This window comes from Sediminivirga luteola (assembly GCF_014639315.1).
GTDB classification, from domain to species: Bacteria; Actinomycetota; Actinomycetes; order Actinomycetales; family Brevibacteriaceae; genus Sediminivirga; species Sediminivirga luteola.
The window spans coordinates 1-57,671 of record NZ_BMFY01000014.1; the positions used below are offsets into that span (position 1 = coordinate 1).

Genomic DNA, 57,671 nt, shown 5'->3' on the forward strand with positions numbered 1-57,671 from the left:
TCGAATACGAGACCATCATGAACCCGGCCGTGAGCCTCGCGGCCTGACACCCCCAACTGTCACCTAAATGTGCGGCAGTCCCGGTCGAAGTCCTCGACGAGTGACTTCCGTAGACCATCGGCGGAGTTCGAGTCAATGTACCCGCCGTTGGAGACGTACGCCAGAATTCCTGTGTGACCGAGCCGGTCGGTTCCCCAGCGGATTGCCCTGATGTAGGAGTCGTAGAGGCTGTTTTTGTTCTGTCCTTGAGTGCGCGCCGCGTATGTGTCTCGGATCCGCCCGTCGAGGGTGGGGTAGCTGGTGTTCGCATTGTTGTCGTTCGCTGAGGTTTGTCCAGCAGAGTAGGGCGGGTTTCCCACGACCACGCGGATATCGGCGTCCAGCTGGCGTTGAGCCCGCTCGTTGTTGGAGGCAAACACCTCTAGATCGAAGGTGTTCCCGTCCTCGGTCATCTGGAAGGTGTCGCCCAGGACAATGCCCTCGAACGGCCGGTAGTCCCCTTCGACCAGACCGTGGTAGGTGGCCTCGATGTTGATGGCGGCGATGTAATACGCGAGCAGCATGATCTCATTGGCGTGAAGCTCATGCGCATACTTGCGCGCCAGGTCATGCGGTGCGATGACGCCTGATTGCAGGAGTCGCACAATGAACGTACCGGTCCCGGTAAACGGGTCCAGGACATGCACGCCCTCGTCCGTGAGGCCAGCACCGAAATGTTCCCGGGAGAGGTCGTCGACGGCGCGGATGATGAAGTCAACAACCTCGATAGGCGTGTAGACCACGCCGAGGGCATCCGCTTGCTTGGGGAACGCTTGCTTGAAGAAGTTCTCGTACAGTTCCGTGATGATCCGCTGCTTACCGTCCGGGTTGTCTATGCCCGAGGCGCGCCGTGAGACGGATGCGTAGAAGCTGTTCAGCTCGGCGGTCTCCGCTTCAAGGTTGTTCCCCTGCAGCAGGTCGACCATACTCTGCATCACCTGCGAGACGGGGTTGTGCGCAGCGAAGTCGTACCGCTCGAAGAGCGCATCAAACACAGGCTTGGTGATCAGGTGCTGGGACAGCATCGAGATCGCGTCGGCATCTGTGATGCCCTCGTTCAAGTTGTGCTGAAGTGCGGCGACGAATTGGTCGAACTTTGCCGTGACCTCGGGTGACGGGTTCTGGGTGACCAGGGCGGTAATGCGGTCCGTGTGCCGGGCGGCGACGTCGGCGATTGTCCTTGACCAGTTCTCCCAGTACTCCCGGTCGCCAACCTTTTCCACGATCCGTGCGTAGATCGCGTCTTTCCATTCGTCTAGGCCGGGGAAGTCCAGTTCCAGCTGCTGCCCGCCGCTGACGATGGAATCATCGTCTTCGCTCCCGGTTCCCACGCCGATGATGTTGATCTTGGTGTCTCTGGCCTGGTTGAGGTCAATCTTGTTGACCAGCGCTTCAAACCGGTCGTCGTGCGAGCGCAGCGCATTGAGCACTGACCAAATGACCTTGTACTTCTTGGAGTCTTTCAGCGCCGTCGCCGGATCCTGTCCGACCGGGATGCCCACCGGAAGGATGATGTAGCCGTAATCCTTCCCCTTGGCCCGCCGCATGACCCGGCCCACGGATTGCACCACGTCCACCTGAGAATTCCGGGGATTCAGGAACAGGACCGCATCCAGATCGGGGACGTCCACGCCCTCGGAGAGACAACGCGCGTTCGTGAGGATGCGGATCTCGTCGTCGGCCAGCTGAGCTTCAAGCCACTGGAGCCGGGTGGTGCGCTCCAGGACATTCATACCGCCGTCTACATGCCGGGCACGGCACAGCAGAGCGTCGTCGTGACCGGCACTGAGCTGCTCGGTGACTCGTTCGAACATGCCCGCGACACGTTGTGACTCCTTGATGNCCGACGATGCGTGCGACATCGTCGATGCCGAGTTCCCCATCCTCCTCAGTGAGGAGGTTCTGGAACTGGGTGTTCACGGCATGCTCATCGACCGCGAGCACCAATACCTTGTAGTCAGTGAGAAGTCCGCGTTCCACGGCCTCGCCAAAACCCAGCCGGTAGAACTCCGGACCGTAGATCGACTCGTCGTCCATCGACGCGATCACGACCGACTTCTCGCCCGCCTTCTTCTTCGCATTATCGTCGAACACACGCGGGGTGGCGGTCATGTAGAGACGCTTGCTACCACGGACGATCGCGTTGTCATGAACCTTGGTAAAAGCAGACTCGTCCTGACCGGCGATCGTTACCCCGGTGGTGCGGTGGGCTTCATCGCAGATGATCAAGGCGAAGTCTGGGAACCCAAGTTGCTGGGCTCTGGCGATCACGTCGATGGACTGATAGGTAGAGAACACCACGGTGCGTCCGGCGTAGTCATCGGCCAAGGTCAGCTGGGAAACGAGCTTGCTCGGGTCAGTGGTGGCTGGCACCAGCAGATCGGTGGTGGAGATGTCCTCGGACGTGTTCTTGCCGACCTTCACATCCGAGCACACCGCCAGCGCTCTGAAGTCTTCGCCAGCGTCGCGTTTCCACGCGGTCAACGTTTGGGCGAGCAAAGAAATTGAGGGGACAAGGAAGAGCACATGCCCGTCCGAAGGAACCTGGTCCTGCATGATCTGCAGGGAGGTGTACGTCTTGCCGGTGCCGCACGCCATGACCAGCTTGCCCCGGTCGTGTGTGGCGAAGCCTTCTGCCACACGTGTGAGCGCCTCGCGCTGATGCGACCGAGGAGATTTCTCTGCATCCGCGCGGACCATATGTTCGGGCGTATCAAAGCTGAACTCGGCCCAGTCGATGGGCGCCTCAGCCAGGTCGATCAGTCCGATACGCGTGAGCGGCGGATCGAGGTCACGCAACTCATCCTCAGCGTGTTTGCTCCACTTGCTGGTAGTGGAGACGAGGAGCCGACGTGAGAACTCGCGAGTTGACGATGCTGCGATGAAGGAATCGATGTCCTTCTTAGCGACGGTGTGCTCGGGATCGAAGAACTTGCACTGGATAGCGACTTTTTCCCCGGTGGCGGCGTCAAGCGCCACCAGGTCGATGCCTGTATCCGCGCGGTTTCCGCGCTCCGGATAGTCGCGCCACAGCCAGACGTCAGAGAACTGACTCGCCCACGCAGGGTCGGTCAGGAGATAGGACCGCATGAGGCGTTCGAACTTATCGCCTTTATCGCGCTCGTCCAGCGCGCCGAAATACAGAGTGTCGAGCAGTGTGCCGAATGCGTCTTCTGCCGTCGCGGTCATGAGGACATTATGCCTGCCCAGGCGCACCCGGCCAGCGTCGACGACGCCATATGAATACGCGCGTATTCGACCTTGGATCGTTCCCGCCCGCAGCATTCGCGGACCCTTGTCAGCAGTCATACCCAGAGGGATACTTGATCTATGGCGATCACCACCATCAAAGTACGCCGCGAGACACGGGACCGTTTGAAGGAACAGGCTGCTGCGCGGCACCAGACGCTTGACCAGTACCTGACGTCCTTGGCGGATCAGGCTGCGCGTCAGGAACGGATGCAGCAGTGGTCCGAGTCTGTGCGCCGCACATCTGCCGAGGACATGGCCAGCTGGCGGGAGGAAAGCGCGGGCTGGGACCGCGCCTCGGGCGATGGTCTTTAGGATTCAGGATGGCCACTGAGGGGCGACTGGCGCCTGGCGAGATCTGGTGGGCATGGATGGGTGAGCCTGAGGGTCGCGAACAAGGAGGTCGGCGGCCGGTCGTGGTCATCAGCGGGCCCACCTACCTGCGGACTGTGGACACGCTGGTCATGGTGGCGCCGATTACCACCACGAGCCGGGGCTGGCTCAATCACACGCCGATCGAAGGCGATACGTCCGTGGCGGGCTATGCGATGTCCGAGCAAGCGCGTACCGTGAGCAGGTCGCGCCTGAAGACACGGGCAGGCCGCGTATCCCCTGCTTGCCTGGCCAAGATCCGCCGATGGGTCTGGGACTTCCTGGTGGAGTGATCGCCAGCCGGGGCGCGGGCTCTCGCTATTCCGCGCGGTTCCCGGTCTGCCCGGAGAGCTCCCGGGCCAGCGCGAAGAGCGCCGAATGGTCCAGGCCGCCATCGCCGCGCTGGACCGCCGCCGTGACGAGCTGCGCGACCGAGGCGCCCAGTGGCAGGGCAACGCCGGACTCGCGCGCAGCAGCGGTGACGATGCCCAGGTCCTTGTGATGCAGCTCCAGCCGGAAACCCGGTGCGAAGTCACCGTCGAGCATCTTCTGGCCCTTCTGATCCAGCACCTTGGAGCCGGCCAGCCCGCCGCCGAGGACATCGAGCGCGGCACGGGAGTCGACGCCATGCGCATCCAGGAACACCAGTGCCTCGGCCAAGAGCTGGATGTTCCCGGCGACGATCAGCTGATTCGCCGCTTTCACGGTCTGCCCGGCCCCGGCCGGTCCCACGTGCACGATGGTCTTACCGACCGCCTCGAACACCGGCGCCGCAGCGGCGAAGTCCTCCTCCCGTCCACCGGCCATGATGGACAGGGCGCCGTCAATCGCGCCCTGCTCACCCCCGGAGACGGGCGCGTCCAGCGGCCGCAGCCCGGCTTCGCGCGCCTGCTCCGCCAGACGGACCGCCACATCGGGACGGATGGTGCTCATATCCAGCCACAGGGCGCCGGTCTTCGCGCGGGCGAATATCCCGTCGGCGCCATCGGCCACAGCCTCCACGTCGGGGGAGTCCGGCAGCATGGTGATGATCGCGTCCGCCCCGCTGACCGCCTCGGCCAGGCTCTGCGCCCCGCGGCCACCGTCCTCCTCGAACTGGGCGATCTTCCCGGCGGACCGGTTGTGGCCGGTGACCTCGAACCCGGCTGCGAGCAGGTTCCTAGCCATGGGCATTCCCATGATCCCCAAACCGATGACAGTGACCTTGCTGATCGTCATGGCGCGTGTCCTCCCTGGTCCGGCGACGGTCGTGAACGACTCTGCTGCTGCGTGGCGTCGAGCATCGCGCTGGCCGTCCTGTCCGGAGCACAGCCGCGTATACCTGCCACCCGTCTCTGTCACCCAGTCTCTCACCCTGAACCGCCACCCAGGCGTGTCCCCTCGGGGCCTCGTGCTCCATTCTCGTTGCCACGTCACAGGGGTCGTCTTCGGTTGTCCCCAGCTCGTGATCGGTATGCCGGGTCATCCACAGCCTTCGCCTGCGCCTGCAGCGGTTCTCCCGTCCTTCCTAGAGTCCCGGTGCATGACCACATCGATATCCCCGCATCCCCGCCGGCTCGGCGGCGTCCTGACACTCATCCTGACACTCCTGCTCACGCTCACCTCAGCGCCCCTGCTCGCCCCGGCGGCGGCCTCGCCTTTCCCGGACGGCTACCCGAAGATGGGCAGTAGGGACGAATCCCAGTCCGGGCACCGGATCGCCACCGGCGACGGCGCCATCCGGACCAGGCTCTTCCCGCTCTACACTCAGCCCGGCGACGAACCGGACCAGCTGAGCTACTGCGTCGAGTTCTCCGTCAACGCCCGTTATGACCTGGGCATGTCCGTCGGAGGCTGGGATTCGTTCCCCGGCGACAACAACTTCGCCTCCGACGCGCAGGTGCGCGAGCACGTCGCATGGATCGTGCGCCACTCCTATCCGCAGACCCCCCTCGACGCTCTCGCCGAAGCCGCTGGAACGGACGGTCTCACCGCGGAGGACGCCATCGCCGCCACCCAGGCAGCCATCTGGACCTACACCGACGCCAAGCCGGCAAAAGCCGTATTCGCCTACAAAGGCCTGGCCACGGGCCGGGGCACCGACACCACATCGCCTGGAGCCCGGCGAGTCCAGGCGGTGATCGACTACCTGACCGGTGACGCCAATACCGGGAAACCACAGTCCGAAGGGCCCCAGCTGACGACCGCGGGTCTCGGCACGCCGGGTACAGCGGGAGAGAAGGTCGGGCCGGTGACGTTCAACGCCTCCGAAGCGGAACTCGCCGTCACCGCCGAGACGGACTATCCGCTCGTCTTCGCCGACGGTGCTCCGGTCGACCCGCAGCAGGTTCCCAGTGGCAGGGAGATCTTCCTGGATGTTCCCGCCGAAGCTCCTGCGGGGAGCGCTACGCTCTCGGCCACCGTGACGGGTCCCCGGTGGACGGGGATGCTCGTGAGCAATACCAAACCGCGCGCTCAGACCCTGATGATCTCCCGCAGCGAGGAGGCACAGGCATCGGCGGATGTCACTCTCACCTGGAAGGCGGTCCCTCGCATCGGCACGACCGCGCGCGACGGCGACGACGGAGACGACTTCCTGCCCGACTCAGGCCCGGCGACCGTCATCGATACCGTCGAGTACGCGGGGCTCGTTCCCGGCACTGAGTACGAGCTCCGGGGTGAACTGATGCTCCGCGGCGAAGACGGCCCCGAGCCCACGGGCATCACCTCGACGCTCACGTTCACCCCGGAGGAACCGGACGGAGCCGTGGAGCTGCGCTTCGAGGTGCCGGCCGATCAACTGCACGGGCAGACCGTCGTGGTCTACGAACGCCTCTACCGGGACGGCAAGGAGATCACGGCCCACGCGGACATCGACGACGAGGCGCAGACCGTCTACCGGCCGTTCATCGAGTCCGACGCCTACGATCTGGCCGACGGAGACCAGGCGCTTCCCGCGGCTGGCGGCACCCTACGGGACGAGATCGCCTATGCCGGGCTGCGCGCAGGCCAGTGGTATGCCGCGCGCGGCGAGGTGATGGACCGCGAGACCGGCGAGTCCACGGGCGTGACCGGCGAGGCGGAGTTCCTGGCCGGCAGTGCCACCGGGACCGTAGTGGTGGACTTCGATATCCCGGGCGAATATGCCGGCAAGACACTCGTGGTCTTCCAGCGGCTCTACTCGACGAGCGGGCCGGTGCTCACCGCGTACTCCACCTCTCAGGGAACCGCCGCGAGCTCGGCGTCTGCATCCTCCACGCCCGCATCGTCGGCGCCAGCACCCTCGACCCCTCCGGGTGAGGACGACGAGGTGCTCCTGGCCGTGCACGAGGACCTGAACGAAGAACGGCAGACGGTCGTCGTCGAAGAGGAACCACCCGCGCCGCCCGAGCAGACCACACCGCCGGAGCAGGCAACGACTCCGCCCGAAGAGACAGCACCGCCAGGAGAGACAGTGCCACCCGAAGAGACAGCACCGCCCGAGGAAACCGCCTCGCCGGAGCAGCCGACGACCCCGCCGGCGGAGGGCCCGGACGAACCGTCGCCGTCCACGCCGGCACCTGTCACCGAGGGGCCCGGTGAGGAACTGCCGCGGACCGGGAGCCCGTCCCTGCTCGTGCCGCTCGGCGTGGCGGTCGCGCTCCTGGGGCTGGGAGGGGCACTCCTCGGTGCCGGCGTGAGGTGGCGCGGCCGATGAAGCCGGGCCGGCGTGAGGTGGCGCGGCCGATGAAGCCGGCCGGCGGGCTACCGCACCGGGTGCCCGCTCATGATCGACACGGCGTTGAAGGCTGAGATCGTGATCGCCGTCCACACGATGGCCGAGGTCCCCTCGTCGCCCAGCAAGGCCCGGCAGGTTTCGTACTGCTCGGTATCCGCGACCTCCGGCCTCTCGGCGGCCATCTCCGCCAGAGTCAGCGCGGCCCGCTCCTGCGGGGTGAACAGCTCGGTGTCACGCCAGGCGGGAAGGGTGGCGAGCTTCTTCCCGGACACTCCCGCTTTCTCCGCGCGGCGGGTGTGCAGATTCAGGCAGAACGCGCAGGCGTGGATCTGGGAGACACGGACGTTCACGAGTTCCGCGAGGTCGCGGCCCAGTCCGGCGGACTCCAAGGCCCGGGAAGTGGCCTCGGCGACCTGTGTCAGCGCGGCGAAGATCTCCGGGTTCTGCTTGTCCAGGAAGATCCGCCGCGACGCACTCACTGGGCCCCCAGGCCGAATTCCTCGCGCCTGGCCTCGGGGACCAGATCGAGGTATTCACTGCGCTTGGCGATGAAGCCGCGGATCATCGGGCAGTGCGGCAGAACGCCCAGGCCGCTGTCCCGCGTGCTGTCCAGCGCAGCGGCGGCCAGCCGGTTCGCCAGCCCCCGGCCCTGGAACTCGTCGAAGACCACCGTGTGCGTGAACGCGCGCACTTCACCCGGCGCGTTGTGATACTCGGCGAAGCCCGCGAACTCGTCGTCGACGAAGAGCTCGAACCGGTGCTGCCGCTGCTGATGGATGATGGAGACCTCGGACACGGTGACCGCCCTTCCTCTCGCCGGGGTGAACAGGACCCGGCGCGCTGCGGCCAGCATACCCAGCCACGCGTCACGGAGTCCCTCTTCCAGCCACCGCGGCACGGTCACCCACCTGGACCCAGCCAGCCCCGTCCGGGAACGTCCACCGTTCGATCGACTCGGGTAGCATCTGCGCCCCGATCCCCGGTTTCCGCGGCGCCAGATAGCGCCCTGCGCGGACGATGACAGGTTCGGCGAAGTGCTCGTGCAGGTGGTCGACATACTCGATGAAGCGACCGTCCTGGCTGCCGGAGACCGCGGCGTAGTCGAAGAAGGAGAAATGCTGGACCAGCTCGCACAGTCCCACACCGCCGGCGTGCGGGCACACCGGAATCCCGAACTTCCGGGCGAGCAGGAGGTTCGCGAGGTTCTCGTTCACGCCGGCCACGCGGGTCGAGTCGATCTGCATCACGTCGATGGCCTCGGCCTGGAGAAGCTGCTTGAAGACGATCCGGCTCGGCACCGCCTCCCCGGTGGCGACACGCATCGGCGCGATCTCCCGCCGGATCCGTGCGTGGCCGAGGACGTCGTCGGTGCTCGTGGCCTCCTCGATCCAGTAAGGGTCGAACTCCGCCAGCTCCCGCAGCCAGGCGACGGCCTCAGGCACGTCCCATCGCTGATTGGCGTCGATGGCCACGGGGAAATCCCGGCCCAGCAGATCGCGTACCAGGCCGAGGCGGCGGCGGTCATCGCCGAGATCCCCGCCCACCTTCAGTTTGATCAGCGGAAACCCCTGGTCCGCTGCCTCTCGGGACAGGCGGAGCAGCTTCTCGTCCGAGTATCCCAGCCAGCCGGGGGACGTCGTGTAGGCGGGATAGCCCGCCTCCTCCAGGGAAGCGATCCGCTCGGCCTTGCCCTCCTGCCCGGCGCTGAGGATATCCAGGGCGTCCTGGGGGCTGAGGGCATCGGAGATGTGGGTGAAGTCGATCGCCGCGACCAGCTCTTCGGGCGGCAGCTCCGCAAGATAGCGCCACAGCGGCTTCCCGGCACGCCTCGCCGCGATGTCCCACAGCGTGTTCACCAGGGCACCGGCGGCCATATGGCTCACCCCCTTCTCGGGTCCGAGCCACCGGAGCTGCGAATCGTGCACCAGCAGGCGTGACGCCGCACCGAGGTCGTTCACCAGCTCGTCCAGGTCGCGTCCGAGCAGCAGGGCTCCGAACGACTCGATCGCCCGGACGACGATCTCGTTGCCGCGCCCCGCGGTGAACACGAATCCGTGTCCCTCCTCGCCGTTGTCCGCGACGAGACGCACGTATGCGGCGGAATAGTCCGGATCCACGTTGACGGCATCGGAACCGTCGAGCTCGAGGGAGGTGGGGAACCGCACATCGTGGGTGTGCACGGCGGAGATGACGGGCATGAGAGGTCCTTTCGGTCGCAGGTGAGGGAGTCAGCGCACCAGGCCTGGGAGCCAGGTGGTGAAGAACGGGAAGAACGTGACGATGAGCAGGACGAGCAGCAGCGGGACATAGAACGGGACGGCCCCGCGGATCACCCGCGAGACCGGGATGTCGGTCACGCTGGAGAGCACGAACAGCACGAGCCCGACCGGCGGGGTCAGCAGGCCCAGCATCAGATTGAAGATGATCACCATCGCGATATGCAGCGGGTCCAGGCCGAACTGCGTGGCCACGGGGGCCAGGACCGGCACGAGAATCAGGATCGCCGCGGTCGGCTCCAGCACAGCGCCGACGACGATCAGCAGCAGGTTGAGCAGGAGCAGGAAGACGATGGGGCTGCTGGTGAGTGAGAAGATCGCCTCCGCCGCGAGCTGCGGCGCCCGCTCCCGGGCAAGGACCCACCCGAACAGCGCCGCCGCGCAGACGATCAGCAGCACCGCGCCGCCTGTCTCCACCGTCGAGGAGACGATCCTCGTCAGGTTCGCGCGCGTCAGCGTCCGGTAGCAGGCCGACAGGGCCAGCATGTACAGGACGCCGATCCCGGCGGCCTCGGTGGGAGTGAAGAACCCGCCGAGGATGCCGCCCAGCACCACGACCGCGGCACCGAGCGCGGGCAGGGCCGAGAGCACCGGCAGCCAGCGTTCGCGTCCGCGCACCGCGGCCAGCCGTAGGCCGTCGTCCTTGCGGGTGGACCACCAGACCACAAGGCACAGGACGGTCACCAGCAGAAGCGCAGGCAGCACCCCGGCGACGAACAGCGCCCCGACCGACAGCCCGGCGGTCACCGCGTAGATGATCGCGGGAATCGACGGCGGCAGGATCGGCGCGATCAGCGAGGAGCTTGCGGTCAGCCCCACGGAGAACCCCTCCCCGTACCCCCGCTTGGTCATGGCGGGAACCTGGACGCGGCCGAGCGCCGCCGCATCGCTGATCGCCGCACCGCTCATCCAGGCGAACCCGAAGCTCGTCGCGACGTTGACGTAGCCCAGGGAGCCGCGGACATGCCCGATGAGCGCGGTAGCGGCATTGAACAGCCGATCCGAGATTCCCGAGACATTGGCGATGTTGCCCAGCATGATGAACAGCGGCACGGCCAGCAACGGGAAGGAGTTCACCCCCGAGAGCGTCTGCTGCGCGGCCAGCTGCAAAGACGCGGTGGGATCGAGCAGCACGTAGATCAGCGACGGGACGAGCAGGGCGATCGCCACCGGCACGCGGAGCACCAGGAGGATCAGGAGCGCGAGCACCATCCAGACGATCGTCATGGTCACACCCCTGCCTTCTCGATGTCCTGCCGTCCGGCGAACTGCCCGGGATGGCGCAGCGTGAGCCAGAGGTTGACGGCCGAGTGCAGCGCGGTGAGCGCGAACCCGGCGCTGATCGCGGCATACACGACGCTCAGCGAGATCCCGGTGCCCGGCGAGATCAAACGCGCCGATCCCTGCATCAGCGCGATGCCGCCCGCGGTCATGGCGACCGAGACCACGATCACCACGGCCGTCGCCGCGGCTTCGATCCCGGCCACGACGCGCCCGGTCCGGCCGCCGCCGTACAGCAGCACGGTGATGTGCCTGCGCCGGGCCGCGACGAAGGCCGCGGCGGTGAAGGTGAACCAGATGAAGACGAACCGCGCGAGTTCCTCGGTCCAGCTCAGCGGGCTACCGAGCACATAGCGACTGAAGACCTGGGTGATGATGAGCGCGAACAGCGTGCAGAGGAGCAGTATGGCTGCTCCGTGCTCCGTCCACACCAGGAGGCGGTACGCCCGGGACCGGGACTCCGGATAGTGCGGGTCGCCGGGTCCGGGGCGGACCGCCCCGGACCCGTCATGCTCACCCTGAGACGTCGACATCAGCTCTCCTGGATCTCCAGGTAACGCTCACCCCACGGGAAGCGCTCCGGGATCAGATCCGCGGCGCGCTGGCGGAAGTGCTCGACATCGACGTCGTCGTTGACCGTGATCTCCCCGGACTCCCGCCATTCCTCCAGGAACGAGGCCTCCTGATCCTCGATGCACTCCCGGACCGCGGTCTGCGCCTCCGCGGCGGCGGTGCGCAGCGCGTCCTGTTCCTCGGCGGAGAACGCCCCGAGAGAGGACTCGGAGGCCACCACCATGACGCCCTGGATCATGTGCCCGGTGAGATTCAGGTAGTCCTGCACCTCGTAGAACTTCTGGCTCGCGATCGTCGGGATCGGGTTCTCCTGGGCGTCGATGGTGCCCTGCTGCAGTGCCAGGTACGCCTCATCCAACGCCATCGGCGTCGCCGCGCCGCCCATGATCTCGGCCATGGTCAGGTAGAGCGGCGCGTCGGCCGCGCGGAGTTTCTGCCCGGCGAGGTCGTCCGAGGTGTGAACCTCGTTGTTGGCGGTGACGTGCCGGGTGCCGTAGTACCAGGACGACAGGACGTCGAGTCCGGAGGACTCCTTCAGCCCGGCCCAGATCTCGTCCCCGATGGGCCCGTTGAGCGTGGCCTCGAAATGGTCTACATCCCGGAAGAGATACGGCGCGTCGAACAGTGCGACGTTCTCCTCCCACACGCCCAGGAACGAGGGGCCCGCGACCGCGAGATCCAGGCCGCCACTGGCCACCTGCTCGAGGCTTTCCGCCTCACTGCCCAGCTGAGCCGCGGGATAGGAGTCGACGACGAGGCCGCTGTCCTGGAGCGACTCGTTGATGGCGGGCACGCCGCAGGTCTCCACCGGATGGGAAGGATCGTAGACATGAGCGAACCGGACGTGGCGGGCATCGGCGTCCGCTGCCGCCTGGTTGCTCTGCGGTGCTTCGGTGCCGACGCAGCCGGCCAGCGCCAGCGAGGCGACGGCGAGCCCGGCGACGGCCAGACGAGGAAGGCGATGTGTGCCGAACGTGCTCTGATGTGGTGCCATGGCGATTCTCCTTTGAATACGCGTATGAGCGGATTGATCAGTTGACGGTCGTGATCGGCGAAACGCCGCGGGCCGCGGCGCACTCCTGGATCTGATGGACGGTGGAAGCCGCGAGCATGATGTGCTCCCGGTGCTGCGCCCGTGCCGCGGCTTCCCGGTCCCCGGGGGCGAGGACGTCCTCGCCTGCCGCCCGTACTGTGCGGCGCAGCTCGGAGACGCGCTCGCGGGTGTGGGACAGGCCGGTGAACGCCTCGGGATCGATGACGATGAGGGTATGCCCGACGTTCATCCGGGATGCCGGATTGGCCCAGATGTCCTGGGTCTCGAATGCGAAGCCGGACCTGCCGAGCACGACGGAGAGCGCCTCCAGGCCCACCGCCAGAGCCGAGCCCTTGTGGCCGCCGAAGGCGGTCAGCGCACCGGACATCGCTGCTTCCGGATCGGTCGTGGGGTTCCCGCGTGAGTCGACGGCCCAGCCCTCGGGCAGCGGATCCCCCGCGTTCCGTGCGGCGATCACCTTTCCGTAGGCCCCCGTGCTGGTGGCCATGTCGATGCTGAGCGGCGACTGCTCGTCGGCGGGTGCGCTGAGGGAGAACGGATTGGTGCCCAGCACCGCGCGTGCGGCCCCGTGGGGCGCCACCACCGGCCCCGTGGTGGAGGTGCACAACCCGATGTACCCGTCCAGGGCGAGTTGGTCCGTCCAGTAGGCGCCGGCACCGTAGTGGGAACTGCCCTGGACGGCGACCACGACCACGGCCCTGCCGGCCAGCTGCTCCCGCGCGTACCGCAGCGCCTCCGTCATCGCCACCTGCCCGAACGCGCCGTCCGCCTCCAGCAGGCCGGCCCCCTCGCGGGTGGGAAGCCACCGCATCGCCGGATCCACGTTGATCCCGCCTTGCTCCGCCGCGGCCACGTAGAGGGGAAGCCTCAGCAGGCCATGGGAGGCGACCCCGCTGCGATCGGCGTAGAGCAGGCTGTCCGCCGTGCACCGGGCATGGTCTGCGTCCGCGCCGGCGGCCTCCAGGAGCTCGCAGGCGATCCTCCGCGCCTCGTCGACGCCGACGCGCAGCGGCCTGAGCGCGTTCATACGACGACCTCCTCTCCGACCGTCATCCGGTCGATCGCCTGCCGGTCCCAGTCGATCCCGAGACCTGGGGCATCCGAGGCCACGGCGTACCGGTCCTCGACGAGGATGTGGTCACGCGTGATGCCGCGCAGCTGGGGAATGTACTCCACATACGCGCCGTTGGGCACCGCGCAGGTGAGCCCCAGATGGAGCTCCATCAGAAAATGCGGGCAGACCGGCACGTTCGCCGCCTCGGCGAGGTGCGCGACCTTCAGCCACGGCGTGATCCCGCCGATGCGCGCGGCGTCCACCTGGACGATGGAGGCGGCATGCCGCTGCAGATAGGCGCGGAACTGGGGCACGGTCGTGAGCGTCTCGCCCACGGCGATCGGTATCGAGGTCCGAGCCGCGAGGAAGGCGTGGTCCTCGACGTCCTCCGATGGCAGCGGCTCCTCGAGCCACGCGACACCGACCTCCTCGAAGGCCCGTGCCCGGCGGATCGCCTCGGGCAGCGTGAAACCCTGGTTGGCGTCCACGAAGAGAGCGAAATCATCGCCTACGGCCTGCCGCACCGCCCGCAGCCGGTCCATGTCCTCACCGAGGGTCGGCCTGCCGACCTTCACTTTGGCGGCGTTCCACCCGCGTTCTTTCACGCTCAGCACGCCGTCGACGAGGGCGGCTCCGTCAAGGTGGAGCCAGCCGTTCTCGGTGTCGTACACCTCGGTGCGATCGTGATGCCCGCCCGCAGCGATCCACAGCGGCTCTGCTCGCCGCCGGCACAGGAGGTCCCACAGGGCGGTGTCCACAGCCGCGAGGGCCAGAGCGGTGAGGGTGCCCGGCGTCGTTGATCTGGTGGTGTCGCGCAGGGTGTGCCAGAGCGCGTCGATCCGACGGGAGTCGGCACCGATCAGGCGGGGCAGGAGGACGTCCCGCAGGAGCGCCATGACGGCGGAACCGCCGGTGCCGATCGTGTAGCTGTAGCCCGTGCCGGCGAGTCCGTCGGCGGTGACGATCTCGACGAGGGGCGTCTCTTGTGCTCGGAAGGACTGGATGGCGTCTGAACGCGGCGTCTCGACCGGTATCTCAACCAGGCGTGCCCGTGCCCGGACGATGGTGTGGTCTGGTGTCATGGTGTTCTCCGATGCGTCATTGCAGAGGAGCTGATGTGGCCGGGCGGGTGCGCCGGCGTGGTCACTCCGGCCGGAGCCGGAGGGCGTGCATCCCGCCGTCCACGGCCAATGCGACGCCCGTGGTCGAGGACGCCGCCGGGCTCGCCATATAGGCGACGGCATGCGCGACTTCATATGCGGTGACCAGCCGCCCGTGCGGCTGCCTGGCCTCCAGCGCGGCGCGTTCGGCAGCGGGATCCTCCGCTGCGTCCAGCAGGCGCGCCACCCACGGTGTGTCCGCGGTGCCGGGATTGACGCAGTTGACCCGGATGCCCTCACGAAGGTGATCGGCGGCCATCGCGAGGGTGAGGGAGTACACCGCGCCCTTCGAGGCGGAGTACAGCGCGCGCTGCGGGAGACCGGCCGTCGCAGCCACGGAGCAGGTGTTGACGATCGCCGCGTGCGGGGAACGGCGGAGGTACCCCAGCGCGGCGCGGGTGACACGTGCGATCCCGGTGACGTTGACGTCCAGCACCCGGTGCCATTCCTCGTCGGAGTTGTCCGCTACCGTCCCGGCAGCGCCGATGCCGGCGTTGTTCACGACGATGTCGATCCCGCCCAGGGCCTGAGCGGCGCGCCGCACCGCCGCCTCGACCGAGCGCGTATCGGACACATCGCAGCGCACGGGGATGATCGCGCTTTCCCCGGTCCCCGCGGCATGGTCGTCCACCGCGATGTCCAGCGCGGCGACTCGCGCTCCCAGTCCCGCGAAGACCTGCGTGATCGCCGCGCCGATCCCGGAAGCGCCTCCGGTGACGATGGCGGCGAGGCCTTCGAGCGGACCGGTGCCCTGACCCGCCTGATTCGCCGGCGCTGTGGGGCGCGCTGGTGCCAGCCCGGTCATGGCTGCACCGTGACCTGCTGCCGCTGGCGGCCCAGGCCCTCGATCTCGAGTTCGACGACATCGCCGTCGCTCAGGTAGGGGAACTTCCCGGACAGCGCGACGCCCTCGGGAGTGCCGGTGAGGATCACGTCGCCCGGTTCGAGCACCATGTACCGGGTGAGGTCGATCAGGATCTCCTCGACGGAGAAGACCATATCGGAGGTGCGGGAATCCTGGCGGGGCTCGCCGTTGACGGTGCTGCGCAGCCGCAGGTCGGTGTGGGGGACGTCTGCGGCGGGCACCAGCCAGGGTCCCAGCGGCAAGAACCCGGGGAAGCTCTTTCCCTTCGACCACTGGCCGCCGGAGACGTCCAGCTGAGCGGTGCGCTCGGAGAGGTCGTTCGCCAGGACGAAGCCCGCGATCGCGCCGCGTGCCTCATCCGCGGTCTGCGCCTGGTAGACCCGTTGTCCGATGACCACCCCGAGCTCCACCTCCCAGTCTGCCCGCGAGGCGTACCGGGGGAGGACGATCTCGTCGTGAGGACCGGTGATCGCATTCGGCAGCTTCAGGAAGATGACGGGAACCTCGGGCGGCGTGGCGCCGCTTTCGGCCGCGTGCGCTGCATAGTTCATCCCGACGCAGACGACCGCGTGCGGCCGTGCCACCGGCGCGCCGACGCGCAGCTCGGCGGCGCCCGCGAGTTCGGGAAGCGTCCCGGATTGGAAAGCTTTCGCCGCGCGTTCGAGTCCTCCGGAGGCCAGGAAAGCGCCGTCGATGTCGTCCGTCAGGCTGCGCAGATCGTAATACCGCGTGCCCTCAGGGGTGTCCGCGGCAAGGGCGGGGATCTCCCCGCCAGCCGGACCGAGGCGTGTGTACCGGATAGTCATCGTCGTATCGGCTCCTTAGGGTGAACGGCTCTTGGACTTGTCAGTGAGAGGCGGCTTGAGGCCGGAGAAGGCTGCCCGACGTGTCCTGGTCGGTCAGTTCCGGCGCACCACTGTGCTCCGGATCTCAGGAAAGCCGTGCGCGGAGTCGGCTGTGAACCCGAGAGAGAAGCGCCGCATGGCGGCGAAGAGATGGTCGCGCATCGCCTGCTCCGCAGCGGCGGGGTCGGCTGCCAGGACCGCCTCGGCGATCCGGCGGTGCTCGGCTACCGTCTGCTCCCCGTTCAGGTCCGCGGGGTAGAGGCGGAACAGGTGCAGGTGCGCGTGAATCTGCCGGTAGGCGTCACTGAGGAAACGGTTCCCGACGGATTCGAAGAGCGCGTCGTGGAACGCGACGTCATGGGAGGCGAGCTCGTATCCATGCTCGTGCTGCCCGTAGGCCTGGATGAAACGGTCGACCTCGTCGAGCAGATCCTGGCCGGGGTTCGCGGTGCGGTCGGTGGCGGCGGCCCGCGCAGTCCAGGGTTCCAGCAGCAGCCGTACCTCGAACATGTGCCTGAGTTCGTGGGCGTTGAGCAAGGGAGTCGTCCAGTAGCCCCGTGGCTGGCGCCGGGCGACCAGTTTGTCCCCCTCGAGTCGCTGGACAGCTTCTCGTACCGGTGTCTGGGAGACGCTGAGCTGCCGGGCGAGTTTGTCGATGTTGACCTTGGTGTCCGGCGGGATCTGGTTGGACAGGATCATGGCCTTGATCCGCTCGTAGACCGACAGCTGCTCGGGCCGCGCCGGCGCTCCCGGCTGCGGGTCCGGGCGGTGGCCGGGTCCGGTCATCTCGGTGGTATCAGGCATCGGCGTCTCCGTTTCCGCGCAGCCGCGCGAGGTCTCGCCACAGCGTGCGTATCCCGTACTCCCACGGGGGAAGCTCCTCGGTGCGGGCGACCGCGTTGACGAGCGTGCCCAGTCGGGGATTGCCGATCGTGACGACATCGCCGGGCCGGTGGGTGAACCCCTCGCCGGGAGCGTCACGGTCCTCGGTGGGGGCGAAGAGCGTTCCGGTGAAGAGCGCGAAGCCGTCGGGGTACTGATGGTGCGGGCCGTAGGCGGCGTCGACGAGCGATTCGAAGCTGCGGCTGAGCGCCGCCACCGAGTTGATCCCCTCCAGCTCGAAACCGTCCGCACCCGTGACGTTCAGGGCGATGGTCAGCTCTCCGGCGTCCTCCAGGGAGAACGCGTCGTCGAAGAGGCGGATGAAGGGCCCGAGGGACGTGGACCGGTTGTTGTCCTTGGCCATGCCGAGCAGGAGCGCGGAGCGTCCTTCCACGTCCCGCAGGTTGACGTCGTTGCCGAGCGTCACGCCGGCGATGCGTCCGCCGGGGGTGACGATCAGCACCAGTTCGGGTTCCGGGTTGTTCCAGTGGGAGAAGGCGGGGATGCCGATCGCGGCGCCCGACCCCACCGAGGAGAGCACCGGGCCTTTCGTGAACACCTCGGGGTCCGGTCCCAGGCCGACCTCCAGGTACTGCGACCACCAGCCGCGGTGGCTCAGGAACTGCTTCACGCGCGCTGCTTCGTCGCTGCCCGGCACGATATCGGCCAGGTCCAGGTCCAGCTCTGAGCGCATTGCGTTGCGCACCTCCGCGGCGACCGCGGGATCGCCGTGAGCCCGTTCCTCGATGACCCGTTCGATCATCGAGCCGGCGTAGGTGACGCCGCAGGCCTTGAGCACCTGCAGGTCGACGGGCGGCAGGAGCAAGGGATCGCGGGCGGGATCGCCCCCGTCGTCCAGCTCGCAGCGCACCTCGGCGGTGGTCCAGTCCGGTGCCCGCCGGGTCACTGCGGCAATCGCTTCCCCGGCGCCCTCATCGTCGAGCAGGTCCGCGACGGTCGGGTTCACCGCGCTCAGATCCCAGAGAGCGTCTTCCCGGTAGGCCACAGGCACAGGCGCGCGCCGGAGCGGATCGTGCACCCGGCCGATGTACGTTCCTGGCTCGCGGGGAAACATCCCGGCGCGGGCGGAGTCGTACGCCTGCCGGGTCTGTTCCGGTGAATGGCTGATGGAGACCGTCATGCCTCTCCTCATTGAGCGGCGTGGAAACGGGTCGTTTCCTATACGTTTTCGCAGAATCGTATAGGCAATGGGCAAGCGTGGCAAGGGTCACAGTTGCCCGATGCGCTGACCACATGCCGGGGACGGTGCGCGGAACGAAACCGTGGTGCTCACCCCGGTGCGTGCGCAACCGTGGCGCCCACCCCGGTGCGTGCCGCGCCAGCAGCCCGTCTGCGCTATCCGCGCAGCCGCGGTGCCGCTGCGACGAGCGCTTTCGTATAGGGCTCCCCCGGGTGGCTGAAGATCTCCTCGGTGGGGCCGTGTTCCACGATCCGGCCGTCTCGCATCACCATGACGTCGTCGGTCACGGCCCGCACCACGCCCAGATCGTGTGAGACGAGTATCAGGCTCAGCCCCAGTTCGGCTCGCAGCTCGTCCAGCAGGTCCAGCACCTGGGCCTGGATCGACACGTCCAGGCTGGAGAGTGGTTCATCGGCGATGAGCAGCTCGGGTCGCTGCGCCAGGGCCCGGGCGATGGCGACCCGCTGCCGTTGACCGGGGGACAGGTTCCGCGGCCGCCTGGCGGCGATCTCCTCGGTCAGCCGCACTCGCCGCAGGAGTGCTGGGACCTCGCTGCGCGCCCCGGCCGCATCGGCGAGCGTCTTCCCGACCGTCCATCGCGGGTCCAGCGCCCCGAAGGGGTCCTGCGGCACCGCGGCGATCCGCCGGCGCCGGGATCGCCGGCGGCTCTCGGGACCCGGTACCCAGGCTTCGCCCGCGAGTTCCATGGTGCCGGAGTCCGGCCGTTGAAGGCCCAGGAGAACCCGCGCGAAGGTCGACTTCCCCGAACCGGACTCGCCGACGATGCCCAGGCTGCTGCCGCGCCGGAGCTCCGCCGAGACGCCTTCCACCGCCTGCAGGCGCCTGCCGCCGGGCAACCGGAACGACACGTGGATGTCCCGTGCCCGCAGCAACGGCGGCTCTCCGGGAGCCGGCTCGCCAGAATCCGGCGCCACAGCATCAGGACCCGGCACCGTGACGCCGGGAGCCGGCTGCTCCGGCGCGGCTCGACGTGGCCGCTCCGCCGGTACGGCGTCCAGCAGCATCCGGGTATACGAGTGCCCGGGCGCGGAGACGACCCTCGTCGCCGGCCCTTCCTCGACCACTTGCCCCTCGCGCATCACCAGGATCCGGTTGGCCAGCTGCGCCACCACGGCCAGATCGTGGCTGATCAGCAGAACGCCGCGACCCTCATCGGCGAACGAGGCCAACAGCTTCAGGATCCCCGCCTGCACGGTCGCATCCAGGGCGGTCGTGGGTTCATCGGCGATCAGCAGGTCCGGCTCAGCCGCGATCGCCGCGGCGATGAGCACCCGCTGCCGCAGCCCGCCGGAGAGCTCGCCCGGCCGTTGACCCGCGCGCAGTTCGGGCTCGGGCACCCCGGCACGCGTGAGCAGCTCAACCACTCGCTGCCGCCGGGCCCCGGCGTCCAGCCCGGTATGGAGGCGCAGTGCATCGGCGATCTCACGGCCCACCGGACGCAACGGGTCCAGCCCCGCGAACGGATCCTGAGCCACCAAACCCACGCGATTCCCGCGCAGGTCCCGCAGGCGCCGCTCCAGCTGTGCGCCGCGGGTTTCGGTCACCCCGTGCAAGACCCGCCTCAGCCGCGACGGTTCGCGTTCGCGGGCCGGACCAGTTGAGCGGCCGAGGTCTCCGTTTCCGTGGCTGCCGGGACGTCGGCCGGCACTCGCAGCGTCCGGCACCGTGCCATCGGCGCGGGTCGCGTCGGCCAGCACATTGACCCCGGCGACACGCAGCCGCGCGGCGCGCACATCCACTCCCGAGGACGTCCCGGAGACAGTTCCCCCCGCCAAGCCCAGCAGAGCGCGTGCCGTCACGCTCTTCCCCGAGCCCGACTCCCCGACGAGCGCCACGACCTCACCGGGACTGACCTGCAAGGACACACCACGGACGGCCGGCACCCCGCGGAACGAGACGTGCAGGTCCCGGACGTCGACGAGGAGGTCGCTGTCCCGGCTCATGATTCCCTCACCCTCTGCTCCAGCGAGCGGCCCAGCAGAGTGGCGGCCGTCGCGGCCAGCACGATGGCGGTGCCCGGCGCGATGGTCAGCCACGGGGCCACCTCCAGATACGTGCGGCCGGCGGCCAGCATCGCGCCCCATTCCGCCGCCGGCGGGGGAGTGCCCAGCCCCAGGAAGCTCAGCGCGGAGGCCCACACGATGGTCTGGCCCAGTCCCAGCGTCGCCAGCACGAAGACGCTGCCGAGCGCATTGGGCAGGATGTGGCCGGTGAACCTGCGCCACCAGCCGTGTCCCAGCAGCACCGCGGCCTCGACGTACCCGGCTTGGCGGACGCGGCGGAACTCCCCGCCGATGATGCGCGCATACCCCGGTGCCACCGAGAGGCCCACCGCGATCGTCGCCACCACGGGACTCGGACCCGTCAGAGCGATCAGCAGCAACGCCAGCAAGATGCCCGGGAAGGCGAAGAACACCTCGGTCACCCGGCCCGCGGTGAAGTCCAGCCACCGGGGGCCGAGCCCCGCCGCGGCGCCGAGGACCAGCGCCAGGACGAGGCCGATCGCGGTGGCGGCCACCCCGATCAGCAGAGACGGGCGGGCGCCGTGCACCACCCGGGTGTACACGTCCCGGCCCGATTCGTCCGTGCCGAAAGGATGCGCCCACGACGGCGGCTGGAAGGCGTCGACGGGATTCACCGCGAGCGGACTGCCGGGCGCGAGGAGACCCGGGGCCACGGCAGCAGCGACGAACAAGAGCAAGATCACAGCGGAGGCCAGCTCGACCAGACGGATCCGGCGCAGCATCCGTCGCCAGGCCGGAAGCGCACCGTCTCTCCCGGTCTCGGTAGCTCGGTTCGGTCCAGTCGGTAGTCGCATGTCGGCGGGAGGGGCCTCTGGTGCTTCTTCAGGCGGACGCGACCGTTGACCGTGCGAGTCGCTCATACCCGCCTCCTCCTGGGATCGACCAGCATCTCCAGCAGATCACCGGCGAAGGTGATGAGCACGTACGCCAGCGCCACGACCAGCACTGTCCCGGTCACCACGGGGACGTCGCGGCCCTGCACGGCCAGGAACAGCGTGCGCCCCAAGCCGGGTCGGGCGAAGAGCGTCTCCACGATCACCGCCCCGCTGATCAGCGTGCCGAACGCCCAGCCGCTCAGACTGGCGGCAGGCAGCACCGCGTGCCGGAGCACGTGCCGCCAGAACAGTCCGGCCGGGGATTCTCCGCGCGCCCGGGCGGAAAGCGCGAACGTCGAGGCGAGGGCGTCATCGGCGCTCTCCCGCATCACCTGCCCCAGGAAACCCGCCAGCGGGATCGCCAGGGTCAGCGCCGGCAGGATGAGCCCTGGCAGATCCGGCGTGCTCACCGAGGGAAGCCAGCCGAGCGTCGTGGCGAAGACCAGGATCAGCACCGCGCCGAGCCAGAAATGCGGCAGCGCGGCGGCAGTCACCTCCATGATGGTGCCCAGCACCCGGGACACACGGCCCCCGCGGGCCGCTTGCCGGACCAGCAGCAGCGCGAGTGCCCAGCCGAGGAGCAGCGCCGTGAGGGCCAGAGCCAGGGTGCCTGGCAGCTGCTCGCCGATGACCTCCGTGACGGGGGCACGCAGCGCATAGGAGGTGCCCAGGTCACCGCTGAGCAGACCGCCCAGGTAGCGGAGGTACTGCTCCCACAACGGCAGATCCAGGCCGTATTCGGCGCGCGCCGCGGCGAGGGCTTCCTCCCCGGCCTGGGAACCGGGGCCGCCGATGATCGTCTCGGCTGGGTCGCCGGGTACTGCCCGGACGGCGAAGAAGGTGATCGTCGCCGCCGCCCACAGCACGAAGACCGCGCCGAGCACACGCAGCCCGGCACGTGCGGTCAGGGCAGGCGCTAGTCCTCCAGCCACGCATCCACGAACGTCGGCGTGGACACCGCCAGCGTGCGCACCCCGTGCAGCCCGGCACGATGCAGGAAGTGGTTCTGCTGGTCGTACAGCGGCAGGATGTAGTGCCCGCCGAGAATGATCTCCTGGGCCTGGCGGTACAGCTGACCGCGCTCGGTCTCGTCCTCGGTGCGGGCAGCCTCGTCCAGCAGCTCGTCCAGCTGCGGGTCGTCCAGCTGGGCGTGGTTGGCGAAGTACCCGCTGGGGGCCGGCTCGATGCCGTCGGAGTGGTACAGCACCCGCAGCACGTCCGGTCCGGTGCGGGTGTACGGCGCGCTGACCAGCTCGTACTCGTTCTTCGCGAGGGCCTCGTACCAGGAGGCGAGGTCCAGCTGCTGGATCTGGACGTCGAAACCGGCCTCGGCGACGGCGGCCTGGATCTGCTCGAACAGGGAGATCTCAGCCGGAATCGACTGGTTGGTGCTGACCGGGAACCGCAGGGTCAGGCGCTCGCCGTCCTTGGTGCGCACGCCGTCGTCACCGGCCGTCCAGCCGGCCTCGTCGAGCAGCGCGGCGGCCTCTTCGAGGTCGGTGCCGAACGGCGCCGGGTCGGCGTGGACGTGACGTTCGATCGACGACAGCGCAGAGTACGAGCGCTCAGCGGTGCCGAAGAACAGCGACTCGATGCCCTCGTCCACGGCGGCGGCGCGGATGAACGCGGTGCGGACACGGTCGTCGTCAAACGGCGCCTGCCCGGCGTTGAGCTCGATCCGGTTGCTGGCGCCGGGGCGCGGTGCGTCGATGTGCGCGATGGCATCGTCCTCGGCCGCGCGGGAGATGGCGTCCGGCTGGGCGTTGTCGATGACGTGGACCTCCCCGGAGGCCAGCGCGGAGTAGCGCGTGGCCGCCTCGGGGATGAAACGCCATTCGATCCGCTCCAGACGGGCCGGACCGGTGTTCTCCGCTGCCGGGTCGGGCGAGGTGTACTCCTCGTTGCGCTCCAGGACGATGGACTCCTGGCGGTTCCACTCGGACACGGTGAACGGTCCGGTGCCCACGGGGGCGGCGCAGTTCTCCTCCATGCCGCGCTCCAGGGCGGCGGGGGACTGGATGGCCAGCCACGGCATGGCAAGGTTCTCCAGCAGGGCACTGTCCGGCTCGCTCAGGTGGATGCGGGCGGTGCGCTCGTCCACCTCTTCCACGTCCTCGACCTTCTCCAGGGCGAGGTAGCCGGTGGAGGAGCCGGTCTCGGGATCCTGCAGATGCGCGATATTGGCGGCGACCGCTTCGGAGGTCAGCGGCGTGCCGTCGGTGAAGGTCACGTCGTCGCGCACCGTGACGTCCAGGGCCAGGCCGTCCTCGGCCAGCTCCCAGCTCTCGGCGAGCCACGGCACCGGCTCGCGGTTCTCGTCCAGGGCGGTGAGCTGCTCCAGGTACTGGGTGGCGACGAGCGCCTGCGGATAGTTGCCGCCGACGTGCGGGTCCAGGCAGGTCGGCTCGGCATCGCCGGAGGCGTAGACGAGGGTGCCGCCCTCGACCGGGCCCTCGGCTTCGCTGCCGGTGCCGGTGCCGCCACTGCAGGCGGCCAGCAGGAGGGCGCCGATGGCGGTGGCGCCGACGGCGGCGCGGCGCAGTGGACGGTGCCGCGAGGGCGATGATTGGACTCGTAAGAGGCGTCGGGATGCGTGCGTGGTGGTGTCGGAAGCGGCGCCGATGCCGCTGGTGCCATCGTCGAGGCGGGTCATGGGGACCTTTCCTGAGCCGTATGCGGTGCCTCCGGCGGGCGGCTGTTTCGCGGGCCGGGGCTAAGCGACGATTCTAAGGAACCTCCCAGGGGTACTCCACCGTTTGTGAGTGACGTCATGCCGGAAGGGACCCAGCTGCGTCATGCAGCGTCATGTGGAGCCGGTCACCGCGAAGCAGGGCGATGGCCGGCTGCGTCGGCGGGCGGCTTGGAGTGGCCGCGTGCCCATGGGACAATGACAGACGGTCCCGCGGCCCTGTGCTCCGGCGCGCCGTGCCGGGACCTGGAGGTGTGACAGAGCGGCCGAATGTGACGGTCTTGAAAACCGTTGTAGGGTAACCCCCTACCCAGGGTTCGAATCCCTGCGCCTCCGCTTTGCAATGACAGTTGCTCGCCTGCAGATACATAGGGCAGGCGGCATGGCGTGACCTCGCTGACGCGGTCACGTCATCATCGGTGACGACATGTCCTGGCCCTTTTACTCTGCTTCGTACCGGTAGCGTGCTTGAGAGGGGACACCCCGCAGCGACACCGTTGGCTTTCCCTTTGGCCGCCGGAGGTTAACCGGGTATCGGCGACGCCTTTCTCCAGGTTGGCTTAGAGCTATGAGCACAAGCGAATTCCCGAGTCCCGCTGTCCCCCGACTGAGCCGGAGACTGCTTCTTCACCTCACTGTGGCCGTGGGCCTCTCGTTCCTCGGCATCACGGCACTCTGCCTTCCGTTCCTGCTGACCGGCGCCGATGTGCCTGGCTGGCTCCTTCTGGCCGGTCGCTGGATACCGGCGGCGGCAGGTCTCACGGCCTTGATTCTCGTGCCGGTGGGCGGCGCCTGGGCCCAGTGGTGGCGGTTGCGCCCTGGCGGCTGGCGCGGTGTCCTCAAGAGCTATGGCTGGGCGGTGGGTGTCATGGCAGTCGTCCTCATCCTGCCGGCCTTGCTCACAGCGTTGTTCACCCCGGTCTCGTTGGTGCCGTGGCCGATGGTGGTCTCGGCGGCGACTCTCATCCTGGGCGGTGGCCTCGTGTTCGTTCTGAGCACTGTGGGGGAGGAGGCGTTCTGGCGTGGGCATATGCAGACCGCTCTGCGAAGTCTCGGTTTCTGGCGTTCCTCGCTGCTGATCGGCGTCATCTGGATGCTCTGGCACTTTCCGTTGCACGCGGTTTATTGGGCCCAGGGCAGCATGCCGGTGCCGCTGCTGCTGGCCAGTACGGTCAGCCTCCTGGCCTGGGCGCCGCTTCTGGCCGCTTTGGCGGACCGGGGCGGCAGCGTCTGGGCGGCGGCTTTCGCGCACGCGGTACCGGTGTCCGCAGTGCAACTGGTGCAAGGAGGCGCTGAGCAGACTGTGGTTCTGGTGACCGTGAGCGGCCTGTCAATGGCATGCATGCTCTCACTCGCCTGGCTTCTGAGAAGGAGATCTGCGAGACCCGTGAGTGATGCCAAGCAGCCATCATCTGCCGGGGGTTGAGAGAGAAGACGGGGCTCCGCGCAGCGCAGCGTGTCACGCCCCTGGTCGCTGTTCGCGGGGCATCCTGTTCAGGTCACATCGGCGACCAGAGCCAGGCGGCTCAGCCGGACAGCTCCTCGCCGGGGTAGCGCAGGCCGATCAGCGCGCGGATGGTGTCGAGGGTTTCCATGATCGCGATGGACTCCTCGGCGGGTAGTTCCTCCGTCGTCGTCCGCCCCTCGCGGAGAGCCGCTTCGACGGCGAGCGCTTGATGGTGCATGCCGCGGCCTCGGCCCCGGCCGGGACCGATGCCGTCGAAACTGTCAACGACCGTCCCCGCGGCGTCGACCAGCCGCACCGTGGAGGGCCCGTACCAGATGCCATCGACCTCCAGCCGGGCGTCGACGCCCACGATGGTGGCGGTGGTAGGCGACGCTGCGGTCTTCGCGCAGTGCAGCACCGCCTGCGCCCCGCTGTCGTAGCTGAGCACCGCCGAGGTCTGGTCGTCCACGTGCAGCGCGCTGAAGGTCGCATCGGCCTGGATCCTTGCCGGGGCACCCAGCAGGTCCCAGGCCAGGGACAGCGGGTAGATGCCGAGGTCCAGCAGGGCACCCCCGCCCAGGCGGGGATCGTTCACCCGGTGGTCCGGATTGCCGGGCAGGCGCTGGCCGTGATCGGCGACCACGGTGCGCAGCTCGCCCAGGGCGCCGCTGCTGACGACCTGCCGCACATACGCCATATGCGGGAGGAAACGCGTCCACATCGCCTCCTGCACCAGCAGCCCGTGACGCCCGGCGAGCTCCACCACGGCGCGGGCCTCGCGGGCGTTCATGGTGAAGGGCTTCTCCAGCAGCACATGCTTGCCGGCTGTCAGTGCCAGGGCCGCATGCTCCGCGTGCATCGGATGCGGCGTGGCCACGTACACGATGTCCACCCGCGGATCGTTCACCAGGGCGCTGTACGAACCGTGGGCAGTGACCTCCTGACCGCCGAGCGCGCTGCTGAAGGCGCGGGCCGCCTCATCGGACCGGGAACCGACTGCGGTGACGCTGAGCCCCGCCAGCAGCAGATCGCGGGCGAAGGTCCTCGCGATGAAGCCTGTCCCCAGAATGCCCCAGCGTAGTGATGCCATCGGTCTGGCCCGTCCTTTCAGGAAGACTGAGCGTCCGGCGGGCCGGTACCCAGGCGCGATCGCACCATCGCGATCGGCGCGGTCAGTCTCTCATGAGCAGCCCCTCACGCCAACGATCCCGTGCCCGCTCGGCCCCCTCACCCCTCCGCCGGGGCCTCCCATGCCACCTCATCGGGCGTTTTGTCCGGTCGGAAGCCTCGCCAGACCGGCTGGCGGAGGCGGCCGTCACGGGTGCGGCCGGAATGCTTCACCTCCCCGACGAACTTCGGTCTCACCCAGGTGGCGTCGGAGGCGTCTTCGCGGGGCACGCCCTCTGCGGGCGCGGTCTTCCGGGTCATCTTCTCCAGGGTCGCCCGCAGCTCGTCGAGCTCATCGGAACCGAACCCCGTCCCGACCCTGCCGGCGTAGTGCAGCCGGCCGTCGTCACCCGGCACCGCGACCAGGAGCGAGCCCAGGCTGCGGGAACGGCTGCCCTTGCCCCGGCGCCACCCGATCACGACGACCTCCTGGTGGTTCTCCGTCTTGATCTTGATCCAGTCCCGCGAGCGCCGCCCGGCCCGGTAGACGCTGCCGGCCTTCTTGGCCAGGACCCCCTCCAGCTGAAGCTCCGTGCTGGTGTCCAGCGCGTCGTCCAGCGAGTCACCCAGATCGCCGGGCACCTGCACATGCGCGCCCTCGTTCACCAGATCGCGGAGCACGGCCCGCCGCTCGGTGTACGGCTCGCGGCGCAGGCTGCCGTGCTCGGCGGTGTGCAGCACGTCGAAGACCATGTAGTACACCGGGATCCGGGACATCGCCTGCTCGACCTCGCGGGCGGAGGTCAGGCGCCCGCGCATCTGCAGCAAGCCGAAATCGGGCCGGCTTCCGCGACCGAGCGCCACCACCTCGCCGTCCAGCACGGTGCCCGGCGGAACCAGCTCGGATAGTTCAGCCAGTTCCGGGAACGTGCCGGTCAGGTCCGTTCCGTTGCGGCTGCGCAGCTCCACGCCGTCCCCGCCGATACCCGCGACCACCCGGTACCCGTCCCATTTGCCCTCGAAGACCCAGTCGTCCCGGCGGACATCGGCGGCGGATCCGGCGGTGGCGAGCATCGGCTGCGGCAACGGATCCGGCACGCTGGCCTGCGCCGATGTGTTCCGGTCCGCCGATGCGTCCCGGCGGCGGGAGGGGGACCGCGTGGCTGAGGACGCGCCGGTGGCCGCCGTGTCCGCCGTGTCTTTGCGCTTGTCCCGTCCCCCGGGCCGGGAGCCGCCGCGGGCCTCCGGCTGGTCCTTGGTCAGGCGGATGATCCAGCCGCTCTCGTCGTCCGTGCGGATGAGGGCGTAGCGCCTGGGGCGTCCGCCGAGCCCGCCGTCGGGCTGCCCGTGCAGGACCGCGACGACTTTGCCGTCCTCCCACTTCTCGATTTCCACGGTGCCGGAGTCCCAGATGCCGACCTCTCCGGCCCCGTACTCGCCCTTCGGGATGCGGCCCTCGAACGTCGCGTACTCCATCGGATGATCCTCGGTCTGCACCGCCAGACGCTGGGTGCCCGAACGCAGCGGCGGTCCCTTCGGCACTGCCCAGGACACCAGCACGCCGTCATGCTCCAGCCGGGTGTCGTAGTGCAGCCGCCGGGCATGGTGCTCCTGGATCACGAAGATGGGATCGTCCTCCCCAGCGGAGGGAGACTCCTGGGGCACCGGCTCGGGCGTACGGGAGGCATCGCGTTTTGACCGGTAGACGCTCAGCGAGTCCTGCGGCGGTGTCTCCTCTCCGCCGGGCCGAGTGGCATTCTTACCGCCGGTGTTCTTCTTCGGGGACCCCTTCCGCCCGACGCGATCGCCGCCGCCCGCCTTCGAGGAGCCGCGAGAGCCGGTGCCCTCCGGGGCCGGGGAACCGCTGCCCCCACCCTCAGGAGCCCCTGCCGCACCGAAGCCTTCGAGCGGATCGAAACCGTCGGCGACCCGCTCCATCACCTGCTGATAGTCCAGCTGCGCCAGACCGGGGTCCTCCAGCTCCTCCCAGGTGCGAGGCGCGGCGACGTTCGGGTGGCTGCGGCCACGCAGCGAGTACGGCGCCACCGTGGTCTTGTTGCGGTTGTTCTGGCTCCAGTCGATGAGCACCTTGCCCGTGCGGCGGGACTTCTTCATCTCACTGACCACCTCGTCGGGGTGATCCGCCTCCAGCGAGCGGGCCAGCTCGTGCGCCACCTCGGAGACCTGCTGCGAGGTGTACGTCCCGTCCAGTGCCGCGTACAGGTGGATGCCCTTCGACCCGGAGGTGACCGGAATCGATGCCAGGCCCATATCGTCCAGGATCTCCCGGCACCAGCGCGCGATCTCAGCGATCTGCGGCAGCTCCACGCCAGGACCGGGGTCGAGGTCCAGCACCAGCCGGTCTGGGGCGCCGGGGGAGCCGTCCTCGCCGAACCTCCACTGCGGCACGTGGACTTCTAAGGCGCCGACCTGCCCGAACCACGCCAGGACGGCGGGATGCTCCACGAGGGGGTAGACGTTCGTGTGGTCGGAGTGCTCCAGCTCCATCCGGGGCACCCAGTCCGGTGCGGAGTCCTCAAGGTTCTTCCGGAAGAACGGGGTTCCGGGGTGCTCGTCGGTGCCGACGCCGTCGGGCCAGCGCTTCCTGGTGGCCGGCCGGCGCGCCACATGCGGGATCATGACCGCCGCCACCGCCTGCCAGTACGCCAGCACATCGCGTTTGGTGGTGCCGGTGACCGGGTAGAGCACCTTGTCCAGGTTGGTCACCCGCAGCCGATGGCCGTCGACGGTGACCGTCTGCCGTGTCGCCATGGGCTCTCGCCTCCTGCCGCCGGTGGTCGCCTTTGCCAGCAGCGGTTCACTCAGGCTACCGACTGCCGGGCACCCTTCAACAGGGCGCCCCGGGTGTGTTCTGATGGAGTCAGGCGTGAGCGCGCTGGAGGAAGGTGATGGCGATGCGGGCACTGTGGTCGGGCGAGGTCTCCTTCGGGCTGGTGAGCGTGCCGGTCAAGCTGTACTCCGCGACGAAGAGCCACGACGTCTCGCTGCATCAGGTGCACGATGAGGACGGCGGGCGCATCCGCTATGAACGCCGATGCGAGGTCTGCGGCCGGGTGATCGACTACGGCGACATCGACCGGGCCTACGACGACGGCGACAAGACGGTCGTCATCACCAAGGAGGAGCTCGCCGAGCTGCCGGCCGACGAGAGCCGCGAGATCGCGGTGGAGCAGTTCGTCCCGGAAGAGCAGATCGACAGCATGATCCTGGACAAGTCGTACTTCCTGGAGCCTGCCTCGAAGTCGTCCAAGTCGTATGTGCTACTGCGGCGCACCCTCGAAGAGGCCTCCCGCGTGGCCATCGTGACGTTCACCCTTCGGTCCAAGACGAGGCTGGCGGCGCTGCGGGTGCGTGACGACGTGATCGTGCTGCAGACCATGCGCTGGGCGGATGAGATGCGGGATGCGGACTTCGACATCCCCAGCTCGCGCATCAGCAAGAAGGAGATGGAGATGGCCGCCTCGCTGGTAGAGGCGTACTCCGAGGACTTTGAACCCGAGCGGTTCACGGACGCCTACCAGGAGCAGTTGCAGACGCTGATCGAGGAGAAGCTCGAGCATGGTGAGGACATCGACACGGAGGCCACCTTCGGCGAGGTCGACGAGGATGAGGGCGACGGCGATGTCATCGATCTGATGGAGGCGCTCAAGCGCAGCGTCGATTCACGCCGTGGCCGGCGTTCGGGAGCATCCGGCTCGGGAGCATCCGGCTCGGGAGGCTCCGGTGAATCGGCCGGCTCCGGGGCGAGGAAGAAGTCCTCGTCTGGGAAAGCCGGAGGCGCTAAGAAGAGCGGCGGCTCCGGCAGCGACAGTTCCGGCAAGAGCGGCGGTTCCGGGAAGAGCGCTGGCGTTAAGAAGAGCGCAGCAGGAGCGAAGAGCAACTCCGGCAAGAAGTCCTCGGCCAAGTCCGGCTCGAAATCGTCCGGGTCCACCTCGTCGAAGTCGAAGGCTTCGACAAGCTCCGGGAAGTCCGCGAGTTCGAAGGGGCCGAAGAAGGCCAGCTGAGCGCCGAGTGCTTCCATGTGATAACAGACGGGGTTATCGTGGGGCTATGGGTGTGGACTATGGGCGGCTGGTACGCAGGAGGAGAGAGATGCTGGGGCTTTCCCAGCGGGCACTCGCCCGGCGCGCCGGGGTAGCCCAGCCGCTGATCGCGGTGATCGAGCGGAACCACCGGCAGCCGTCCGGACGCACGCGTGCAGCTCTGGACGAAGCGCTTGCCGTGAAACCCTCGGTCGCGCTTGAGGCGTGCGCGGACCACGTGCGCGAGGTGTTCACGCGTTTCGGCCTCGAGGCCCCGCGCGTGTTCGGATCAGTCGCCAGGAAGGACGACGACGAGTCCTCGGATCTGGACCTGCTCGTGGATTTCACCGATTCCCATGACATCGTGGACCTCTTGGCGCTGGAAGACGAGTTGACGGATCTTCTTACGGTGAAGGTGGAGATCGTTGATGCCCGCGGCGAGAGCGCCGTGCTGGACCGCGCCCGGGAAGAAGCGGTGGCATTGTGACCGCTTCTCGAGACGACCGGCTGCGGCGCCGGTTGCGGGATCTCCAGCGTTTTGCCGACGATGCCGCCTACACGGTGGAACTGGGCGCAGCTGCTTATCTCGAAGACAGCTCCTACGGCCGTGTTCTGCGTAACAACGGCCGTCACATCGTGGTGCAGGTGGCCACCGTCGTGGAGAAGCTGCCGCCTGAGTTCAAAGCCGAGTATCCGGATGTCGACTGGGTGGCGATAGGGCGGATGCGCAACCTTATCGCCCACCATTACGACAATGTCGATGACCGGCTGGTCTTCGCCGCTCTCCAGCGCCGCATCCCCGCACTGATAGAACGGCTGTTCCGCGACAATGGCGCTTCGTGACGAGCCTCAGCCCGCGGGTTCCGCACGGTTCCCGCGCCTCTGGGCCGGTGAGCGATCCCGAGTCGAAGTCCCCAGCGCCACACTCGCCGCCTGCCGCATTGTGGTCCAGCACCCTCGGCGGTGCCCGGATGAGTGAACTGCTCGTCGCGCGTGTCAGAATCGAAGGCATGCACGACGGCGATGACGCTCCCACCTTCTTCCTGCGCAAGGCGCTCGATGCCTTCCCGCCCTACCTCCCCGGCAAACCCGCTCGCGAGGTCCCCGGGCTGACGGCGTACAAGCTCGCCTCCAACGAGCAGGCCGCCCCGCCGCTGCCGGAGGTGCTCGACGCCATCGCCGAAGCCGGCCGCGAGCCCCGTTTCTACCCGGACACCTTCGGCACGGTCCTCATCGGAGAACTCTCCCGGCTGCTGGACCGTCCCCGCGACTGGTTCATCCTCGGCACCGGCTCCTCCGAGCTGATCAACGCGATCGTCCAGGCCACCTGCGACGACGGCGACGAGGCCATCTACCCGTGGCCCAGCTTCGAGATGTACCCGCAAGTGACCGGCATGGCGGCCGCCCGCCGACTGGAGATCCCGCTCACCGCGGACGCGCGCCTGGACCTGCCGGCGATGGCGGCCGCCTTCAGCGAGCGCACCCGCCTGGTCTTCCTGTGCAGCCCGAACAATCCCACCGGACCCGCCCTGCGGCACGCCGAACTGGAGGAGTTCATGAGGCAGGTGCCGGCGGGCGTCATCGTCGTCCTGGATGAGGCGTACCTGGAGTACGTCACCGTCCCCGACGCCGCCGACGGCCTGGAGCTGCAACGCCGCTGGCCCAATCTCGTCCTGCTGCGCACCTTCTCCAAGGCGCACGGCCTGGCCGGGATGAGGATCGGCTATGCGGTCGCGCACCCCCGGGTGATCGAGGCGCTCACCAAGACCGTGATGCCGTTCGGCGTCTCTGCGGCGGCGCAGATGGCCGCTCTGGCCTCGCTGCGATGCGCCGATGCGGTCAGAACTCGCGCAGCCGCGCTCAGTGCCCGCCGCGACCAGATCGCGCAGGAACTGCGGGACCTGGGCTACCGCGTGCCGGAAGCGCAGGGGAACTTCGTCTGGCTTCCCCTGGCGGAGCATTCCGGGGCGTTCGAGGACTACTGCGCTGACCATGCGCTCAGCGTGCGGAACCTCGATGACGGCGTGCGGGTCACCATCGGCGAGGAGCCGGGCCTGCAACGGTTCCTCGGCCTGGCCCGGGAGTTCCGCGGCCGGATTCCCGAAGGCCATCCGGCGCTCGCGGACGTGGTGGTGCCCGGCCGGGCCTGAGCCGTCGCCATCGACGTCGAGGGCGGTATCGTCGAAGGCATGGACGCCCAGAACACCCGGACCGCCCAGGAAACCCAGGCCGCCGGAGAACCGGCCGCAGCGGCCGGCCCCGGCACCGGGACGACCGCCGGCACCCGGACGGAGCGGCCCGGGGCGGGCGACGCCGGCCCGCCCGTCTCCGCGCTGCCGGCGGCGCCTGCTCCGGACTGGAACCGGGGCGAACTCGCCGCGGTGCTCAGTCGCCCCGGCATCCTGAGCGTCGACCCGGCTGTGCTGGAGTCGTATTCCGCCGATCACGCCCTGTGCGAGCCCCTCGGCGCCGCGTCCGCGCTCGTGCGGGCCGAGACTGTCGAAGACGTGCAGACGACGCTCCGCTTCGCCCACGAACACGGTATCCCGGTCGTCCCGCAGGGTGCCCGGACCGGTCTGGCCGGTGGTGCGAATGCGGTGCCGGGGTGCATTCTGCTCAATGTCTCCCGGATGAACCGGATCCTGCACGTGGACGCGGCCGAGCGGACCGCGACGGTCGAGCCCGGCGTGATCAATCAGGACCTGAAGGATCATTTGGCCGGGTATGGCCTGGCGTATCCGCCGGACCCGGGTTCGGTGGCGATCTCGTCCATCGGCGGGAACATCGCCACCAACGCGGGGGGTCTGTGTTGCGTGAAGTACGGCGTGACGCGGGACTATGTCCGTTCGTTGAAGGTGGTCCTGGCCGATGGCTCGCTGACGACGCTGGGGGCGCGGACGGCTAAGGGTGTGGCGGGGCTGGATCTGCGGGGGTTGTTCATCGGGTCGGAGGGCACGCTGGGGGTGGTGGTGGAGGCGACGGTGCGGCTGGTGCCGGCGTTGCCGGACCCGCTGACCGCCATCGCCGTCTTCGGCGCGGAACTGGACGCCATCCGCACCGTCACCGCCGTGATGTCCAGCGGCCTGCAGCCGTCCATGCTGGAGTTCATGGACGCCCAGACCATCTACCAGCTCAACGAGCTGGGGGACTTCGGCCTGGACCCCGAGGCGGGGGCGATCCTGCTCATGCAGGCCGACGACGCCCACGCCGCCGCCCAGCTGGAGCGCTTCACGGGCCTGGCGGAGCAGCATGGCGCCACCGAGGTGGTCTACAGCGACGACCCCGAGGACAGCGAAGCACTCATCCACATCCGCCGGCAGGTATCCGCCGCGGCAGAGCTGTTCGCCGCCCGCAACGGCGGCGGGGACCTGGTGGAAGACCTCTGCGTCCCGGTCACCGCCCTGCCGGAGTTCTATGCCGGGGTCGCGGCGGTCCGTCGCGAGTACGACGTCGTCATCTCCTGCGCCGGTCACGCCGGTGACGGCAATCTGCATCCGGGTATCTTCTTCGACGCCGCCGATCCCGACGCCGTCCGCCGCGCCGACGCCGCCTTCGACGCGCTCATGGCACTCGGCCTGGAACTCGGCGGTACCATCACCGGCGAGCACGGCGTCGGCCACCTGAAGAACCGCTGGCTGGCACGTGAACTCGACGACAGCGCCCGAGCGCTGCACCGGCAGGTCAAGCAGGCCCTAGACCCGCGGGGCATCCTGAATCCCGGCAAGATGCTCGCCGCGCTCTGAACCGCCGCCACCGCGGCCTCGGGCCCTCAGCAGCGGCCCCGCACTGCCGTCACGACGCATCGGGCGGCGGGAGCGGTGGCCAGTACACTCGTCTGGTGACTCAGCAGCAGAACGACCGCAGCCGGTTCGGCTTCGAAGTGAAGCAGCGGCTGGACGGTCGCCAAGGGCGTACCGGGGTGATCCGCACCCCGCACGGGGAGATCAGGACGCCGGCGTTCATCCCGGTGGGCACGAAAGCCACCGTCAAGGCGGTGCGGCCCGAGGATGTCGCCGCCACCGGTGCCCAGGCGGTGCTGGCCAACGCCTACCACCTGTACCTCCAGCCAGGCCCCGAGGTGCTCGATGCCGCCGGGGGGCTAGGCGCCTTCATGAACTGGCCAGGACCCACCTTCACCGATTCCGGCGGCTTCCAGGTGATGAGCTTGGGCGCCGGCTTCAAGAAGGTCATCGCGATGGACGCCACCGGCGTGCAGAACGACGACGTCATCGCACCCGGCAAGGAACGCCTGGCCCACGTCGACGATGACGGGGTCACCTTCAAGTCCCATCTGGACGGGTCCCGGCACCGCTTCACGCCCGAGATTTCGATGCAGGTGCAGCACCAGCTCGGCGCGGACATCATCTTCGCCTTCGACGAGCTGACCACGCTGCTCAACACCCGGGGCTATCAGGAGGAGTCCTTGGAACGCACCCGCCTGTGGGCGCTTCGCTGCATCGCCGAGCACCGGCGGCTCACGGCCGAACGCGCGCATCGCCCGTACCAGGCGCTGTTCGGGGTGCTGCAGGGCGCGCAGTACGAGGACCTGCGCCGCAAGGCCGCCCGCGACCTGGGTGTCATGGACTTCGACGGCTACGGCATCGGCGGGGCGATGGAGAAGGAGAACCTGGGCACCATCGTCCGCTGGGTCTCCGAGGAACTTCCCGAGGACAAGCCGCGGCATCTGCTGGGCATCTCCGAGCCGGACGACCTCTTCACCTCCATCGAGAACGGCGCGGACACCTTCGACTGCGTCTCACCCTCCCGAGTGGCGCGCAATGCGGCCGTCTACACCGCCGACGGCCGGTTCAACATCAGCGGCGCCCGCTACAAGAAGGATTTCGGCCCCATCGACCCGGAGTGCGGCTGCTACACCTGCGCCCACTACTCCCGCGCCTATCTGCACCATCTGTTCAAGGCCAAGGAGATGCTCTTCTCCACGCTGTGCACCATCCACAACGAGCACTTCATCGTGCACCTGGTCGACCGCATCCGGGACAGTATCGAGGACGGCCGTTTCGAGGAGCTGCGCGCGGACGTCCTGGGCCGGTACTACGCCGGGAAAGCCTGAGCCGCCGGAACTCACCACCCGGGATAGGGCTCTGTGTGATCGGGCGGGGGCAGTCCCAGCGTCTCGGCATGACGGCCCAGCAGCGAAGGATCGGGCGGCAGTGCCTCCGGAGCCGTCACATAGGCGCCGGGCAGCACGACGCGCCAGGCGCGCACACCGGCGGCCGCCAGATCCGCGGTGGTCATGTCCACGCCGATCACCTGGAATCCGGCCGCGGCCGCCTGCTGCGCTGCCTCTCGCCAGGCCGGCGCCCCCTGCGCTCCGGTGACCGCATGGCCGGCTGATCCGGCGCCATCCGGCCCCGTGCCGGTACGCCGGCCAGCAGCCTCGGCCGCGGCCAGCCGGCCCCGCAGCAGTGCCTGCACATGCGGGTCCAGGGCACGCTGCAGCTGCATCATCGGTTCGAGCAGATCCCGGCCATCAGCGCGGTAGTCCTCCCGCCAGCGCCGGTCTTCCCGGTACGGGCGCAGCCCCGCGCTGCTGCCGCACAGGGAACCGGCCGGGTCGGCGATCTCGCGCGCGGAGACATACTGCAGGCCGGCGGTGGACAGGGCACGTTCCACTGCCTGCGCCATCGACGGTCCTGCGCCGTGGCCCACTACCGTCATGTCTCGTCCGGCATCGTGCAGCCGCACCAGGACACAGGGCCAGCTCCACGGCGTCAGGATCCGCCACGCCGTGACCTCCAGTTCCCCGCCCGCCGAGCTTCCGGTGCCGGGAACGGTCCCGCCGGCACCGGGTCCCCCGGGTGTTCCCGCATCCGGACGCCGCCGCCCCCGGCCCTCCTGGGCCGCGCGCTCCGGCAGGCATGCGAGATCCACCGGCACCAGCCCGGCACCGCACCGCCACCACAGCTGGGCGGCGTGCGCCGCGAGCACCATCGACAGTCCCTCTTCAAGGGCGGCGGCTTCCGTGTCGCCGGCGCCCATGCCGAAGAAGTTCGACGGGTTCGTCAGCGGAGCCGGCCGCAGGCTCGGTGCGGTCCAGTCCATGCACGCCAGACTGAGCGGCACCCACAGCGGCGTCCCGGCCGCGAGGTCCCGGCCCGGGGTCCACAGGACTTCGGTCGTGCGCTGCCAGGGTATGAGCGGGCAGCCCGGTTCGCGGGTGAGCGCCGGATCGAACAGCGATGTCTGCTCCGGGTCCAGCGCGGCGTCGGCGAGCTCGTCCCAGCGGGCGCGCCGGAGCGGGATCTGCCGGAGATACTCGCTGGCGTAGAAGGCGCCCGCCCGGATCAGCCCTGGCCGGGAGCCCCGGTCCGGGCTGACATCGGGAACCAGGGCGTCAGGGCGCCACTCCGGATCCACGCGCTCCAGCGCCGAGAGGGCCCACTGCCGATGCCGCCAGTGATCCAGGGGCACCGGCAGGTAACCGAGTTCCGTGACCGCCAGCACCACGCCGGCATCCGGGTCCAGAAGATCCTCCGGCTGCCCGGGCGAGGTGTCGTGCCGGACCTGCTCGTCCGGCAGCGGCAGCACGGGGACCGGTCGCCAGCCACCGTCCTGCCAGCGCCACACGCCGGCAGCCTGTGCGGCGTCCGGCTCCAGTGGCACGCCCTCCCCTGCAGGGCCGCGGAACGGCGCCGCCGGGCTCTCCTCCAGCCGGGCAGAGCCTCCCGGCGATGCGACCGGTGCCGGAACCGTCGGTTCCGGGACGGGATCCAGTGGCAGGTGGAAGGGGGTGCGCAGCCATAGCGCCGCGCTCTCCGGTGCGGCTCCGGCCACCAGCCGGGACCTCAAGCGTGCCAGCAGCGCCGTCGTGGCGCCGCGCAGCAGGAATGCGCGCCCGAGCTGCACGATCACCAGCGTTCCTGGCGGGCCAGCGTCCTGCGCCGCCTCGACGCCGCCGTAGACGGGCACGTCCCGGTGCCGGGCCCACTCCATCGCCGCACGCAATGCCGGCCAGGCGTCATCGGGTCCCAGCAGCCGCGCCGCGTCCCGGCCCGCCTCCGGCGGCCCGAGCAGCGCTTCGGCGCTGAGGCCGAGCCTGACGAGCCGCCCGGAACCGGCCAGTACGCACGAATCGTTGGCGGGGTACACCTCGGCGAACGGCTGGATCGTATCGCGCTCGCTCATCTTTCTTCTCGTCCTCGTCTGCCGCACCGGATCCCCGTCACGAGTGGGGCATCGGGAAGACGTTCAGCTCGTCCTCCGGCAGCGGGCTGTCCCGCCAGCCGAGCTCCACCGCCAGCTGCTGGACACGCTGCCGGCCCAGGTAGGGGAACGCCGCCGGCGAGTTGCCGATCGTCCCGGGCACGATCACCCGCACCACGCGCATTCCGGTGCTGGCGATGTCCGGAGTGGTCAGGTCCGCGACGAGCACCTCGTATCCCCGGGCGTGGAAACGGTCCAGATAGGCCTGCAGCGACCGTGCCGGAAGCTCCTGGAAACCACCGGCGGCGACGGTGTGCTGCGGTCGCAGCAGCGTGCTCATCCGCTCCTCGGCCCGGGGATCCAGGTACACCTGCTGTTGCACCATCAGATCGTCCACATCGTGCATGTCCGCGCGGAAGTCGTCCAGATAGCGGCGGTCCTCGCGCCAGGGTTTGTAGGACCGGCCGGGCAGGGTGCCGGCGCGGATGGCCCGCCAGTAGGCACCGTCCTCGAGGAGCAGATCGCGGGCGCCCTCCTGCAGGGTGAGCGCCTCGGTCCATGCCTTGAGGGCAGCATCGGCGAAGGTGGCCCGCGCTGAGAAGCCGATGTGCACCAGCTGCTCCTGCCGGTCCCGGACGATTCCGGCGGCCACCGGGATGCCGAACTCGTTCGGCAGGGAGATCACGGAGAACTCCTGCCCCTCGTGCGGGCCGATCCGCTCCAGCAGACCGGCGGTGTCGGCCAGCGGCAGCGGGTGGGCGTTCAGCCACCACGCCATCGTGATGTGCCGCTCGACGATCTCCTCCAGGGCGCTCATCACGGCGAAGTCGTAATCGGGTCCGGCGGCGACGCCCGCGAAAGCGCAGAAGTTGGTGTGCGGGGCGTGCGCGTAGGCGCCGATGAACCAGTTGACGTAGACCATGCTGGCCGGGACCAGCACCTCCTCCCCGGTGGACAGGGAGGTCGACGGCACCCAGTGGACCTCCGTCTCACGGGTGAACGGCGCGAAGGGGAAGCCCGGCGCAGCGTACTGCCGCTCGGAGAAGAGCACGAGGGACTCCGGATCCAGGACGCGCACCGGTCCTCGCGCCAGGCTCCGGTGAGATCCGAAGCGCAGCGGCAGCGTGTCCAGGACGTTGGCGGCGTATCTTTCGACCGCCTCGCCCACCGCGGCCGGGGTGATGTCCTCCGGCGGAGCGAAGCCGCTGCCCTGGCAGGTGGTCGTATTGGACCACGGGGAGATGCGGCGCAGATCGGCGACATCGGACTGCACCGTCGTCAAGGCGGCGGGAACCCGGGGATGGTGCGAGATGTAGCGCGTCCTGGTGATGAGCCCGCACAGCGGAGAGACCAGATCGCCCGGTTCGTGCGGCATGCGATCCGGGATGCTGCTGCCTGGCAGCGGCAGGACCGGGTGCCGGCGTGGTGGTTCGCCCGGGACCAGGACATGCACCGTCTCGGGTTCGAGTCCGGCTGCGATCAGCTCCGCCACCTGGCCGACGGCAGCCCGGGCCGCCTGAGGCGCTGCGCCCAGGGAGGCGGGCGCCCGCAGGGCCCGGTGCAGGCGCGGGTCGCCCGCGGCGGCGTGCTCCCGGCCGGCGAAGTCCTCGTAGCCGGCCCAGGACCCCGCGCGTGCCCGTGGTCCCACGACGAGAGTGTGGAAGCGCGCCTCGACGCAGATCCACTCGACCCGGAGGTCGCCCAGGAACCGGTCGATGTCGGTGAACAGGGCGGCGTCGGGCTCTACGGCGCACCACAGTAGCGGCAGGCGCTCGCGGAAGGCTCGATATCCGGCGTGGACGTGGCTGCCCTCGTGGTAGGCCGTGCCGATGCCGAGATCGGCCAGCCCGGAACCGAGCTCGGCGGCGAGCTGCGGATCCCCCGCGAGCAGGAAGCCGGTGGCCTCGGAAAGGCGGGCGCCAGGCTGCGGTCCGGGGACACCGGAGGCGGCAGCCCGGGTGGCGGCGGTGCCGTTCCGGGACTGTTCCGTCGCCGGATCGGCATGGGTGCGCAGCAGGGTGCGCCAGGCGCGGTCATCGCCGTCGACCGCCTCATGGAGTGCTCTGCTGGCCCGGTCCCAGCCCTCCGGGAGTCCCTCGCGCTCTGCGGGTTCGTCCCAGGCGCGGAGGATCCTCGCCAGGGTCCAGGTGTCCAGGTCGACGGTGAAATGCCGGCCCATCCGGGTGGAGACGAGGGACTGCCCGCGGTGCAAGGTTCTCAGCTCGGCCCGTAGGCCGTCACCGGGGATGCCTGGACGTAGGGGGCTCAAGGGGGAGTCCTTTCATAGGGCGAGCGCCCGGTCGCGGGGCTGTGCGAGTGCGATATGGAAGATGTGCACCCCGCGACCGGGCTTCATGGGGCATCAGCTCCAGGCGAACGCCGCGACGGCATGCCCGTGGTGATGCGAGTTGGGAGCGAGGATCTGCTCCGGGGTCTCGTTGAGGTTGACCTCTTCAATGACCAGGTTCTCCATGGGTGGCACCTCCTTTCTCATCTGCTGCGCGCCCGCCGGGTGCGGGCGGAGGATCGGGAAGCTGCGACGCCAGCAGACCGCGGTAGTCCTCGCGGTGCAGCAGCTCTTCATGGGTGCCCTGGGCGCGGACCCGGCCGGCGGCCAGGAACAGGACCGCGTCGGCGGCCTCGATGGAGCGGAGACGGTGGGCGATGAGGACGGTGGTGCGGTCTGCCCGGGCCAGACGCAGCTCGGTCAGGATGCGTTCTTCGAGTTCGGGATCGAGACTGGCGAGGGATTCGTCCAGGACGAGGATCTCCGGATCGCGCAGGAACGCCCGGGCCAGTCCGAGCCGCTGGCGCTCACCGCCGGAGAGCCCTTCGCCGCGGTCCCCTGGGAGGCCGTCGAGGCCGTCGGGAAGAACGCCGATGCGTTCGGCCAGCGCCGCCCGCCGCAGTGCGGACCAGAGCGCCTCATCGCCGGCTGCCGGATCGGCCAGGCGGAGGTTGGTGCGGACGCTGCTGGCGAAGACGAAGGAGTCCTGGGGGATCAGGGCGACGAGCCGCCTGAGCTCGTCCGGCTCCAGGGTGCGGGCATCGTGTCCGTCCACCCGGACCACCCCGTCGTTGGGGTCTGCGAAACGCAGCATGAGACTGCCCAGGGTTGATTTCCCGGCGCCGGATTCCCCGACGATCGCGAGGGTCTGTCCCCGTGGCACCTGGAAGGAGACACCGTCCAGGACGGCGGGGCCGCCGGGGAAGCTGAACCGCACATCCGCGAATTCGAGCGCCGGGGCGCTGTCCGCCCTCCCGGCGGACGGTGGCGGGGCTGTCTCCAGCGCATGATCGAGAGGATCGGGAAGATCCAGGATCTCCAGCACCCGGCTGCTGGCGGCGGAGATCTCGCCGATCCGCGCCAGGATCCCGGCGAGACCCATCACCGGGTTGAGCGCGGCCATGGCGAGGCCGCTCAGGGTGGGCAGCAGCAGAAGCGGGATCTCTCCGGCCTGGAACGCCAGCGCCAGCAGCACCAGGAGCGAGGTCGCCGCCAGGATCACCTCGACGAGCGCCCCCTCGCCGCCCCGCAGCCAGGCGATGCGTGCTTTCACGCGCTGGATGCCGGCGGTGCCGTCTTTCAGCTGCTGCTGCAGCGCATCGGTGCGGCCACGGCTGAGCAGCTCGGCGATCGACTGGATGCCGTCCAGAGCGGTGACCGCGAGGGCTCCGGTGCGTTCGCGCAGCTCGGTCCCCGCCTGACGTTGCCGGCGCTGGAAGACCGCCGGGACGAGCACCAGGAGCACGGCCGGGAGGAGCAGCAGGAGCGCCTGCGGACCGGTCAGGGCCGTGAGGACGCCGATGAGCACGCTGGGCGTGATCAGCGCCGCCAGCGCCGCTCCGAGGGTGTGCGCGAAAAACCACTCCAGGGTTTCCACGTCTCCCATCGCGCGGGCCACCACGTCCCCGGTCCGCCGCCGTCCCAGCCCCATCGGCGCGGCCCGTTCGATGGCGCGGTGGACGTCCTTGCGGAGGCCGCCGAGCACGCGGTAGGCGAAGGCGTGGGAGAACCAGCTCTCCAGCCAGACGAACAGCCCGTGCGCCAGCATCGCCGCCCCCGCGGCCAGCAGCAATGCCGCGACCACGCCGCCGCCTGCCGCCAGTACGGTACTGGTCACGGCAAGGGAGGACAGGGCGAGCGAAGCGGCCAGGGTCAGCTGCAACGCGACGATGCAGGCTACGGATACGGCGAAGTCGCGTCCCCGTCGGATACGGCGCAGCAGCGCGACGACCGGCGTCAGCGTGTTCATGCCAGCACCTCCTGCCCGCTGCCGGTCGCCTGCAGCCGGCCTCCTCCCAGCCGGATGGCGTGCGCGGCCCCGGTGACGGCGGCCGGCCGGTGAGTGATGACGACGAGGGTGCTGCCGGGCAGGAATTCGCGGATGCCGGCCAGGACGCGTTCTTCCCGGGCGGCGTCCAGCGCGCTCGTGGCCTCGTCCAGGATGAGCAATTGCGGCCGGGAGACCAGGGCTCGGGCGATGGCGAGGCGCTGGCGCTGGCCGCCGGAGAGGTTGGTGCCGCGTTCGGCTACCGGCAGATCCAGCACCTCGGAGCCGGTGGCGCCCTGGAGGCTCTCCAGCCCGGCGGCGCGCAGAGCCGCCGTCAGCCACTCGTCGCCGGCGGTGCGCCCGCCGTCCTGGTCCGCGGGGCCGCTTTCGGCGCCGAGCACCTCACGGACCGTGCCGGCCGGGCACGAGGCGCCCTGCCCGACGAGTGCCAGCCGTCTGCGCAGGACCCTTTCGGGGATGGCCTGCAGCGGGACCCCGCCGATCCGGATGCTTCCGCGTTCCGGCAGGGCGAAGCGTGCCAGCAGGCCCGCCAGCGTGGATTTCCCGGAGCCGGAGGCGCCGATGATGACATTGAGTTCACCGCCGTGCAGGCGGACGGTCAGTCCCGCCAGCGCGGGTGCGGGTGCTTCGTGCTGCCCGGCGTGGGCTTCGGTGCCGTGTTCCGGCCCGTGCCCGGGTTCGTGCTCAGCTCCGGGTTCAATTCCGGCTTCAACTCCGGGTTCTACTCCGGGCGGGTCGGCGAATGCGAATGTCACGGAATCGACCTCCACATCGGCGGCGAGGTCCGGCTCCGCACCAGCGCCGTCGCACTGCGTCCCCAGGGTGCCGCTCGCTTCTGGGGCGTCGCTCGGGGGAGCTGCCTGACGTGCCAGCCGCGCGTACGGGGTGCCCTCGGCGAGGAAACGCTGGATCCCGGCGGCGGCGAACCCGCCCAGGTAGCCGGCATGCCAGTGCGCGGACAGCTCGCGGAAGGGGCGGTACATCTCCGCGGAGACCAGCAGGATCGGGAACAGCGCGAGAGGGTCGAGGGCTCCGGCCCGGACCTGCCAGATGCCCACCGCCAGCCCGATGAGGGGACCGGCGACGTGCGCGGTGGCGGTGAGTCCGCTCTCGACCAGGGAGAGCTTCATCTGACGCATGGTGGAACTCAGCAACCGGTCCGACGCCGCCTCGAGCTCGCCCTGGCGCCGGCGTGCGGCGCCGAGCGCTTTGAGGGTCGTCATGCCCTGCATCGAGTCGACGATCTCCGCGTTGAGGGTCTCATAGGCGTCCCAGTGCTCCCCGCCCCTGCTGGCCAGGATGCGGTCCCATGCCCGGGGAAGGATCACCACGCCCAGGCCGCCCAGCAGCAGCGCGCCGCCCACCCAGGGACTGACCAGGAGAAGCCATGTCCCGGCCGCCAGGACGGTCATCACGGTGACCGCGATCTGGGGCAGGTACCTGCCGTAGAACGGCTCCAGGTTCTCCACCCCCTCGGAGAACAGCGTCTGCAGCCGGCCCGAGCGCGATCCGCTGAGCCCGAAGGGACCCAGATCAGCCACGCGCTGTCCCATCGCCTCCCTCAGCCGGGTCTTGTACCGGCGGCCCAGGCGGTTCACCTCCGCCTCCCGCAGCAGCACCAGGAGCGGGCGCAACGCCAGCAGGACGACCAGCCCCGCCAGCAGGGCACCCAGCAGGCGCAGCCACCCGGCGGGGTCCAGGGACCCGGGCGCGTCCACGCTGAAGATCGCGATGAACACCTGGGCGCTGAGCCACGCGCTGCCCAGGTAGGTCACCGAAACGGCCAATCCCAGGGCGATCACCGGTACCAGGGAGAGCGGTCGCAGGCCGGCGGTGCGCATCAGGGCCAGGGGAGCGGGGAGCGTCATGGATGGCTTTCTCGTCCGATTGGTGTAAAACTGAGAACCGTTATCAATAATTCGTGCACGGAGGGAGGATGTCAACTGGACGCCGCTGGAACCGCCCGGCGCTACGGCGCGCTCGCGATCTGGCTCTCCGTGCTGGTGCCCGGCAGCGTGCTCGTGACGGCGGCCGGCATCGCCGCCGGCCCCGTGCCCATCCCGCTCTCCTCACTGACCCGGATCCTCGGCCACGAGCTGGGCTTCGGTCCCGCGGAGCTCGGCGCCGAGCTGGAATCCCACCGGAACATCGTGATGAGTACCCGCATCCCTCGCGTCCTGCTCGGCTTCGCCGTGGGCGCCGGACTGGCCCTCGCCGGCTGCGTGGTGCAGGTCCTGGTGCGCAATATCCTTGCCGAGCCCTATCTGCTGGGGATCTCCTCCGGCGCGACTGCCGGGGCCGCCGCATCGATCCTCTTCGGCTACGGTTCGGCGCTCGGGGTGTGGGGCCTGACCGGCAGCGCCTTCGCCGGGGCGATCGCCGCCATCGTGCTGGTCCTGGCGGTGTCCGGCATCGGCGGCACCGCGAACAGCACCAGGCTGATCCTCGCCGGTATCGCGGTGTCCTTCATGCTCGCGGCGCTGACCAACTTCATGGTCTTCGCCTCTCAGGGGCAAAGCGGCGCGCGCTCCGTCCTGTTCTGGATGCTCGGCTCGTTGCAGCAGGCCCGCTGGGAGCAGCTGGCACCCACCTGGCTCACCGTGGTCCTGGCCGGTGCCGTGTTCTGGCTGTGGTCGCGCCGACTGGATGCGCTGGCCCTCGGCGACGATGCCTCCCGTTCGCTCGGCATCGACGCCCCGGCTTTCCGCCGTCTCGCCTTCCTGCTGGTGGCTTTCCTGGTGGCCGTCGTGGTCTCCGTCTCCGGGAGCATCGGATTCGTCGGTCTCGTGGTGCCGCATCTGGCCCGGCGGGCCGTCGGCGCCGTGCACCGGCTGGTGCTTCCGGTGAGCGCCCTCATGGGCGGTTCCCTGCTGGTGGCCGCCGATCTCGTCGCCCGGACGGCGTTCGCTCCCCGGGAGCTTCCGCTGGGCATCCTCACGGCGCTCCTGGGCACGCCGCTCCTGCTGATCCTCGTCCATCGATTCAACCGAAGGAGAAATGAGACATGACACGACACGCGTGGCGCCTGGTGGCTCCTGCCGGAGCACTGCTGCTCGGGCTGGCCGGATGCGCCCCGGGCGCGGAGGCGGACTCCGCCGATGCGGGCCAGGGCTTCCCCCGGACGGTGGAGAACTGCGGGCGGGAGATCGTCCTGGAATCCGAGCCGGAGAACGTGCTGACCATCGGTTCCAGCGCCCTGAACTACCTCGCCGCGGCCGGGGCTGGAGACCGCATCGTGGCCCGTTCCGGGGAGTTCTACGTCGAGGAGCCGGACTGGGCCAGCGAGGCGGTGGCCGGAGCGGAGAACATCACGCCGGAAGATCCCGGAACCGAGCAGGTGCTCGGGACCGGCGCGGATCTGGTGGTGCACTCCGGGCTGTTCGCCACGACCTACGAGGACCTTCAGGGCGCCGGCGTTCCCAGCCTCGTCACAGCCGGGGACTGCCTGCATGCCGGCGCGGACATCGGCGAGCCGCCGGTGGACTTCGGCACCATCAACCAGCAGATCCTCGAGTACGGCGATCTCTTCGGCACGCAGGAAGTGGCCGCGGCGAACGTCGAGGCCAATGAATCCGTGCTGGACGAGGCGACGGCCCAGGCGGCGGGCCTGCCCGAGCGGACCGCGGCCGCGCTGTACTACTTCGGCGACGGTGCCCCGCTGTCCGCGTACGGCGGCATCGGCATCATCAACACCCAGTTCGAGATCACCAATCTGAGCAATGTCTTCGCCACGGAAGAGACCGACTTCTTCGACGTCAGCCGCGAATCCGTGCTGGACGCCGACCCCGATGTCCTCGTGGTGGTCTACGGCTTCAGCGGCGAGGACTTCGAGGAGGCCTCCGAGCGGCTGCTCGCCGAGCCCGGCTTCGAGGAACTCACCGCCGCACGCGAGGGTGCGCTGGTGGGCATGCGCAGCGACTCCACGGTGAACAATCCCGAGGCGTTCGCCGGGCTGGCCTCCCTGGCTGAGCAGCTCGCCGAGCTGGATTGAGCGCGGTGGCCGCAGACCACCGCGAACCTGACCGGTCCCAGGCCGGCGCCGCCGCTGATGGCGGCGCCGGCCTGCTGGCAGCGAAGGACCTCGACCTTGCCTTCGGCGGCACCCGCGTGCTGCGGGGGCTGACGCTCTCGCCTCAGCAGGGGCGCACCTTGGGCATTGTGGGCCCCAACGGCAGCGGCAAATCCACTCTGCTGGGCTGTCTGTTCGGGGCGCTGCGTCCCGACGCCGGCGAGGTGCTGCTGGACGGGGAGCCCCTGCGCCGGTTCAGCCAGGCGGAGATCGCCCGGCGCCTCGCCGTCGTCACCCAGCAGCAGGGCGGCGACATCGACCTGACCGTGCAGGAGATGGTCCTGCTGGGGCGCAGTCCGTTCGTCTCCCCGTGGCGGGCCTACTCGGCCCGGGACCGCGCGCTGGCACAGGAGGCGATGGAGCATACCGGGGTGGCGCAGTTGCGGCACCGGTTGCTGGGAGAGCTGTCCGGCGGGGAACGGCAGCGAGCCCTCATCGCCCGCGCCCTCACGCAGCAGCCGCAGCTCATCCTGCTGGACGAACCGACCAACCACCTGGACATTCACTATCAGCACGCCATCATGACGCTCATCTCCGGCGCCAGGCACCGGTGCATCGTGGTCTGCCACGATCTGAACCTGGCGGCGCGGTACTGCGATGAGATCGTCGTCCTGCATCAGGGAGGGGTGATCGCGCAAGGCCCGCCGGACGCGGTGCTCCGGCGGGCGCTGATCGAGGAGGTGTACCGGGTCCGGGTACGCGAGCACCACGTGGACGGCGCGCTGCAGTTCTCCTTCCGGCTGCCCTGAACCTTGAGCGAACCCGGGCCCGGAACGGCGGGGTCCGCGGGGGCTCACCGGCTGCTCAGGGCGCGACCTCGACCTCGGTGCCGTCCGTGAGCCGGACGAGTTCCTCATAGCTCAGCGGGAACATGCTGTCCACGGTCCCGGCGGCGGCCCACAGCTGCGGGTAGCCCGACAGGGCCCGGTCCACGTAGGTCTCCACCGGCGCGGGGTGACCGCAGGGCGCCACGCCGCCGATGATCTGCCCGGTGGCTTTAAGGACCTGATCCGGGGTGGCCCGCTCGATCCTGGCGACGTCGATCACCTCCGCCAGGTGGGCGGTGTCCACGCGGTGCGCCCCGGACGTCATCACCAGGATGGTCCGCCCTGCCCCGGAGCGCCCGATGGCCCGGAAGATCAGGCTGTTGGCGATCGCGCCCACATCGACGCCCAGATGCCCGGCCGCCGCCTTGGCGGTCGGGGCGCCGTGGTCCAGGAACCGGATCTCGATCTCCAGGCCCTTGACGGCGGCCGATTCCACGACGGCGATGTTGCGACGATGCATGCCCTGTTCCCTCACTCCCGCCTCTTCCCTCACGGGGTCTTCACTCTTCCTCGATCAGTCCGCGTTTCAGCAGTAGCGGCCGGACGATGGCCGGACGCCCGCGCAGCAGGGCGAAGGAGTCCTCCATGTCACGCGTGCCTCCCGGTGCCAGGACGGTGCTGCGGAACTGCTCACCGAGGTCCTGGTCCAGTCCGCCGCGCTCCGAGAACCACGCGGCGGTGTCGGCGGCCAGCACTTCGCTCCACAGATACGAGTAGTAGCCGGCCGGGTAGGAGCCGGTGAACACATGCCGGAAGTAGGCGCTGCGGTAGCGGGGCGGCACCACCGCGGCCGGGATCCCGGCGGAGTGGAAGACCTCCTGCTCGAAGGCCACCACGTCCTCGATCGTCTCACCCGGCTCCAGGGAGTGCCAGGTCAAGTCCAGGAGCACGGCGGCGGCGAACTCCAGGGTGCGCACTCCCTCGCCGAACCTGTGCGACTGGCGGATCCGGTCCAGCAACTCGGCGGGGATGCCGCTTTGCCGGACGCGGTCCCAGGCGTAGTTCGCCACGATCTCCGGGTCGAACTGCCACATCTCGTTCAGCTGTGAGGGGTACTCCACGGCGTCGCGCGGCACATTGGTGCCGGAACGGCTGGGGAAGGTGACATCGGAGAACAGGCCGTGCAGCACATGTCCGAACTCGTGGAACAGCGTCGTGACCTCGTCGACGCTCAGCGTGGCGGGCTGCCCCGGAGCGGGCTTGGTGATGTTGCAGGTCAGCGTGATGACCGGGCGCGTCCCGGTCAGGCGGCCCTGGTCGACGAGCTGGTCCATCCAGGCTCCGCCGATCTTCTCCGGCCGGGCGAAGAAGTCCGCCAGCAGGAGCCCCAGTGGCGCGCCATCGGCGTCCGTCACCTCGTAGGCGCGGACGTCCGGGTGATAGAGCTCCAGATCGTCCCGTTCACGGAAGCCGATGCCGTACAGCCGGGAGGCGGCGTAGAGCACGCCGTCGGCGAAGACCGTCTCCAGCTCGAAGTACGGCGCCAGCTCGGCCGGGTCCAGGTGGAAGGTGCGCTGTTGGTAGGCGTGCAGGAGGAAGGTGACGTCCGCCGGATGCAGGTCCGGCGCGCCGCCCGGGTCCGCGTCCTGTTCCGGGTCCGGCTCGGCCGGGCCGGGGGGCTCGATCAGGCCCTCGGCGACGCCGAACTCCGCGAGGGTCCGCAGCTCACGTGCGGCCTTGCCGATCGCCGGCCCGAGCACCTGGGCGAGCAGGTCCCCGGCGGCCGCCGTGGTCTTGGCACAGGCGGCGTGCGTGGACAGGTCCGCGAAGCAGCCGAACCCCAGTTCTCCGGCCAGGTCGGCGCGGGCGGCGGTGAGCTCGGTGATGAGTGCCCGGGTGTCGTCCGGTCCGCCGTCGATGCCACGTCCCAGGGAGAGTTCCATCAGGCGGCGCCGGGTCTCCGGACGCGTGAGCGATGCCAGGGCCGGCTGCTGGCTGGTGTTGACCAGCGGCAGCCGCCATCGCCGCGCGGTCCCGGCGTCCGGCTCGCCGACGCTCTCCTCGGCCGCGGCGAGTTCCTCGGCGGAGAGTCCCTCCAACTCCGTGGCGTCGTCCGTGACGAGAGCGCGGGCATGCTGCTGGCGCTGCACCGCGGCGCCGAAGGCGGCCTCCAGATCGGCGATGCGCACCCGGAGCTCGGCGACCCGGGCGCGGGCCTCCGGGTCCAGGGCGGCCCCGGCCAGCTCGAACTCCTGCAGGGTGTGGGCGTGCACGAAGGAGTCCGCCGGCGTCAGGTCCCCGGTGGGCACCGCCCGCAGCCGCGCGTAGAGAGCGGTGTCCAGGTAGACGGCGTTCTCATGGGCGGCGAGCCGGGGCGCCAGGCGCTTCCACATGTCCCGGACGTCGCTGCCGGCCAGGGCGGAGATCATCAGGCGGATGAGCGCCTGGAGGCGGCGCAGCGGCAGGCCGGACTCTTCGAACCGGACATCGGTGTTGGCGAAGGTGGGCGCCTCGCTGAGCGCGGTGAGACGGGAGATGGCTTCGAGCTGGTAGCCGGCGGCGTGCTCGAAGGCCGCCTCGATCCGTTCCGGCGTGACCGCCGAGAACCGTGGCAGGCCCGCCTCCTGGGGCCCCTCGCCGAGCAGGTCCGCATAGGCCGGATCGAGCCCGGGCACCTCCTGCGCGCCGATGACCGGGATGCGGTCGGTTCGCGGTTCTTCCGTCACGTCTCGTCTCCTTCTGCGTCTCCGGGGCCGCTGGCGGCCCCGGTCAGGGCACCGGGGTGAGCGACGACGGTCGGGGAGGTGCCCAGGAACTCGCGGAAGAGCTGTAGCGCCGGGGTCGGCGCCGATGCCTGCCGGGTCGCCAGGCCGATGTCCCGGTGGGCGTCGGCTCCCGAGATCCTGGTCTGCACTATAGCCGCCGTCCCGGACGCCGGTCCCCGGGCGGTCCGGGCGTCGTCGACGCGCGGCAGGATCGCCAGGCCCAGTCCCGCCGCCGCCAGGCCGCGCAGCGTGGCCAGATCCGAGCCCTCGAACGCGGTCGCGGGGCTGACGCCGGCCTGGGCGAAGAGCCGGTCCACCAGCCTCTGCATCTGGTGCCGTGCCGAGAGTCGGAGGAAGGGATGGCGCGCGGCGTCGCCCAGCGCGAGCCCGCCCTCGGCATCGCGGTGGGCCAGGACCGGATGGTCTCCGGTGCTGGCGATGACGAGTTCCTCGCGGATCAGCGGCTGCCAGGCGGTGCCCGCCGGCCGGGTCTCGTCGACGATGGTGAGTACGGCGTCCAGGTCGTCGCTCATGAGCATCTCGTGCAGGTCGGTCGCCGCGGACTGGTGCAGTCGGAACTCCACCTCCGGTGCCAGTGCGCGGAATCCGGTCAGCAGCGGCGGGACGAGCCAGGCGCCGAGGGAATGCAGGAAGCCCAGCCTGATGGTGCCGTGATGGGGGTCGTCCAGCGCGCGCAGCGCGGCCCGGCCCGCTTCGATGCCGCTCAGGGCGCCGCGGGCGTGCGGCAGGAAGGCGCGGCCGTGGGCGTTGAGCTTGAGCCGCCGGCCGTGCCGGGCGAAGAGGGGGCGTCCCAGTTCGCGTTCCAGCCGGGCGAGGCTGCGCGAGAGCGTGGGCTGCGGCAGTCCGAGTTCTGCGGCGGTGACGGTCATGTTCTCCGTTTCCGCCAGCCGCGCGAAGAGGTGCAACGCCGCGAGGTCCATGCGGCGATTCTATCCGGCCTGCGGGCGTCTTATGCGTTGATCGAATCAACACCGGTCTTGCTGGTGCATTTCAGCTATCTGCCGCGCGGGAGCAGACTGGGAGATCATGAGCCAGACGCACGGACCCGGGGGATTCGAGGGGTACCGTGCCGGCGAACCCGGAGCCACGCGGATCAGCGTCGCCCTCCTGCTGGCCGGACTGGCGACGTTCACGATGCTCTACAGCACGCAGGCGCTGCTGCCGGCACTGGCGCGCACGCACGGCATCACGCCGGGCCAGTCGGCGCTCTCGGTGTCCCTGGCCACCGCCGGGCTGGGCATCGGCCTGCTGGTCGCCGCCCCGCTGGCCGAACGGCTCGGCCGCACCCCGCTGATCCACGGTTCCCTGTTCCTCTCCAGCGGGCTGGGCCTGGTGGCCGCAGTGGTGCCCAGCTGGGACGCCTTCCTGGTGCTGCGTCTGCTGCAGGGCTTCGTGATGGCCGGGCTTCCGGCCGTGGCGGCGGTCTACCTGCGGGAGGAGATGCACCGTGGCAGCGTCTCCCGGGCCACTGCCATCTACATCTTCGGCACCAGCACCGGCGGGCTGTCCGGACGGATCGTCTCCGCTGGCCTCCTGGAGCTGAGCGAGTGGACCGGGTTCCCCGACGCCAGCTGGGCCGATCTGGGGTGGATCACCCTGGCCGGAGAGCACTTCGCCCTGCTGGGCACCGCGGTGCTGAGCCTGGGCTGCGCGATCGTCTGCCGCCTGCTGCTGCCGGCCTCACGCCGGTTCGTCCCGCGGCCGGTGCCGGTGCGACGCCTGCCGGCGGACTTCGGACGCGTCTTCACCGATCCGGTGCTGCTGGGCCTGTGCGCCATCTCCGCGCTCATGATGGGCGTCTTCGTCGGGACCTTCAACGCCCTGGGCTTCCGGCTGGAGGCGGCGCCCTATCTGCTGCCCATCGGCCTCATCGGCCTGATCTACCTGGCCTATCCCATCGCCGGGATGGTGGGGGTCAGGGCAGGGCGCATCGCCGATGCCCGCGGTCCCAGTGCCGTGATGACCGCCGGCGTGCTGGTGATGCTGATCGGCGTCGCCGTGGTGGCGGTGCCGTGGCTGCCGGGCATCCTGCTGGGCGTGGTGGTGCTGTGCTGCGGGTTCTTCACGGTCCATGCCATCGCCTCCGCATGGGTGCCCAACCGGGCCTCCGCGACCGGGCGGAGTCCCGCGCATGCCGCGTCGATGTACGCCCTGTTCTACTACGCCGGCTCGAGCGTCAGCGGCAATCTGACGCCCCAGGTCTGGCAGGACGGCGGCTGGGGCGCGGTTCTGATGGTCACCGGTGGCCTGGTCGTGGCGGCCTTCGTGATCGCGGTGCTGCTGCGCCGGGGTGAACGGCGCCGATGATGCCATCCGGTGCGCTACGCTGCTCACGAAGCCTGTCCGCCCCGGTCCCTCAGGAGGTCCGCCATGTCGCCGGGCCCCGCTGAGCAGCCGCCGGCCGGAGCCGCCCGCCGGGCCGCGCCCGCCGAGCGGGTGGTGCAGCTGCGAGCATTCCAGATCGGGCTGCTGGGCACTCTGGGCGTGGGCGTGGGCCTGGCGATCATCGGCTCCCTGCAGACGGTCAGCACATTGCTGGCCTATGTGGGCCTGGCGCTGTTCCTCGCCCTGGGGCTCGATCCGGTGGTCAGCTGGCTCGAGCGCAAGGGCCTGCGTCGCGGCTGGGCCGTGGCCACGGTGTTCCTCGGACTGGTGGGTGTGGCGGTGGGGATCTCGTTCCTGATCGTCCCGGTGCTGCTGCGGCAGATCCAGGACTTCATCCAGGGCATCCCGCAGCTGTTCGAGGAGTTCCGGCGCACGGGCGTCTTCCAGGAGCTGGACGAGCGCTTCGCCGGGGTGACGGACGTGGACGCGCTGGCCGACAACCTCAACTCCTACCTGGCGGACCCGGAGAACCTGCTCTCCCTCGGGGGCGGTGTCCTGGCGATCGGCGCGGGCATCGTCGGCTTCGCCGGCGGTCTGCTGATCGTCCTCATCCTGACCCTGTACTTCGTCACCTCGCTGGCGAGCATCAAGCGGGGACTGTACCTGCTGGTCCCGGCCAGCTCGCAGGTGGAGTTCATGTCCGTGGCCGAGGAGGTCACCCGTTCGGTGGGGCGGTACGTGCTGGGTCAGACCAGCCTGGCCGCCACGAACGGCATCCTCAGTTTCACGGTGCTCTCCCTGCTGGGCGCGCCCCTGCCGGTGCTGCTGGCGGCCATCGCCTTCCTCGGCTCCATGGTGCCGCTGGTGGGCACGCTCACCGGTTCGACCATCATCGTGGTCTCCTGCCTGGTGGCCGATCCCCACGTGGCGTTCATCGCCGCCGTGTACTACTTGATCTACATGCAGGTCGAGGCCTATCTGCTCAGCCCCCGGATCATGAACAAGGCCGTCCAGGTGCCCGGCTCGCTCGTGGTGATCGCGGCGGTCGCCGGCGGCACGCTCGGCGGCGTGCTCGGTGCGCTGGTGGCGATCCCGCTGGCGGCCTCGCTGCTGATCGTGGTCCGCCGGGTCGTGGTGCCGCGGCAGGCCCAGCGGTAGGGAGGGGCCCTCAGTGGCCGCTGTGCGCCGCGCCGCTGCGGGGTCCATAGCCCCGGCGGCCGTCCGGCGCGGGTGACTCGAACGCCGACGGCTCGCCGGATCCCGGGCCGTCGACCACCGTGAACTGACCCATCATGCCCTCGTCCTCGTGATACAGCAGATGGCAGTGGTACATGTACGGCACTTCCGGATCGGTGTACCGCTCGAACCGCACCAGCAGCCGGGTGGTGCGCTGGGGCTCGACGTAGACGGTGTCCTTCCACCCGGCGAGGTCCGGCGGCGGTTCCGCGCCATCCACATCGTGCACCTGGAACTGCGCGTTGTGGATGTGGAAGTTGTGCGGGATCGGGTCCATATTGACCACCTGCCAGAGCTCCAGCTGGTCGACCGGTGCGGCGAAGTCGATCCGGGACATGCTCATCGCCCGCGAATTGATCTGGAAGCCCTGCAGCCGGAACTGGCGCGTCTCCACCGCGTCGTCCGCCCGGTGACGCGGCACCTCGGCCAGTACTGCCGGGAGACCCAGGTCCTCCGGCGCGGTGACCGCCGGGACCGTTCGGTCCGCGTCGGCGTCCTCCTGGGCTCCGGCGTCGGCTGCGGCCGGCGGCCCGGTGACGGTGAGGATGGCCAGTTCGTCGCGTGCCCCCACATCGTCCGGGTCGGCCACCGAACCCATCCGGGGTTCGGCGGAGATCAGCTGCGCCGTCTCGCCGGGCACCAGCCGCACGACGATCTCCGCGCGCTCACCCGGCGAGAGGTGCACCGCATCGGTGAGGAACGGCTCGGCCAGCAGCCCGCCGTCTGAGGCGATCTGCGCGAAGGTGCGGCCATCGGCGAAACGGAACCCGTATACCCGGGTGTTCGAGCCGTTCACGAGGCGGAACCGGGTCACCTCCCGCTCGGCCTCGAACAGAGGATTCACCTGACCGTTGACCACGATGGTTTGTCCCAGTACACCCACATTGGTGCCGAAGGAGGCGTCCATCAGCTCGCCGTCCTCGGCGAGGCGCTTGTCCTGCACGACGAGGGGCACATCGTCGACGCCGTACTCGGAGGGGATTCCCGCCTCGGCGGCATCGTCGTCGTCCTGCAGCCAGAGCAGCCCGGCCAGGCCGCGGTACACCTGCTGCGCGGTGTTCCCGTGCGGATGCGGGTGGTACCAGCCGGTCATGGCGGGCTGATCGGGGGTGAACTCCGCGCTCCAGGAGTCGCCGGGTTCGATGGGCTGATGGGGGCCGCCGTCGGCTGCGGCGGGCAGTTTGATGCCGTGCCAGTGCACCGTGGTGGTCTCCGGCAGCTCGTTGCGTACGCTCACGCGCACCGGTTGGCCACGCCGCAGCAGCAGCGTGGGGCCCAGATAGGCGCCGTTGAACCCCCAGGTGGCCGTCGTGGTGCCGGGCACGAACTCACTCGTCCCCGTCTGCGCCGTCAGCGTGAACGTCGCCACATCACCGTCCATGTCCGGCTCCAGCAGCTCCGGGATCGGCAGCGGGCGCGGGGTGCCCTCGACCGGCCCGGCCTCCTGCGTGCAGGCGGCCAGGGCGGGAACCACGGGAATGAGCGGGAGCAGGGCGCCGGCGCGCAGCAGGGAGCGTCGATGGAGATCCACCCCTCCATCATCGCGTGCGGCGCGTTCCGGATGCGCGCCGTGTCACGAGCTGGACCATTGTGTCCCAGTGGGCAGGAGCCTACGCTTGAGGACACCGGCGCGGGGCGCGTCCCGCGCACGGGCTGCTGACACGAGGGACTGGCGCGGCCGCGCAAGGAGGCGTCCGGCATCGCGGCCCCTCCGACGGGAAGGAGATCCTCCATGACCGCGGTCGCACTCGAAGCCCGCGCCAGGATCGCAGGTGAGGAGAGGTCCCGCGTCGCGCTGACCGAAGACGCCCGGGACTTGCTCCTCACCCTCATGCGTCGCCACGGTCCGCTCATGTTCCACCAGTCCGGTGGCTGCTGCGACGGTTCCTCGCCGATGTGCTACCCGGCCGGTGAGTTCCTCACCGGCGACGCCGATGTCCTGCTGGGCACGTTCCGGCTACCGGCGCCCGAGGGAATGCCCGCCGGGCTGCCCGGTGACGGGGGAGCCGATGCCCGCCCCGCCGATGAGGGTCACACGGCCGGGCCCGGGGAGGTCGACATCGACTTCTGGATGTCCCGCGAGCAGTTCGAGTACTGGAAGCACACACATCTCACCGTCGACGTGGTGGACGGCCGCGGATCGGGCTTCTCCGTGGAAGCGCCCGAGGGCAAGCGGTTCCTCATCCGCTCCGCGCTGATGGAGGACTGACCACCGGGGAGCCGGCGCTCCGGTCCCAAGTCGATTGATTCCGGTGTCGTGCGCTAGTTCCCCGTGAGCTCACGGGGAACTAGTGCACGACGCCGGAAGTTTCGCCGCCTCTTACCCTGTTCCGCTGCCGGCGGCAGGATGCTGCTCACAGCCGCGCCGGGTTCCGCCGCCGCGCGAGCCGGCACAGGCTGGGCGCATGACACCACGAACCGATATCGCCGCACCCCTGCCGCCGCGAGCCACTGCCGAGCCCGGCGCTGAGCCCGTCTTCCGCGCCGAGACCGCACGCATGCTCTACGCCCACCGCGTGGTCCTGTTCACCGGTGAGCTCGACGACGCCCTGGGCACCGAGATCATCGCCCGGCTGGCCATGCTCTCCCGGGAGAACTCGCGCGCGGACATCCACCTGTGGATCCAGTCACCCGGCGGTTCGGTGCCGATGATGCACGCCATCGCCGACACCATCGCCGCCATTCCCAACGACGTGAGCACCCTGGCTCTGGGCTGGGCGGCATCAGCGGGGCAGTTCGTCCTGAGCATGGGCACGCCCGGCAAGCGGCTCGCTCTGCCGCACGCGCGGATCCTGCTGCATCAGGGCTCCTCGGGAATCGGCGGGGCCGCCGCCGATGTCGAACTGCAGGCCGGTGATCTGCGCCGGGTACGGGACACCGTGCTGGGGGAGATCGCCAGGGCCACCGGGCAGCCGCAGGAGCGGGTCTTCGAGGACTCGCTGCGCGACCGCTGGTTCTCCGCCCAGGAGGCGGTGGACTACGGTCTGTGCGACCGGATCGCCGATGGCGCGGGACTGCTGCCGTGAGCACCTACACCATTCCGAATGTCGTCTCCCGCGACGGACGTGGTGAGCGCATCGTCGACGTCTACTCCCGGCTGCTGGAGGGGCGGATCATCTACCTGGGGACGGGCATCGACGACGGTGTCGCCAATGCGGTGATCGCGCAGCTTCTGCATCTGGACGCCGAGAGCACCGACCAGCCGATCAACCTCTACATCAACTCGCCGGGCGGTTCGCTCACGGCGGTGCTGGCGATCTACGACACCATGCGGTACACGCGGGCGCCGATCGCCACGACCTGCATCGGGCAGGCGGTCGCCGATGCGGCACTGCTGCTGGCTGCCGGCGAACCGGGGCGCAGATCGATCCTGCCCCATGGCCGGGTGGTGCCGCGCCAGCCGCAGACGGAGGGCGGCCGCGCCGCGATCCCCGATCTGATCGTGGCGGCCGATGAGGTGATCCGCCAGCGCGATCAGATCGAGCGGGTGCTGGCTTCACTCACCGGCAAGGAGGTGAGCCGGCTGCGGCGGGACATGGACCGGGACATGGTGCTCACGGCCGAGGGGGCGCGGGACTACGGCGTGGTGGACCGGATCGCCGGTAGCACCTGAGAGGTCCGTGGTCCGGGGCCCGAGGCGCGTCGGCTGGCGGGCTTAGTTCCGGAGATGTGCACAAATTCCGCGTCAGCTCACCCGGAATTTGTACACACCTCCGGAAACAGCGTGCATCCCTGGAAAGCCGCGGGAAAACTAGCCGGGCCGGTGAGGCCTGTCTAGGCCACGAGGGCGACCCTGGTTAGGCCACCAGGGAGAGGGACACCTGGTTGTGGCCGGACCCGGGCCGTGCGGGTGCTGGGGAGGCAGCGGCGGTGTAGAGGGACACCAGTGTGCGCCGGTCTCCGCGGTGCAAGGCGTCGAGCACGAGCATCAGGAGATCGGGCAGACCGAGCCCGAGGGCGCCTGCGGCCGCGTCCAGGACTTCCGATGACGGGTCTTTCACGCCGCGTTCGATCTCGGAGAGGTACTGGGTGGAGATCCCGGCGCGCCGGGCGATCTCGGCCAGGGTCCGACCCTGCGCGGTGCGTTCCAGTCGCAGGGCCAGGCCAAGGCGTTCCCGCAGCAGGGGCGGGGCGGCGTCGTGGCCCGGGCGGTGTGCTGGCTGCGGGATCTGCTCGTCCATGCGCTCAGCGTAGGTGCCGGCCGGCCGCGTCCGCGAGCCCTTCTGCCCACAGCAGAAGCGGCCCGCCCCGTGTCATCCAGGAGCGGGCCACGTA

General features: G+C 69.6%; 47 protein-coding genes, 1 tRNA gene and 1 pseudogene. 19 read left to right on the plus strand and 30 right to left on the minus strand.

From position 1 onward, the window contains the following. Positions 1-59 precede the first annotated feature (59 nt). Entirely contained in the window at positions 60-1,853 is a 1,794-nt protein-coding gene (locus tag IEW13_RS17545; protein ID WP_444544409.1) for an N-6 DNA methylase, read from the minus strand. A 340-nt stretch (positions 1,854-2,193) separates the two neighbouring features. Beyond that, a pseudogene (locus IEW13_RS17550) lies at positions 2,194-3,348 on the minus strand (restriction endonuclease); the annotation flags it as partial. A 21-nt stretch (positions 3,349-3,369) separates the two neighbouring features. On the opposite strand from IEW13_RS17550, the gene IEW13_RS13835 reads away from it, so the two are divergent. Together IEW13_RS13835 and IEW13_RS13840 are read left to right on the plus strand one after the other, a co-directional pair. Next, positions 3,370-3,603: a hypothetical protein gene (locus IEW13_RS13835; protein ID WP_188551523.1), complete on the plus strand. Its 234-nt coding sequence runs from the start codon at positions 3,370-3,372 to the stop codon at positions 3,601-3,603. An 8-nt stretch (positions 3,604-3,611) separates the two neighbouring features. Then, complete coding sequence (locus IEW13_RS13840; protein ID WP_188551524.1) at positions 3,612-3,953, plus strand: type II toxin-antitoxin system PemK/MazF family toxin; 342 nt, start codon at positions 3,612-3,614, stop codon at positions 3,951-3,953. A 25-nt stretch (positions 3,954-3,978) separates the two neighbouring features. On the opposite strand, the gene IEW13_RS13845 is transcribed toward IEW13_RS13840, so the two are convergent. Then, the gene (locus IEW13_RS13845) at positions 3,979-4,872 is read right to left on the minus strand and encodes a 2-hydroxy-3-oxopropionate reductase (RefSeq protein ID WP_188551611.1); all 894 of its coding nucleotides are present in this window, start codon (positions 4,870-4,872) and stop codon (positions 3,979-3,981) included. 310 nt (positions 4,873-5,182) lie between these two features. Here IEW13_RS13845 and IEW13_RS13850 point away from each other — a divergent pair, with 310 nt between their 5' ends. Next, the gene (locus IEW13_RS13850; RefSeq protein WP_188551525.1) at positions 5,183-7,336 is read left to right on the plus strand and encodes a VaFE repeat-containing surface-anchored protein; all 2,154 of its coding nucleotides are present in this window, start codon (positions 5,183-5,185) and stop codon (positions 7,334-7,336) included. Between the two features lie 47 nt (positions 7,337-7,383). On the opposite strand, the gene IEW13_RS13855 is transcribed toward IEW13_RS13850, so the two are convergent. From IEW13_RS13855 to IEW13_RS13930, 16 genes are all read right to left on the minus strand, one after another. Further along, positions 7,384-7,836, minus strand: coding sequence for a carboxymuconolactone decarboxylase family protein (locus tag IEW13_RS13855; protein WP_229745177.1), 453 nt, complete (start codon positions 7,834-7,836; stop codon positions 7,384-7,386). Beyond that, a complete protein-coding gene (locus tag IEW13_RS13860) occupies positions 7,833-8,153 on the minus strand; it encodes a GNAT family N-acetyltransferase (RefSeq protein WP_229745178.1) in 321 nt (106 codons plus the stop codon). Before IEW13_RS13860 ends, IEW13_RS13855 begins: the two co-directional genes overlap by 4 nt. Positions 8,154-8,223: 70 nt before the next feature. Then, on the minus strand, positions 8,224-9,555 hold the full coding sequence (locus IEW13_RS13865) for an enolase C-terminal domain-like protein (protein WP_188551526.1): 1,332 nt from the start codon (positions 9,553-9,555) through the stop codon (positions 8,224-8,226). Positions 9,556-9,585: 30 nt separating this feature from the next. Continuing rightward, positions 9,586-10,860, minus strand: a complete 1,275-nt coding sequence (locus IEW13_RS13870) for a TRAP transporter large permease (protein WP_188551527.1) — start codon at positions 10,858-10,860, stop codon at positions 9,586-9,588. 2 nt (positions 10,861-10,862) lie between these two features. Then, positions 10,863-11,447: a TRAP transporter small permease gene (locus IEW13_RS13875; RefSeq protein WP_188551528.1), complete on the minus strand. Its 585-nt coding sequence runs from the start codon at positions 11,445-11,447 to the stop codon at positions 10,863-10,865. Next, entirely contained in the window at positions 11,447-12,481 is a 1,035-nt protein-coding gene (locus IEW13_RS13880) for a DctP family TRAP transporter solute-binding subunit (protein WP_188551529.1), read from the minus strand. Before IEW13_RS13880 ends, IEW13_RS13875 begins: the two co-directional genes overlap by 1 nt. 37 nt (positions 12,482-12,518) lie before the next feature. Further along, positions 12,519-13,568 (minus strand): Ldh family oxidoreductase, encoded by a 1,050-nt coding sequence (locus tag IEW13_RS13885; protein ID WP_188551530.1) that lies wholly within the window; start codon positions 13,566-13,568, stop codon positions 12,519-12,521. Then, positions 13,565-14,677, minus strand: a complete 1,113-nt coding sequence (locus IEW13_RS13890; RefSeq protein ID WP_188551531.1) for a mandelate racemase/muconate lactonizing enzyme family protein — start codon at positions 14,675-14,677, stop codon at positions 13,565-13,567. Before IEW13_RS13890 ends, IEW13_RS13885 begins: the two co-directional genes overlap by 4 nt. A 61-nt stretch (positions 14,678-14,738) precedes the next feature. Further along, positions 14,739-15,560, minus strand: coding sequence for an SDR family NAD(P)-dependent oxidoreductase (locus IEW13_RS13895; RefSeq protein ID WP_188551532.1), 822 nt, complete (start codon positions 15,558-15,560; stop codon positions 14,739-14,741). After that, complete coding sequence (locus tag IEW13_RS13900) at positions 15,557-16,426, minus strand: fumarylacetoacetate hydrolase family protein (protein WP_229745179.1); 870 nt, start codon at positions 16,424-16,426, stop codon at positions 15,557-15,559. Before IEW13_RS13900 ends, IEW13_RS13895 begins: the two co-directional genes overlap by 4 nt. A gap of 93 nt (positions 16,427-16,519) precedes the next feature. Next, positions 16,520-17,269, minus strand: coding sequence for a GntR family transcriptional regulator (locus tag IEW13_RS13905; RefSeq protein ID WP_229745180.1), 750 nt, complete (start codon positions 17,267-17,269; stop codon positions 16,520-16,522). Further along, positions 17,262-18,488, minus strand: a complete 1,227-nt coding sequence (locus IEW13_RS13910) for a fumarylacetoacetate hydrolase family protein (RefSeq protein WP_229745181.1) — start codon at positions 18,486-18,488, stop codon at positions 17,262-17,264. Before IEW13_RS13910 ends, IEW13_RS13905 begins: the two co-directional genes overlap by 8 nt. 215 nt (positions 18,489-18,703) lie before the next feature. Beyond that, positions 18,704-20,512 carry an ATP-binding cassette domain-containing protein gene (locus IEW13_RS13915; protein ID WP_188551533.1) on the minus strand — a complete coding sequence of 603 codons (1,809 nt, stop codon included), beginning with the start codon at positions 20,510-20,512 and terminating at the stop codon, positions 18,704-18,706. Then, positions 20,509-21,315, minus strand: a complete 807-nt coding sequence (locus IEW13_RS13920) for an ABC transporter permease (protein ID WP_188551534.1) — start codon at positions 21,313-21,315, stop codon at positions 20,509-20,511. Before IEW13_RS13920 ends, IEW13_RS13915 begins: the two co-directional genes overlap by 4 nt. Positions 21,316-21,449: 134 nt before the next feature. Then, the gene (locus IEW13_RS13925) at positions 21,450-22,400 is read right to left on the minus strand and encodes an ABC transporter permease (protein WP_188551535.1); all 951 of its coding nucleotides are present in this window, start codon (positions 22,398-22,400) and stop codon (positions 21,450-21,452) included. After that, positions 22,385-24,121, minus strand: a complete 1,737-nt coding sequence (locus tag IEW13_RS13930) for an ABC transporter substrate-binding protein (protein WP_188551536.1) — start codon at positions 24,119-24,121, stop codon at positions 22,385-22,387. Before IEW13_RS13930 ends, IEW13_RS13925 begins: the two co-directional genes overlap by 16 nt. Before the next feature lie 284 nt (positions 24,122-24,405). Here IEW13_RS13930 and IEW13_RS13935 point away from each other — a divergent pair. Continuing rightward, positions 24,406-24,493: transfer RNA gene (locus IEW13_RS13935), tRNA-Ser, on the plus strand. Between the two features lie 307 nt (positions 24,494-24,800). Beyond that, positions 24,801-25,583, plus strand: a complete 783-nt coding sequence (locus IEW13_RS13940; protein WP_188551537.1) for a CPBP family glutamic-type intramembrane protease — start codon at positions 24,801-24,803, stop codon at positions 25,581-25,583. A gap of 100 nt (positions 25,584-25,683) precedes the next feature. On the opposite strand, the gene IEW13_RS13945 is transcribed toward IEW13_RS13940, so the two are convergent. Further along, positions 25,684-26,694, minus strand: coding sequence for a Gfo/Idh/MocA family protein (locus tag IEW13_RS13945; RefSeq protein WP_188551538.1), 1,011 nt, complete (start codon positions 26,692-26,694; stop codon positions 25,684-25,686). Between the two features lie 137 nt (positions 26,695-26,831). After that, complete coding sequence (locus IEW13_RS13950; RefSeq protein WP_188551539.1) at positions 26,832-29,483, minus strand: ATP-dependent DNA ligase; 2,652 nt, start codon at positions 29,481-29,483, stop codon at positions 26,832-26,834. A gap of 137 nt (positions 29,484-29,620) precedes the next feature. Here IEW13_RS13950 and ku point away from each other — a divergent pair, with 137 nt between their 5' ends. From ku to tgt, 6 genes are all read left to right on the plus strand, one after another. Continuing rightward, positions 29,621-30,736 (plus strand): non-homologous end joining protein Ku, encoded by a 1,116-nt coding sequence (gene ku, locus IEW13_RS13955; RefSeq protein WP_308420833.1) that lies wholly within the window; start codon positions 29,621-29,623, stop codon positions 30,734-30,736. Between the two features lie 46 nt (positions 30,737-30,782). Then, positions 30,783-31,241: a helix-turn-helix domain-containing protein gene (locus IEW13_RS13960; protein ID WP_188551540.1), complete on the plus strand. Its 459-nt coding sequence runs from the start codon at positions 30,783-30,785 to the stop codon at positions 31,239-31,241. After that, positions 31,238-31,597 (plus strand): HepT-like ribonuclease domain-containing protein, encoded by a 360-nt coding sequence (locus IEW13_RS13965; RefSeq protein WP_229745183.1) that lies wholly within the window; start codon positions 31,238-31,240, stop codon positions 31,595-31,597. The genes IEW13_RS13960 and IEW13_RS13965 overlap by 4 nt, the downstream gene beginning before the upstream one ends. A gap of 167 nt (positions 31,598-31,764) precedes the next feature. Further along, complete coding sequence (locus tag IEW13_RS13970; protein ID WP_188551541.1) at positions 31,765-32,904, plus strand: histidinol-phosphate transaminase; 1,140 nt, start codon at positions 31,765-31,767, stop codon at positions 32,902-32,904. 39 nt (positions 32,905-32,943) lie between these two features. Beyond that, on the plus strand, positions 32,944-34,497 hold the full coding sequence (locus tag IEW13_RS13975; RefSeq protein WP_188551542.1) for an FAD-binding oxidoreductase: 1,554 nt from the start codon (positions 32,944-32,946) through the stop codon (positions 34,495-34,497). Between the two features lie 137 nt (positions 34,498-34,634). Continuing rightward, positions 34,635-35,825, plus strand: coding sequence for a tRNA guanosine(34) transglycosylase Tgt (gene tgt / locus IEW13_RS13980; RefSeq protein WP_229745194.1), 1,191 nt, complete (start codon positions 34,635-34,637; stop codon positions 35,823-35,825). Positions 35,826-35,836: 11 nt separating this feature from the next. Here tgt and IEW13_RS13985 read toward each other — a convergent pair whose 3' ends face one another. From IEW13_RS13985 to IEW13_RS14000, 4 genes are all read right to left on the minus strand, one after another. Continuing rightward, complete coding sequence (locus tag IEW13_RS13985) at positions 35,837-37,900, minus strand: YcaO-like family protein (protein ID WP_188551543.1); 2,064 nt, start codon at positions 37,898-37,900, stop codon at positions 35,837-35,839. A gap of 37 nt (positions 37,901-37,937) precedes the next feature. Continuing rightward, positions 37,938-40,187 carry a YcaO-like family protein gene (locus IEW13_RS13990; protein WP_188551544.1) on the minus strand — a complete coding sequence of 750 codons (2,250 nt, stop codon included), beginning with the start codon at positions 40,185-40,187 and terminating at the stop codon, positions 37,938-37,940. A 184-nt stretch (positions 40,188-40,371) separates the two neighbouring features. Beyond that, positions 40,372-42,174 (minus strand): ABC transporter ATP-binding protein, encoded by a 1,803-nt coding sequence (locus IEW13_RS13995; protein ID WP_188551545.1) that lies wholly within the window; start codon positions 42,172-42,174, stop codon positions 40,372-40,374. Next, positions 42,171-44,081: an ATP-binding cassette domain-containing protein gene (locus IEW13_RS14000; RefSeq protein WP_188551546.1), complete on the minus strand. Its 1,911-nt coding sequence runs from the start codon at positions 44,079-44,081 to the stop codon at positions 42,171-42,173. The genes IEW13_RS13995 and IEW13_RS14000 overlap by 4 nt, the downstream gene beginning before the upstream one ends. Before the next feature lie 129 nt (positions 44,082-44,210). Between IEW13_RS14000 and IEW13_RS14005 the strand changes: the two genes are divergently transcribed. The 3 genes from IEW13_RS14005 to IEW13_RS14015 are packed head-to-tail and all read left to right on the plus strand — an operon-like array spanning position 44,211 to position 47,031. Next, positions 44,211-45,221 carry a FecCD family ABC transporter permease gene (locus IEW13_RS14005; protein ID WP_229745184.1) on the plus strand — a complete coding sequence of 337 codons (1,011 nt, stop codon included), beginning with the start codon at positions 44,211-44,213 and terminating at the stop codon, positions 45,219-45,221. Then, positions 45,218-46,204, plus strand: a complete 987-nt coding sequence (locus IEW13_RS14010) for an ABC transporter substrate-binding protein (protein ID WP_188551547.1) — start codon at positions 45,218-45,220, stop codon at positions 46,202-46,204. Before IEW13_RS14005 ends, IEW13_RS14010 begins: the two co-directional genes overlap by 4 nt. A gap of 5 nt (positions 46,205-46,209) precedes the next feature. Continuing rightward, entirely contained in the window at positions 46,210-47,031 is an 822-nt protein-coding gene (locus IEW13_RS14015) for an ABC transporter ATP-binding protein (protein WP_229745185.1), read from the plus strand. Positions 47,032-47,086: 55 nt separating this feature from the next. Here the strand turns inward: IEW13_RS14015 and IEW13_RS14020 are convergent, their stop codons facing one another. The 3 genes from IEW13_RS14020 to IEW13_RS14030 are packed head-to-tail and all read right to left on the minus strand — an operon-like array spanning position 47,087 to position 50,755. Further along, complete coding sequence (locus IEW13_RS14020) at positions 47,087-47,569, minus strand: YbaK/EbsC family protein (RefSeq protein WP_188551548.1); 483 nt, start codon at positions 47,567-47,569, stop codon at positions 47,087-47,089. Positions 47,570-47,609: 40 nt separating this feature from the next. Then, positions 47,610-49,775 (minus strand): M3 family metallopeptidase, encoded by a 2,166-nt coding sequence (locus IEW13_RS14025; protein WP_188551549.1) that lies wholly within the window; start codon positions 49,773-49,775, stop codon positions 47,610-47,612. After that, entirely contained in the window at positions 49,772-50,755 is a 984-nt protein-coding gene (locus IEW13_RS14030; RefSeq protein WP_188551550.1) for a LysR family transcriptional regulator, read from the minus strand. Before IEW13_RS14030 ends, IEW13_RS14025 begins: the two co-directional genes overlap by 4 nt. Positions 50,756-50,861: 106 nt before the next feature. Here IEW13_RS14030 and IEW13_RS14035 point away from each other — a divergent pair, with 106 nt between their 5' ends. Continuing rightward, positions 50,862-52,142 carry an MFS transporter gene (locus IEW13_RS14035; RefSeq protein WP_188551551.1) on the plus strand — a complete coding sequence of 427 codons (1,281 nt, stop codon included), beginning with the start codon at positions 50,862-50,864 and terminating at the stop codon, positions 52,140-52,142. A 63-nt stretch (positions 52,143-52,205) separates the two neighbouring features. Continuing rightward, entirely contained in the window at positions 52,206-53,318 is a 1,113-nt protein-coding gene (locus IEW13_RS14040; RefSeq protein ID WP_188551552.1) for an AI-2E family transporter, read from the plus strand. A gap of 10 nt (positions 53,319-53,328) precedes the next feature. Here IEW13_RS14040 and IEW13_RS14045 read toward each other — a convergent pair whose 3' ends face one another. Continuing rightward, positions 53,329-54,927: a multicopper oxidase family protein gene (locus tag IEW13_RS14045; RefSeq protein WP_188551553.1), complete on the minus strand. Its 1,599-nt coding sequence runs from the start codon at positions 54,925-54,927 to the stop codon at positions 53,329-53,331. A gap of 201 nt (positions 54,928-55,128) precedes the next feature. Between IEW13_RS14045 and IEW13_RS14050 the strand changes: the two genes are divergently transcribed. The 3 genes from IEW13_RS14050 (at position 55,129) to IEW13_RS14060 (ending at position 57,009) form a co-directional block, all read left to right on the plus strand. Continuing rightward, on the plus strand, positions 55,129-55,605 hold the full coding sequence (locus tag IEW13_RS14050) for a DUF779 domain-containing protein (protein WP_188551554.1): 477 nt from the start codon (positions 55,129-55,131) through the stop codon (positions 55,603-55,605). A gap of 196 nt (positions 55,606-55,801) precedes the next feature. After that, positions 55,802-56,422, plus strand: a complete 621-nt coding sequence (locus IEW13_RS14055; RefSeq protein WP_188551555.1) for a ClpP family protease — start codon at positions 55,802-55,804, stop codon at positions 56,420-56,422. Beyond that, entirely contained in the window at positions 56,419-57,009 is a 591-nt protein-coding gene (locus tag IEW13_RS14060) for a ClpP family protease (protein ID WP_188551556.1), read from the plus strand. The genes IEW13_RS14055 and IEW13_RS14060 overlap by 4 nt, the downstream gene beginning before the upstream one ends. Before the next feature lie 184 nt (positions 57,010-57,193). On the opposite strand, the gene IEW13_RS14065 is transcribed toward IEW13_RS14060, so the two are convergent. Then, the gene (locus IEW13_RS14065) at positions 57,194-57,577 is read right to left on the minus strand and encodes a helix-turn-helix domain-containing protein (protein ID WP_188551557.1); all 384 of its coding nucleotides are present in this window, start codon (positions 57,575-57,577) and stop codon (positions 57,194-57,196) included. Between the last annotated feature and the right edge of the window lie 94 nt (positions 57,578-57,671).

Excerpts from the sequence above, each read along its gene's own strand:
- IEW13_RS17545 (WP_444544409.1), bottom strand. The coding sequence starts at position 1,853 with ATGTTCGAACGAGTCACCGAGCAGCTCAGTGCCGGTCACGACGACGCT.
- IEW13_RS13835 (WP_188551523.1), top strand. The coding sequence starts at position 3,370 with ATGGCGATCACCACCATCAAAGTACGCCGCGAGACACGGGACCGTTTG.
- IEW13_RS13840 (WP_188551524.1), top strand. The coding sequence starts at position 3,612 with ATGGCCACTGAGGGGCGACTGGCGCCTGGCGAGATCTGGTGGGCATGG.
- IEW13_RS13850 (WP_188551525.1), top strand. The coding sequence starts at position 5,183 with ATGACCACATCGATATCCCCGCATCCCCGCCGGCTCGGCGGCGTCCTG.
- IEW13_RS13865 (WP_188551526.1), bottom strand. The coding sequence starts at position 9,555 with ATGCCCGTCATCTCCGCCGTGCACACCCACGATGTGCGGTTCCCCACC.
- IEW13_RS13870 (WP_188551527.1), bottom strand. The coding sequence starts at position 10,860 with ATGACGATCGTCTGGATGGTGCTCGCGCTCCTGATCCTCCTGGTGCTC.
- IEW13_RS13875 (WP_188551528.1), bottom strand. The coding sequence starts at position 11,447 with ATGTCGACGTCTCAGGGTGAGCATGACGGGTCCGGGGCGGTCCGCCCC.
- IEW13_RS13880 (WP_188551529.1), bottom strand. The coding sequence starts at position 12,481 with ATGGCACCACATCAGAGCACGTTCGGCACACATCGCCTTCCTCGTCTG.
- IEW13_RS13885 (WP_188551530.1), bottom strand. The coding sequence starts at position 13,568 with ATGAACGCGCTCAGGCCGCTGCGCGTCGGCGTCGACGAGGCGCGGAGG.
- IEW13_RS13890 (WP_188551531.1), bottom strand. The coding sequence starts at position 14,677 with ATGACACCAGACCACACCATCGTCCGGGCACGGGCACGCCTGGTTGAG.
- IEW13_RS13895 (WP_188551532.1), bottom strand. The coding sequence starts at position 15,560 with ATGACCGGGCTGGCACCAGCGCGCCCCACAGCGCCGGCGAATCAGGCG.
- IEW13_RS13900 (WP_229745179.1), bottom strand. The coding sequence starts at position 16,426 with ATGACTATCCGGTACACACGCCTCGGTCCGGCTGGCGGGGAGATCCCC.
- IEW13_RS13905 (WP_229745180.1), bottom strand. The coding sequence starts at position 17,269 with ATGCCTGATACCACCGAGATGACCGGACCCGGCCACCGCCCGGACCCG.
- IEW13_RS13910 (WP_229745181.1), bottom strand. The coding sequence starts at position 18,488 with ATGACGGTCTCCATCAGCCATTCACCGGAACAGACCCGGCAGGCGTAC.
- IEW13_RS13915 (WP_188551533.1), bottom strand. The coding sequence starts at position 20,512 with ATGAGCCGGGACAGCGACCTCCTCGTCGACGTCCGGGACCTGCACGTC.
- IEW13_RS13920 (WP_188551534.1), bottom strand. The coding sequence starts at position 21,315 with ATGCTGCGCCGGATCCGTCTGGTCGAGCTGGCCTCCGCTGTGATCTTG.
- IEW13_RS13930 (WP_188551536.1), bottom strand. The coding sequence starts at position 24,121 with ATGACCCGCCTCGACGATGGCACCAGCGGCATCGGCGCCGCTTCCGAC.
- IEW13_RS13945 (WP_188551538.1), bottom strand. The coding sequence starts at position 26,694 with ATGGCATCACTACGCTGGGGCATTCTGGGGACAGGCTTCATCGCGAGG.
- IEW13_RS13950 (WP_188551539.1), bottom strand. The coding sequence starts at position 29,483 with ATGGCGACACGGCAGACGGTCACCGTCGACGGCCATCGGCTGCGGGTG.
- ku (WP_308420833.1), top strand. The coding sequence starts at position 29,621 with ATGGCGATGCGGGCACTGTGGTCGGGCGAGGTCTCCTTCGGGCTGGTG.
- IEW13_RS13960 (WP_188551540.1), top strand. The coding sequence starts at position 30,783 with ATGGGTGTGGACTATGGGCGGCTGGTACGCAGGAGGAGAGAGATGCTG.
- IEW13_RS13970 (WP_188551541.1), top strand. The coding sequence starts at position 31,765 with ATGCACGACGGCGATGACGCTCCCACCTTCTTCCTGCGCAAGGCGCTC.
- IEW13_RS13975 (WP_188551542.1), top strand. The coding sequence starts at position 32,944 with ATGGACGCCCAGAACACCCGGACCGCCCAGGAAACCCAGGCCGCCGGA.
- IEW13_RS13985 (WP_188551543.1), bottom strand. The coding sequence starts at position 37,900 with ATGAGCGAGCGCGATACGATCCAGCCGTTCGCCGAGGTGTACCCCGCC.
- IEW13_RS13995 (WP_188551545.1), bottom strand. The coding sequence starts at position 42,174 with ATGAACACGCTGACGCCGGTCGTCGCGCTGCTGCGCCGTATCCGACGG.
- IEW13_RS14000 (WP_188551546.1), bottom strand. The coding sequence starts at position 44,081 with ATGACGCTCCCCGCTCCCCTGGCCCTGATGCGCACCGCCGGCCTGCGA.
- IEW13_RS14010 (WP_188551547.1), top strand. The coding sequence starts at position 45,218 with ATGACACGACACGCGTGGCGCCTGGTGGCTCCTGCCGGAGCACTGCTG.
- IEW13_RS14020 (WP_188551548.1), bottom strand. The coding sequence starts at position 47,569 with ATGCATCGTCGCAACATCGCCGTCGTGGAATCGGCCGCCGTCAAGGGC.
- IEW13_RS14030 (WP_188551550.1), bottom strand. The coding sequence starts at position 50,755 with ATGGACCTCGCGGCGTTGCACCTCTTCGCGCGGCTGGCGGAAACGGAG.
- IEW13_RS14035 (WP_188551551.1), top strand. The coding sequence starts at position 50,862 with ATGAGCCAGACGCACGGACCCGGGGGATTCGAGGGGTACCGTGCCGGC.
- IEW13_RS14040 (WP_188551552.1), top strand. The coding sequence starts at position 52,206 with ATGTCGCCGGGCCCCGCTGAGCAGCCGCCGGCCGGAGCCGCCCGCCGG.
- IEW13_RS14050 (WP_188551554.1), top strand. The coding sequence starts at position 55,129 with ATGACCGCGGTCGCACTCGAAGCCCGCGCCAGGATCGCAGGTGAGGAG.
- IEW13_RS14055 (WP_188551555.1), top strand. The coding sequence starts at position 55,802 with ATGACACCACGAACCGATATCGCCGCACCCCTGCCGCCGCGAGCCACT.
- IEW13_RS14065 (WP_188551557.1), bottom strand. The coding sequence starts at position 57,577 with ATGGACGAGCAGATCCCGCAGCCAGCACACCGCCCGGGCCACGACGCC.